This window comes from Helicobacter felistomachi, assembly GCF_030296895.1.
Taxonomy (GTDB): Bacteria; Campylobacterota; Campylobacteria; order Campylobacterales; family Helicobacteraceae; genus Helicobacter; species Helicobacter felistomachi.
Genome location: NZ_AP028022.1, coordinates 854,980 through 912,650, shown reverse-complemented (window position 1 = coordinate 912,650; position 57,671 = coordinate 854,980). Strand labels below are relative to the sequence as shown.

The following is a 57,671-nucleotide window of genomic DNA, read 5'->3' as shown; positions in this document are numbered from 1 at the left end:
TAGTTCTTTGATTGTATTTGAGACTTTTTTCTGCTTTTGCTGTGGCTCATTGCTTACTAACTCAATGTCCGTATTTTATGGTGTCTGCTAAAGATAAAACAAGGGTGAAATAAATTTGACAATCAACAAAAAAGCACTAAAATTTGGGGTGAATATTGGCTCGGTTGGTTCAGTGTCATGCTGATTTCGGCACTCAAGCCCCGGGTCTTTGCGGAGTTTCTTGTGCCAAACGAATGTGATCGATCCTCTGGTGATTTCTCTACCACTCAAGATTTCGATGTTTTTCTCCCAAAAAAAACAGCAGTTTTAGTAGACTTAAGTTTTTTCTTAAGGTGTACCACCCTAGTTCTAAGAAGTATCTTGAGCCTGGCAGTTTAGCTGAAGAGATCAAGCACTATGTCCTTAGAACACTGCACAACTCTAAAGACTATCTCTTTCGTGTTTTTGTCTATGATTGTGCGCCGATTACTGGGAGGGTGCAAAGGCCAAAGAGCAAGAAACAATTTGCTTTAGACCAAAGCGATGTAGCTCAGTTTAGGACGGAGCTTTTAAAGATACTCAATATCAAGCCTTATTTTACTGTTAGATTGGGAGAAATTAGGCTTGATAAGAAGAATCCATGGATATTAAAACCTCAAGTCTTGTCTGACATTCTATCCAACAAAAAGTCTATACAAGATTTGATAGATGAAGATTTTCAGTTGAACTTACGGCAAAAGGGGTAGACATGAAGATAGGTCCAGACATTGCCTCTCTTGCCATTAAAAAGCAAGTTGAAAAGATCGTTTTGGTTGTCAATGACAGCGACTTTGTCCCCGCCATCAAATTTGCTAAACGAGAAGGGGTTATTGTTCAGTTGGATTCTTTGAAACAACATACTCCAGAAGATTTATCAAAACATGTCGATCTTCTGCACTCTGTTTATTCATTGGATAATTTATAAAGTGCTTTGTTCTGGGAACTAGGAACTTGAGAATACTTTAAAGCACTAAAATGCCCCTTTATATAGGTCGAATATAGATAAATATAGATTAAAGACTGAGGGGGAAGTACTTTAAGGTGAGTTGAATGCCATCTGCACTAAATAACTCACTCGCCTTAAAAGTCCAAGTAGAAGTGGATCCTGACCCCTGCCAAGGATAGACCAGCCACACGCTCACACGCCGTTGTTTACCTATTAATTCAACAGAAGCGTATTTACTTGCATACGCCCACATTTGGTAAAGATCTGCACGAAGAGGCTCTTTGTTTTCTTTTGGCGTTTTCCATTTAGTGTCTAAAATTAAAACTTCTTCTTTGTCTCTAAGTACAATGTCAGGGCGCATTTCAAAGCAATTTTGAGAGTTTTCATCTTTTGCAAGGTGTCTGCTTTGTTCTTGCAAACTCACATCATAGCCTCTTAAACTCCTTTGCAACCAAGCCCCTACAAAAGACTCAAAAAGCTTTTCCATAGGGAATAATAGCGCATAAGCTTGGTTAGAACCGCTATAAGCCATCAAAGACTTTTTGCGTAAAAAAAGGTTACACCATGCCAAGAGGTTTTCATATTCTTTAAAACGACTCGCATGCGCACTTTTAGCAAAATCCGCATCTATGTTTTTGCTAGTGCTTATTTCATCAAAAACAAAACGCACAGCATTTAGTTTTTCTTGTGTTTGAGGACTTAACGCTAATGTTTTGAAAGTTTCAAGTGTGGATTTGATCAAGCGATTAGGGGCGACATCCAGGCTATATTCATCGCTTGTTGTGTAAAAGCGTTCTTTATGGACTAAATTAATCTTAAGATGACTGGGAAACTCTAGCTTGCCTTTAAGATAATGATGATTTTCTGAGACACCCAAATAATCCCGTTTTAATCCACGCTTGATGAGCTCCATACATTCATCTAAAAACATGCAAACAAAGACATCCAGTATAGGTAAATGCGCACTGTCAAGCTGAGAAAAGTGGGTTTGCTTAAAGGACATATCTTGAAGAGTAGACAAGCAATTGTAAAGAATTTGTTTGGCATAGCAAATAGGGCAAGTAGGCTCTTTTAAAAGTTCTAGGTTAGTTTGTGGCTTTATAAATTCTCTTGCATACTCTTGAAACTTTAAAGTATCAAGTTGAGAGATTTTTTTGTTGCAACTAGTATGTCTCTCTAAATCATGTTCATCATACTCGCAAACTTTAGGCAAAATTTCTATGCAAAAGCCTTCAATCTGGATCAAACCCACATAATTTTGGGTTTTTAGAGTATCTGAGTCTTCAAATTTTAACAACTCTTTGTTAGCCTTAGCAAATTCTTTTAAGGCTTCCCATATACCTTTGGACTTGTTTTTTTCTTGGGGTGGTAAACGACTTATGATTTTTTGCTCTCCAAAGTTAGCATACTCCGTTAGATAGAGTGTAGGTGGGACTAGCACAGATTACTCGTCACAAAGTAGTATCATCGGAGTTATTTTTCCTTTAGTCTTTGTTTTTATTTACTATTGTAGATTTTTTTGAAACAATCAACCTCCCATTCTTCATCTGTGATCCGATAGACTTCTTTATTGGTATTGACAAAATTTGTAAGAGAGTCCTTGAAATTCGCATTTTTTAAATCTTCGTCCTCCTCACTTGCACTTTGCATCGTTTCACCCACAAGCATGCCATTGTCATTGAGCACCGCATTGATTTTGGCGTAATCATCGTAAAAATACTCTTGTAAGAGGGGGATAATCTTGTTTTTAAAGCAGTTTTGTAAATCCTCTAGAGTCTCTAGTTCTAAAAAGTAGGCATGTCCAATGGTGTGCTCACGATCGAGCAAAAATTCTATGCGCTTATTCATTACTTTTAAGAGTCTTGACAGATCGATGCTTGTATCCTCGTTCTTATCTTTGATGCGGTGATTTTTAAGATACTCAGGCTTTGGCATCATCTCCACAAAGGTGAATCTACGGCGCAAGGCAGTGTCCAATAGAGCAATGCTCCGATCGGCGGTGTTCATTGTGCCAATGATATAGAGATTCTTAGGCACACTAAAGGATTCTTTGCTATAGGGCAAAGTGACTTCTAAAGCTTCGTTGTTGCCCATGCGTTTGTCAGGCTCTATTAGCGTAATAAGTTCCCCAAAAATCTTAGAGATATTGCCCCGGTTGATTTCATCAATGATGAGAATATGGGGTTTCTCGGCGAAGACTTTGAGATTTAATGAGAGCGACACAGTCGTCATAGGGGGTTCTGCTAGATTTTGGGTCTTGAGGTAATCAGTTTCAAATGTGGTGATTTTTTTAAGAAGTGCGTAATAGTAAGTGTTAGGTATTTGTAAGTCTTGGGGTCTTTGAATATTTTTTGTTTTGTCCTCTTGGTATAGTCCTTTTTAGTTCACTCGCTCCAATAGAGAATGGACTTTTCTCTTGGTTATAGATAATGTCAAACTTAAAACCTTTCCCCATTTTGCTCCATGTGAGCTCTTTCTGCCCTCCCTGATGGAGTTGGACATAGCATCTCCCATTAGTTTCTTGTTCTTGCTCCAAATAAGCTACAAAGGCTTCTAACAAAGCATCCCAGTAATGCGAATCTACTTGTGCTATTTCTTGTTCTTGAGCTGTAGGGGAGTTTGGTTGCTTTAAAGCCCGTTCAGCTCTTTTGCATATCTCTTTAAAAATTCCCGCTTCAATCTTATAGTGCAACTGATCGCTATCCTCATTCATCTCTGGTCTAATCCCTTCTACAAACTCTTCATAGCCATAGCTTTGATGAAAAGTGACAAAGTCAATTTGTTTTTTCTCTTTATAGTGATCAAAGAGGATTTTGGCTTCTGTTCGATCTATTTTGGTGGTATCTATCCCCAGAATCTCCAACGCCTTGTCAATGGTGTTATAGGTCTTGCCTGTGCCTGGAGGTCCATAAAGGATTATGCTTAGGGGGTATGCGGAAGTTTCCATGTGCTTCTCCTCTTGTACTGGCTCTTGTGTGTGGGTTGTTTGTTGGGGAGTGGGTAGATTGTCCATTGGTTTAAAATACTCTTGGGGGATTTCGTTAAAGAAATCCACTAATTCCAAAAAGTGGTTTGTGATGTCTTCCAAGTCAGCTTCTAGATCAGGATAGATTTCGTATCTATTTCTGAGGTCTTTTCTAGAGTTTTCTCCAAAGAATTTCTCATATGCTAGACACTTTTCGCACCTTTCTGACTCAGTTTCATTCGTAGCACTACCCATAGAAAGATGAAAACCATCTTGGGAATCAGGAACACCCCTCACTAAGGTGTCAAGCCAATAATAGGCAAACCAGATATAAAACCCCCGACTCTGTGTTAACTCGATTCCATTAACAAGATGTTCCTTTAAAATGTCTTTGCGACAAAAAACGATCGCAGGTCTAAACCCTTTTTCGGGATCAAGATTCTTCTTGCCAGCACCCGATAGCCGACCCTGCCCAAACCTCATATAGCATTTATAGTCAATACTATTTAGAAGATGGTTAAAACTTTCTGTTAAGTCAAATGTCTCCATGCCATCTGTGGTGCGATCTCCGCTGGCTATTTTTTCGTCCATGCGCCTCACAAACTCCCTCAACAATCCCTGAAATGTTTGTCTTTGCTCTTGATTCCATACAACTTTTTTCATAGTAATCAGTCCTTCATCCAAAAGCACAACCCACTAACTTGAAGTTTTCTAGAGGGTTTATTAGGTTAGCTTGTTGATTCCAATAGATTATAGCCAATCTTCTCCAAATTGTCTTTCAGTGCACAAAAGTATTTGAGTCATTTATTCATAAAGTCTAGTCTACATGTAAGAGTCTCATAAACTGGCTTGGCTAATCTAGATCAAATGATGGAAGAAAGTGTTTTTGTTTTGTGCGCTATGGGGTTTTGGGCGATGATGCCCAGTCCATGAATGCAACCCACCACTCTTCCTAGTGGCACCCCCAGCACGCCGTTTACTAGAGTGTATCAAAATGCGCCCAAGCCTACACAAGTTGTCTAGTTTAGTCTAGTGCAATTTGTATTACTGCAAATAACAAAGAGAACTTCATAAAACAGGCTACTGTGCAATATCTAGACTCTCTTTGTCTATGCCCTAGGCAAACTTTTGGTTTCACTAGGCATTCTCATCTCTTCTTTCAATACGGATTCATTCTTATCAACCTAGTGCTCGCCATCATTACTTCCCGATACCATGCTTGATATTTAATAAATGAGACTATCGCAACCAAAAAACATATTATCCATACATTCAACACAAGAGACATCCCAGTTATCCAAAGATTGGTTAAAAGATGTACAACCAGAAAACATCCTTCCCAATATTCTCCACCCTAGACACATCCCACTTGTCTAAGGGTTGATTGAAAGACCAGCAACCACTAAACATCTCTCGCATACTCGTCACATTAGACACATCCCATTTATCCAAAGGTTTATTAAACTTTTTATACCTACTAAACATTTCCTTCATGTTCACTGCGCTAGACACATCCCAATCATTAAGCGATTGATTAAAATTCTCACACTCGTAAAACATGCTCTCCATGTTTGTTACCTTGGATACATCCCAAGTTTCTAAGCCTTTAAAATTTTTTCTTTCTGGACGATAGAACAGTCGGCTCAGGTCCGTCAAATCTCCAATGTCAATCTCAGCTAGGTGAATCTTTTTATTTTCTACTAATTTTTGAAGTTCTTCCTTGCTTTTAGGGAAGTATTTTCTTTCACGGTTTTGTGTTTTCAAATGAGTCCTTTATGATGTTTTTAAACAAAAGGCATACTTTAGCTACAAAGCCAATAGCAATAAAGCTTGCAGACACACAAATTGGAGTTTTTATATCAACGCTTGCATCTGTTTTTGTGCTTTTTATTGGATAGAGATAAGAATGGGCGTAGGATGCTCCGAATCGCATTCTAAGAGCAATTAGGGAGTAAAGAGTAGTTTTGGTTTGGTTTAGGCTAAGTTGCGTTGTATAAGGCTTATATGGAGTTAGAAAGCCTATGTATTATCTAATAATTCATAGAGTATTTGGATTATCATCTCTTATAATCTCTTGAGTATAATCTCTCATAAAATAAAACTTATAAAACTAAACATGGGGTGTGAAAAATAAATGCAACAAACAAAACTAAACACCTTAAAACAAGCATCGATATTTAGTGTAGTCTTCATGTTATCGCTTTTTGGAATTTTAGCATTAATACAAGATCTTACCCTTTTGATTAATGTAACCCCTTTAAAAAAATTTCATATTACTGCCGATAATCTTGCCGCTTGCATTAGTATCCTTTGCACACTTATAGCCGCTTTATTTGCCGAAGTTGCCTTAGATATTTCGAAAGGAAATGCAACTCTTCAAACTGAAATATTCCTATTAGATGCTTATCAAAAATATATAGATGCCAAACATAACTGCCCTTCAAATGAATATAAAAGAGAGATGCAAATACATTTTCTTGCAACAATGGACACATGTTGCAAATATGTTATCAATGGACCTTTAGTTCATAAATCTTGTGAAGACAATCTAAAAAATTTATTCGAACCTTTAAAGATATGCTTGAAGTAGAAATGAAAAACTATGACAATATTAGAAATTACATAAAAACACGCTATCCTGAATTTTGTTATGACTCAAAACAAAAATAGCTTTAATTACAAATAAAAAAACACATTTACTGCTAAGTGGAGTAAAGGTCTTTTTTTTTAGCCCCGCAGGGCAAACTAGCAAACTAGCAAATTATCCAGCCCTCCGCAAGGGAGGGACGCTCACAAGCTCACTCTGCTAATTTGTCGCTCAAGTGCCGCGAGGGCTAACCAAATCCAGTCGTGGGCGTTTCTATTCTCTGACGCATAAAAGGTTCTGTGTGATCATTAGGTGGTTGAGAGTCTCAGGGGTATAGATGTCCTTTGGTGTATTCACTTGCTCACTGGGTTGCTCACTGGGTTTAAACTCTCCAGTTACGATGGGTTCTAGGCTGTAGGGTTGGCGTTTCTCAAGCGCATAGCGGCCACCATTTCAAGCCCAAAATTCTTGCTCTATCTCCTTCCAAATCTCGGGGTCTAATTTCTTAAGAGGCTTGGGTTTGTATTGCTTAACAAGCCCACCTTTGTTGTATTGGCGTAAGCCTCTGGTCTGTTGGTCTAAGAGTCTAAACTCTTCTTGGTTAAGGTTGATCACTTGACTAGGTTTGACGCTATATTTCACACATTCTAATACCGCAGATAGTAGAGCATTGGTTTTCTTGTTCTTAGGTCTAATGCGTTTAACGCGCACACTGGGCCTATAATCCACTCTCAAAGCTTTTTGCCACATATCTACCCACTCAGAGTGCTTGATATAGTAGGGCTTATCAATGTCGTAGTAGTCTGGGCGCACAAGTAAAGTGCAATGGAAATGGGCGTGGTGTTCTCTCTTGCGAGTTTTCTTACCTTTGAACTCTACACTGCGAACAAAACTTAGAACGCTGTCTTGCCATTGCTTTGTATGAACCATTCTATCCCACGCTCTGGACATAAGCTTGCTATCGGCGCGTAATTGCTCTAGGGGGGCATTTTTAATGGTCAAGGTAAGAGAGATGAACTCCACATCGTGGTTGGCTTGGATCTGCTCTAAGATGCTGTAAATCTGTGCAGCGGTTTGGGTAGCTTTACGCGCCATGCACATTGGGCAATAGCGGATTTTACAGAAGTTTGCGCTCTTTAAAATGCGCTTTTTCTCTTTGGTCTGTATATTTTCATAAATGCTAAAGAGGAGAAACTCGCCACACTCACAACACCGTTGGGCTTTTTTGGGATTATCTGGGTAGCGGTTGATCGCGTTGAAGAGCATAGACTGGTACTTGCGGTCGTTAAGCTTCTCTAATTGCTCTAATGATTCGACAAGGAGCTCCAAGACCACTTTCTTGTTATCTGGTTTTAAGTCTTCAAGCTGTAAATTATCAGTCATTGGGCTTTCTTTTTTTGTGTCGAAGCTGAAAAGCTAGCCCAACTCTTTAAACCATTTCCTTAAACCATTGAACAAATTTTTCAACTATTCAAAAGTTGTTGGTTCAGTGCCCTAAAATACGATGCTCTAATAAATCCACGAATTGTTGCCCGTGTATCAAGACCATGTTTTTACGATCGCAAGGCTTAGATTCGATCAAAAAATGCAATTTTATAGGAGTGGGCGCGTGTTTTTCAAGGACTTCAACCAAGAGGACTTACAAGAACTCAAGCCAAAACAAGTCTTGCAAATCACGAGCACCTTGAATAAAAAAGTCCACATAGACAGAGAGGGCATCAAAGAGTTTTTAGCGCAACTTGAATACCCCATTTACCATTTGGACTTTGAAACCATACAACCAGCTATCCCCCCTTTCACAGACACCAAACCTTATGGCAAGATCCCTTTCCAATACTCTCTCCACATTGAGTCTGAAAATGGCAAGCTAGAACACAAAGAGTTTTTAGCAGATTGTGGCACCGATGGGCGTTTGGCTTTAGCACAACAACTCATCAAGGATATTCCAAGTGGTGCTTGTGTGTTGGCTTACAACGCTGCATTTGAAAAGAGCGTCTTACAAGATTTAGCTAATTTGCTTGCCAACAAGCACCCTAAAATAGCTGAGGCACTGCTACAGATCAAAGAGGATATGTTGGATTTAATGCAACCTTTCCAAAGGGGACATTACTACGATCCCAAAATGGGAGGTAGTTATTCCATTAAAAATGTCTTGCCTGCTTTAGTGCCAGATTTTGAAAACGCCTATAAAAATTTAAAGCTCGTGCATAATGGCGAGGAGGCGATGGAGGCTTACGCTCAAATGCCTGGCATGCCAAAAGAAGAGCAAGATAAATACAAGAAAGCTCTTTTAGAATATTGTAAGCTAGACACTTTGGCGATGGTGAAGGTGTTAGGGGTGTTAAGGGGGACATAAAAGAGTTTTATGGCGTTGATGAGTGGCTTAATGTAAGCCCTTACCCTAACTCCCTTTGGTGCTTGCTTTTAGCCTAATTAAATGCTTTTAGCAGTTTAGGTTATCACTCTATCGCCCGTTTGATAGGGGTTAAGAAGTTTTGTTAAAAGGATTATACTTTGGTAGTTTTGCTATCAGAGTATTGTATATTAAAACAAGAGAATAAGATGCCAACTTGCTTAGTGGTGCTTATATTAGTCTTGATTGCTCAAACCCTTGTCTTTATTGGACTTCTCCTTGGTTAAGCAATCCCTTATACATGTCTCACTATCATGCCCCAATCATAGATGGACTTTAGCTAGTCGACTGCTTATTTCACGGACAGTTAAAGTGTTTTAGTAAATCTTTACTAAGGGTTACCGTTGGATCGCCGTTAATCTTGGGAATATTATCTTGATAGCGATATGGTTTGCAACAATGTAGTTTTGGTCTTTGACTTGCAAGCTTGGCTTGCAAACATTCTTCTTTATAGAGGAGAGCTCTCTAAGAGTACGGTGGGTATAAAAGTGTAGAGAGTTTGAAGGCATGCGGTCTTTTTTGCTACGATAGTCGAACTAGATTGAACTTATCTCTGACAAAGTAAGATTATGAAGACAATACAAGAATTTATCCCTAAAGAACTCCCGCCTAATTTTAAACCTAGCGAACAAACTTATGTGCTTCTCATCCAAGCCTCTAGAAGGCTAAGCCAACTCAATGGTGTGTCTAAAATCATCCCCAACCAAGACATTTTAATCAACTCTTTAGTATTACAAGAGGCCAAAGAATCCAGTGCCATTGAAAACATCATCACCACGCATGATGAGATTTTCTTGGCTCAAATTGAGCCAGCCCAAATCACTAAAAATGCCAAGGAAGTACAAGATTATGCTAAAGCCTTAAAAATAGGCTTTGAGCTCATCAAGCAAGATCGGCTCTTATGTAACCGCCATCTCTTACAAATCCACGCACAATTAGAGCACAACAATGCTGGGTTTAGAAGTCAAGGGGGCACGATGCTTAAAAACCCAGCGACAGGTGAGATTAAACACATCCCACCACAATCTAAAGCAGACATTTTAAGACTCATGGGTAATCTAGAACGCTATATCAATGAGGATATGGATGCTCTTGACCCACTCATTAGATTAGCCATTATCCATTATCAGTTTGAAACGATCCATCCTTTTTATGATGGCAACGGGCGGTGTGGGCGGATTTTAAATGTTTTGTATCTCACTTATCATGGTTTATTAGACTTGCCTATTTTATACTTGAGTGCTTACATCATCAAACACAAAGAACATTACTACAATCTTCTCACCCAGGTAAGCGAAACAGGTGATTTTACTGCGTGGATTGCCTATATGCTTGAGGGCATTATACAGACTTCTAGTGCGACAATCCAAAAGATTCAAAGAATCCAACAGGCTATGCAAGAGTGTCAAGAGATTTTACAAACGCACGCGAGTAAAGTTTATAGCAAAGACCTGGTAGAAATTTTGTTTTCTTATCCCTACACAAAGATAGAATTCTTAGAAAACCACTTAAAAATCCATAGACAAACAGCTTCTCATTACCTAAAAATATGCGAAGATTTAAAAATTCTCCAAAGTTTCAAAAAAGGCAGAAATAAGTACTTTGCCAACACAGCTTTATTTGACATCTTGTGCCAAGAGCTCATATGATGAAAATTTGACATTTTTTCGACATATTGGACAGATATGTCGAAATTTTTAGATTTTTTCGACATGTTAGGGTTTAGTTGATTTTATTCTAAAAAGGATAGAATCACAAGAATTTGAGAGTCTAAACTGCCGTGGGTAGCAGTGTGCCATTTGGAGAGTCTCTTCACTTGCAGGATGCTCTGGATAAAAAAGAGAACAATGGTCGGTGCTAGTCATTTTCTATCCCCTGTCAAATATGCTGGGGGTGTTGCATTTGCATGCGCTACACTTGTAAATAGCTTATGCTGTTGGTAAGTGTATTAAAATATACTAAATACAAATAATCAATATTTCAAACACTATTAAACACATTAAACATTATTTAAAATTTTATTTAATATTGCTTGAATTATTTAATACAGGACCCTACCTTATGGTAGTCTCTACCTATCTCATCTCCGCCTTTCTCTTTCCACTCTTTTAACATCTGCTCCGCTCTTCTTTACATAAGCTCAGCACCGCCCTAATCAGGCACGCTAAAACCCTTTGTTTAGAGAGTTTGAAGGTATCCAACATGCTCAAAAACTCCAAACTAGCTAAGGCTTTAAGCGATGTCAGCACATCCGCCTTTAACACACTCTTAGAATACAAGGCGAAGTATTATGGGCAGGAGATTTTAAGAGCCGATGCATTCTATCCAAGTTCTAAATCCTGTCCTAGCTGTAGTCATGTGAAAAAGGACTTAAGTCTAAGCGATAGAGTTTATAAGTGTGGTGTTTGCGGTGTGGCGATGGATAGAGATTTTAACGCTAGTGCGAATCTAATGAAGCATTTAGTAAGTGGAGTTCCCGCTGAATTTACGCCTGCGGACATGACGACTCCACTAAGTGATTTTGCAGAGAATGGCTTAGTAACCAGCATGGTGGAAACAGGAATACAACAGAAACCGCAATCCTTAAAAATTTTTTGTTGATAGAATTTTATAGAATTTTATGTGGTTTTATAGGTTGTAGGAACGGATTTATGCCCAAGAGATCATGCTACTCTTTTACCACAGCGCGCTTTTAAAGATCGGCCAAACCTGCCAGCAACGCAACCCGAATTTTGGGCTTTTTAAAAATGTGGTGCCTTGCGATAGCTTGGATTACAAAGAAGAAGCGGTCTATAAAAAACGTAGGCAGGCTTGCTTGAAGCCTTTAGGGATGCCCCCACACCCTTAAGCGAAAACAAAAAGCTAAAAGACAAGATCAGCCAACAAAAGCTCACCGTGATCTGTGGCAACCCGCCCTTTAGCGCCAACCAAAAGGATGCCAATGACAACAACACCGAGCTCCCCTATGCGATCTGCAAATGTTTATTGATACCGAAACAAACATTGCTCATGGGCAATCCTTGGAAAAAGAAAAAACCGATTGTCTTAAGAATCTGCTGGAGTCGAATACACAAACACAGACTCCCCAACTCCCAAACCCCACACAAACAACCCAAGCCCAAGCCACACACCCACATCGTTGATCTCTACCAATTTTTGCGCCAAAAGCCCGCTAAACTCTTGTTCTTGCAATACGTAAAAATGGCGTTGAGTTCTTATGGTGTGAGATCTTGCTCGCTCTCAATCCAGCGTGTGCTGCTGCCGTCTAAAAGCATGGCAATGACATCTATCACTTTTCTTAGATTTGGACTCGGCTTTGGGTTTCCTGGGCGGTTTTGTGAGATTATGGACTCTGTGAGCTCCAGTTGTTCTTTTCTAGAGACTTGGTGTTACAAATGACTAAACAATTTTCTCAAAGACTAATCAAGCTAGATACACCCTGTTAAGGGGTTGCAAGCGTTTTCTATTTGATAGACACAAGGTGCCTGTTAAACCACTATTGTCATATTCACTATAAGATCGGAGCAAATGAGAGAAATATTTGTGGTGGATGGCTCTACAATCAATTCTCGCAGAGACTATAATGGTGCGGCGGTTTCTTGCAAAGAGATATGTGGAGAACTATCGATCTACAAAAGAAATTTTATTAAAGGATTTAAAAAAGCATATCATCGTGGAGTATTTGACGGTAAAGAACTGCAGAATTTGCTTTTTCCAAAAGTTACATCAGATATTTTCGTTTCCTATTCCGGTCAAGATATCCACAAGGCCTACTCTTTAAAAAAATCAATCGAAACTCTCTTAGGGGATAGGTGTTTAAAAAAGCAATTGAAATACGGAATTCTTGCAGTAGACCCCTGTAAAGTCTTTGTGGATTTTTTATACTGGGCGAATGCTAGAGAAATACAAGAAAATTTAATAGACGACCCTAATTTTTCTTCTTATTTTCAAGATGAAGATCAAAATGCATGTAATGTTACAGAACATCTCCATCTTATGCTTTCTGTGGCTCTAGCTCACATGATTCAAACATGCAAATCTTTCGTCTTTATACAAACAGAAGCCTCTGTAAAGAAAGGTCTATACACACAATCCCCATGGATATATTACGAACTAGAAATTGTCCGCTTATGCATGAAAAAAACATCCGTATCAATAAGCGCAGAAAGCAGAAAAACATTGTCGGAAAGCGCAAAAATACTTGTCAACTACAGTGTAAAAGACTTTCTTGAGAATATCTGTAAAAATGAAGGACCTACCCCACCAACTATCACTCTAGATGAATTGGTACAAGAACTTAATAAAAAATACCACCCTACATAATTTTGTAACCATAAAAGCGTGCATCACCACAATCCTGTAATTCTGCGCGGTTTATAGAAAACGCAAGAACACATAATAGACAAGGACAAAAAGATGCAGGAGCACAAAAATCCCGGGGATATATTTTTCAAACCTAAAAAATGACTTTTCCTTTTCAGCTTGTTTTTGCAAAAGATACCACTCATACCCGCAAACATTACTCGGCAATCTTTGCTCCAATGCAAGGATAACTTCAAATTTAGCCCAATTCATTTCTTTGTAATGCCTCAATAAAGACATCCAAACATAACAAACTATGCAACTAGAAAGCAAAGATATTAGCAACACTCCTAAGACCCATCCACACTCTTTAAACTTAACCGCAATATTCATGTTTAACGAGAAAAATAGACCATTAAGGGTTATAAAAAAATTATTCGTCGTTGCTCGTCTATCACTAATTCTATCAGCAGAGGCTACAGCAGTTTTGTATTGTTCTAAGAGTGCCAAATCTTCATTGCATATCTTCAAATTGTCGTTAAATAATGTATCCATTCGTTTTTCCATGTCGCACCGATAAAAACATCCTAGCCTCTACAGACTAACTCCCCGCACACATCTTACGAAGAGTAATCCCATTTTGAAACGACCACAACAATCTCCAAAAAGACTCCTTACAAACCAGCATTGGACGGTAATTCTAGCATAAATATCAGTCAAATTACCACTTCAAATAAAGATTATCGGCATGTGTCTACGACTTTATGGCACGAGATTTTTGCTTTGATCAAGCCACGATATAGAGTTACACAACTAGTGGCTTGGGTCGTGTGGAGTGGAGTTTTACTCCGCAGGGCAAACTCCCAAACAGGCTTGCGTAGGGTTGTCTCTCACAAGTTCGCTAAGATTTGTTGCTAAGTATTGCAAGGGCTAAGATGCTTCGCTGGTATGTCAATTTGCACATAGAGTGGCACAAATGCTAAATACAGAGGAAAGACGCTTAAGCTATCTTAACGCCGTTTTAGAGGATGGCGACATAGCAGAAATTAAGCGCACCCTTGGGCATGTTGCGGAGTCTAAGGGTATAAAATTGCCCCCATTAGAGGACGAGATTCGGGTGCATATGGTTTTAATGGCACTCTGGTGGGGGATGTCATCGCGGGCTTTGTAGGCGATCGCCCCTATGAGTAGGTCGGTAAGTTGGATGATTTGGGACTGGTGGGATTGGGCGGTGAAACATTGGGCTTGGATGGTGTTGTTGTAGTGGTGGTGCAACACTCTTTCTAACTCCCGCATCCGCACCGCACATTTTGAATCCTTGTAGTCTAGGTAAATTTTGATAGCGGTTTGGGGTTCTATGAGGTTTCTCAGCACATAATAAAACATTTTGTAATAGAAAATGTCTGGGTTACTTTGGTTATAGTAGTCGTGGGCGAGCCTTTGTTTATCTGGGATTAAAATGGCTTGAAAGCGTAGATGGACGCTGGAAAAGAAAAATTCTAAAAGGGCATCGTAAAATCCTTTTTGAATTTGAATGAGTTTTGTCCATTTGAGTTCTTTTTTGTGGTTAAATTGGTGTTTTAAATCTTTGATTGTTTGGTTGATGGGGGCTAGTTCGCTTGAAGGTAGGCTAATTGCTCCTAGCACCATCACCTTAGAGCCCAAAGAGGGGTTATAGTCTAAGTGATTACTCTCATCGCAAAAAATTTTATATTCTTGCATCAATATCTCCCAAACTTACTCCTAATCCTTTCCTTAGTGAATTCTATGCATCAATGATTACATACATCACAATTGTCTGCAGAAAATCCCATATCATTGGTCTTAGTATAATACTCTGCGACTTTTTGCAGATTACGCGAAACACCATTGCCATTTTTATACATCACTGCTGATGTGCAGAAAGAATTAGCATCCCCCATTTCACCTGCTTTTTTGTAGTTTCTATGGCTCTTTGATTATCTGTGGTAACACCATTCACAGCACTACCCCACTTTCCCCCTACCCCCTCACCAAATTCTTTAACACATAGCGTTTGACAAAGAAGCCCACACTATCAGCCTCCTTGTCAGCTAGAGCTTTTAGGGTGTTGTATTCCTCTTGGGATAAGTAAAAGGTAACGATGTGGTTTTGTTTTAAATGAGCGGGCAAAGGTTTTCTACCTGGTTTGGCTTTGTCTTTAGCACTGAAAGTGTTTGCTTGGGGGTTGTGGGTGTTTTTCAAAGCATCTTGGATAGATTTGGGGGTGTTTTTGTTTTCATTCATTGTTTACTCCTTTTGTTAAAGTGTCTAAAAGGCGTTGGTATTCTGTCATGAAAGTCTTGTATTGGATTCTAGAGAGTGGGGTTTGCAAAGACAACTCTTTAAAGCTCAATCCCTTACGCATAGAGTTTTCTATAATCTTAGAGTGTTTAAAAAAGAAAAAGTTTAAATCTGTGAAGTTAGATTGTAAGGTAGAACTTGTTTGTTCTTGCTCTTCTAGGCTTTGATAATCGGTGACGAGCACCATTAAGGGCACTTTTAAAACTTGTAACTCTTGGATGGTTTCAATGGTCTTTAGTAGGGAGTTGTAAAGGGGAGTGCAGGGGATGAGGATGGCTTGACTGGCTTTAGCAATCTCTAAAACCCCACTTTGGATAAAGCCTCCAAAGTCATAGACACAATTGTTGATTAAAGAAAGGCGGTGCTGATTTTAGCTTTATCAGGGTAAATGCTCTCAATGATGGAAGAGTCGTTGCTTTGCAAGAACAAATCTAAATCTTTAGCAATGGAGAAACTAAAGGCGGTCTTACCCACCCCACCTTTTTTGTTGATAATGGAGAAAATCATGAGAACCTTTGTTTTTGGTTTTTGGTTTGTTTTTGGTGTTAGCGGTTGATGGGCATAGAATGGGCGTAGACATACCACTGACATCGCTGACACCACTGACTAGATTAGTGTAAAGTGCGAAGTCTTGAATTAGCATGATATTCAATTAGAATAATATTTAATCCATTAAAAAATGTTTAAGATTTTGATTAATCAAATGATTTTTATTTATAATTGTGTTAAATATAAATAAACAATATTATAAGTTGTGTTAAATATCAATAAACAATATTGCATATTATGATAAATTCAAATAAACAATATTTAAAATAGTATTAAATATATTGAGTATTATTTGAAATTGGATTTAATATATCTTAAATTGTTTAGATGGGTGGCGTGAAGGTGATGGGGCAAGATGGCGATTAAAGTGCTTTGAAATGGTTATAGAGTGCAGGTTTAGAGGTTGGGAGCTTTTCAAAAAACTAGGATTTGAGGTTGGAAGCGATTGTAAGCAATTGCAAAGCTTGAGAAAACAAAACAAATCCTTAGAGCAAGTCTTTCATTCAAGTTTTCTTTCTACATTTCTATCTATGGGTTTCGTTAGCAAGTGGGAAAGTGAGAAAAGGTAGTAGCGGTCACCACATCTTAGCTAGCCGTGTTTTTGAAGGTTTAACGCGCGTTCTCAAAGTGACACACCGCACCAAATCAGCCACACCCCATAAAGGGCGGCGATGGTCTTTCTAGCGGCCTTCGGGCGGGTCTGTGGACCTAGAGAAAAACTAGGGACACACAACCAACGAGCACTCTGTAACTAGAGGTGATAATTGCTCGCAATTCTAAACAAAGAGAGTGAATAGGGGGTAAATGGCACTTAATCCCCACACAAATACTCCCCATCACACCACCAAGCATCGTCCCACCAATAGACAGTGTTCCCAGGGGGTGTGCCAAAACGCGCACGCAAATATTCTTGTCTGCGCTTTCTGCTCCATTTGGATTTGTGGCGTTCGTTGTAGGCATCTACTTCTTTGTTGTATTGTTCAATCCACTCTTTAGAACCTTTTTCAGCCATTTTTGCTCCTTTTTAAAAAAGCTTTAAAAAAAAAACTAAAGAATACCCCAGACTAAAGAACACTCCCTTGTAATACACTCCCTTTCAAACGATTGCAAGGGCTAAGTATGACTTTCAAAGGACTTGCCATTATGTGCTCTCTAAATGCATTTCTCTATACCCAAGTCCCACAATTTTACACAAACCAAGCAAAGACTCATTAAGCTCTATAAACAACACCCCGATCACCAAATCACTTTCTATTGCCAAGCACCTTTTAAAATCATACACAAAGGCACAAGAACCCGTCTTGAAATCATTAATTCAAACAAATACACAGCCCGCAATGCTAAGACTAAGAAAGGCAAGATCAACCAAAGAGCTTGGCGTGTGGAGTGGGAGCACATCATGCCTGCTGAAAACTTTGGCAAGCATTTAGCTTGTTGGAGACAGGGGGGACGCAAGGCTTGTGAGAAAGATCCAACCTTTGAAAAAATGGAGGCAGATATGTTTAACCTAGTGCCGGCTATAGGAGAAGTCAATGGAGATAGAAACAACTACCGCTATGCTCAAGCCCCTAAGAATATGGTGTTTAACCAATATGGCAACTGCAAAGTCTATACAGACTTTAAAGAGAAACGCTTTTATCCTGCTGATTACTCTAAAGGCTGGATCACATGGGCTTATTTACACATGAGCCAAACTTATGGGATCAACCTAAGTAAAGCAGAGAAACAACTCATGGAGGCGTGGGATAAGATGTATCCACCAAGTAAATGGGAGATGGAGCGCACAGCGATTGTAAAAAGAGATGGGGATTAGCTTTTGTGATTAGAGAATTTGTGTGTTCTAAGTTTCTTTTTGAGCTCTAAATCTTTTGTGAGTTTTTATCTTATTTCATCTATCTTATTTCATCTTTCATCGGTTTTGAAGGTATCTATTAAGGGCATCTAGCATCTAATTTGATAGAAAGACTTTTTAGTGAGACAAGTCTTAATACACTCATAAAGCACTAATCTTCTTTTTCTGCTCTTTCAGCAAATTCTGCAAAAGATATTGTCTCCATGTAAGTTTCATCAGGATTAAGAACATTTTGCATGGCTATCTGTGTTTCTCGGTTAGGGATGTGGGATTTTATGCCAAGTGCTACCCTAATCTTACTTTTCTTATCCTGGAGGCTTTGTAGTTTATTTTGAAACTTGTGGGCGATTTCTTGATACTCCGCTTGGGTTTTTGAAATTTGTTGCTCTGTCGTGTTAAGATATCGGAATAGTCGTCTCTCACTGCAAGCGTTATAATCAATGGCCATGCAATCACCTTTGTTTTAGCGGAGTATATCAAAAGTAAATATAAAGGCCTAAAGGTGTTGTCTTTGCAAAACTTCAAATCCTACATAAACGCCACTGGAAACACTGCCAGCATTAAGAATTTCAAGTGAGTGGTCTAAGCAAATCTTGTGTCAAGGTGTCTCAATGGCACAATATCCTAGCATAGTACACATTAAGCGTTTACCGCTAAGATTCTTTCAAGGACTTGCTTTGTCCTTAGTAAAACACAGGAGAAACAAAATGTCAGGCAAACCAACTAAACGCTATTTTCCTAAAACAAAAGCAGAGCTCAAAGAGCTTGTGAAAGATGAGAGCGTGCATTTAGGTGAGATTGATGTGAGTGCAGTGGAGGACATGAGTTTTGTGTTTGCAGATGTTAAATTTGATGAGGATGGGAAACTCAAAGAAGAAAAGGATTTTAAGCGCAAAAAATTTAAGGGTCTAGAAACTTGGGATGTGTCGCATGTGAAAAATATGAGAGGGATGTTTTTTAAAGCAAGCCACTTTAACCACAATATCTCAAACTGGGATGTGTCTAAGGTTACTGACATGAGCCATATGTTTTGCAACTGTGCCAAGTTTAACCAGCCCCTAGACAACTGGGATGTGTCTAATGTTACGGAAATGGAGTGGATGTTTAGATATTGTCAAACTTTCAATCAGTCTTTGGAAAAGTGGGATGTATCGAGAATCACAGATATGCATTCAATGTTTTGGGGTTGCACCAACTTCAACCAACCGCTTAACAGTTGGAATGTTTTTAATGTGAAGGATATGGGAGGAATGTTCGCCTATTGCGAAACCTTCAACCAGCCTTTGAATGATTGGAATGTGTCAGCGGTTACGAATACGAACTCGATGTTTGAAGGTTGCAAGAACTTCAACCAACCCTTAAAAAAGTGGAATGTCTCAAAGGTGACAGATATGAGTGGTATGTTCTCTGAATGCACCAACTTCAATCAACCCTTAGACAACTGGGATGTTTCAAAAGTCACGAATATGGGCTATATGTTTAACAGATGCACTGATTTTAACCAACCTTTAGAGAAATGGGATGTCTCAAAAGTTAAGAGTATGTGGAGCATGTTCGAAGGTTGTAGCAACTTCAACCAAACCTTAGATAAGTGGAATGTGTTGAAGTATGCAGACATAGACTTCACATTTGATGGGTGCGATGCACTTGAAAAGTTACCTAAATGGTATCAAGAATTCTGGGGAGATGATGATGACAATGATGATTGACAAACCAAAAGTCTAGGGCAAATCACTAAAGTAGGCTTTTGGGTGTGCTCTTTTTTGTTTTTAGAGATCCTCTCTCTTTATTGAGGTATCTCAGAGTTACTAAAGATCCAAGAGACTTTTAACATTAGAGAACGCCTGCAAGACTTACTTAGAGTTTCGTATTTCTGCGGTTCTGCACACAGACTCCTCTTTTTCAAGAAAAGGACTCAAGCCCTTCTATTTATCTTGTGCACCCAATCTTGTGTACCCAATTAACAAAGAATGCATAACAGCCTCTCTTTTTATATTCAAACTCTTAGCACTATAGCAGAGTACCTAAAATTTCAAAATCAGATTTTGAAAACAAATTTTTCTTTTTTTTCAAATTTCAAACCGCATTTTAAAACAAAAATTTTGGCTCTTAACAAAAACAAAAAAATCTAAGAAAAAATTTTAAAAAATTTAGGCTTGAGAATTTTTTTGAAAATTTTTGTCCAAAATTCCGCAGTGCCAAAAAATCCAAAAATTTTGAAAAATTTTTGATTTTTTCAAAAAGCTATTTATTAGTTTTTTATTAACTTTTGCCGTGTTAAAATAAGCTGCTATTTATAGCGAAATATCTTATAAAGGAGCCAAAAATGGCCGAAAACAATATGGGTTATTTTGAACTCAGAGAGTTCTTGATCAGAAAAGGGGTATCTAAAGTATTAGTGGATGCATTCACTAAAAAAGTGCGTGAGGACTATGGGATGTTGCCTAAGGACTTTAAAATCGCTAAGCACATCACTCCAGATACATTGCTCACCAACTCTTGTAAAACCGACAGACTTTTGATTGCGCAAGATAAAGGTGATTATTATTTTTTCCCTAAAATCTGCAAAGAGTGCCAAGAAGAACAGCAAATTCGTTTTTTTACAAGCACAAAAGAAGTAGAGAGATTTTTACTAGACATCTTTGCGTTCTCAATTAAAGTCCAAGCTCGTGTTAAAGAGCATCTAGGGCATGACTACGATGGGACATTTGGTGTCCCTGAAATCCCCTTCGAGTCTTTCAAGCAAGATCTGCTCAATCGTTTCAGTGAGCACAGCTACAATATATGTAAGGCTTTCTACAAATTGAATCCTTATGTTACGAATGACAGATTATCTTTTAAATTATTAGACACTAAACCTATTGAGATGTCCATATATGAATTTTATCTATCAGAATCAAAGACATTTTTAACCACAGAGCAAGAACAATGTTTTCTCCAATTTCTACAACAAGAGCGAAAGGTATTTAGCAAGGCACGCTGTGCGCGGGCCATTTGCCATAAGTTTCATGGCAAATCCAATAGAATGCAGCAAAACCTAATAAGCGAGTATCTCGAGCAAAACTACGGGTTATTCAGCCCTGATGATTGCAAGAGCCTGGAAATGTCTGCCTTTAAAGGTGAGAAGGGTATCTATGTGAACTCATTTGAACTAGAGGGGCAAACATGGCATTATGTCCCAGCTGCATTGAGAGCGTGGGTGTTAGAAAGATTGGTAACGATCTTCACCAAGAAAAGAATATTGGTAGATGAAAAAGAAGCTTTGCTTGCTAAACTCACCCCAGAGAATGTCCAGGTATTCAATAAGTGCGCAGCGACAAATGCTGATGATATGGCACGCACCACTTTGCAAGAGCAATGCCTAGAGATTATAGCTAGCCATCTTAACATTCCCATCAAAGCCAAAAAGCTTGAGAATGGGGTGCGCATCTTTGAAAGAGATTCAGGCTTTAACCCTAATGTCTTTTTGAGCAAAACCCCCCATGATTTAGGAGAGCTGCGTTTGTTCTTGAATAAAGAGATGTGCTTGTTCTCGAATGATTTGATGCCCCCAGAAGTGCAACAACACACCACTGCCTTAAAAAACATGTTGTTGCGCAGAGGAGAAAACTCAGGACTACTTGGTTGGTGGCGACATACCCCATCACTTGAAGAAATGGCTGCACGACTAGAAAAGACTACACAGCCAGAAAGCACGGAGGTGGATTTGGATGATGCATTAAATAGCCCAAGCCCATCCACACAAACAATACGGCCTTCACACTCTTCTTCATCTCAAAAATACTCTCCCCAAGCTCTCAAGGACTACTTAGACAAGCATGTAGAGGGGCAAGAGGAGGCGAAAAAGAGCTTTTGTATGGCGATGAGCGATCACTATAAGCGTTTTATAGGAGAAGAGGGAGTTCATAAAAAAAGAAATGTGTTACTCATCGGGCCTTCAGGTTGTGGTAAAACCTCCATGACCACTACACTTTTAAAGCACTTAGACATCCCCTATGGCATTGTGGATACTTCGCATTTAACACCGGAAGGTTATAGCGGATTGAATCTTTCAAGCATGTTTGTCGATCTCTATAGAAATGCCAAAGAGAACATCAGCAAAGCCCAAAAAGGTGTCATCTTTTTGGATGAAGTGGATAAATTGGGTATGGAGGTAGGGGATCACCATCAATTTAAGTCGCTTGTGCAAACAGAAATGCTTAAGATCATAGAGGCACACTCTTTTGCTTTTACCTACACGGACAAAGAGGGGGACAAACAAGAAATCACAATCAACACCTCTGAGATCCTATTTGTTCTTGCGGGCCACTTCAAGGATTTGTACTCCAACAAAGACACGAAGGGTTTAGAGACAATTGGTTTTCTTAAACCCAGTGTGCCAGATAGACGATCAGCACAATCCAATGCACCCAAAGATGTGAGCAATGCAGATTTAATCCGCTGTGGCTTGATTAAAGAGTTCATTGGGCGCATCCCTATGCGCATTGTCTTGGGTGAGGTAGATAAGAAAATGTTGGCAAAGAAGCTTGACAAAGAACTGCCCACTTACAAAAAAGAGTTTTCACAACAAGGCAGTCTTTTAGAGTTTAGCCCCAAAGCTAAACAGATGATCATTGAGCAAGCCATACAAGAAGAAACAGGGATGCGTGGCATTGATTCTGTTTTAGCAAGGGTGATGGACCCGTTTAGATTTGACTTGCCAAAGTTCGAGGGTTATAAATGCACTGTGGTCTATGATGAAGTGCTTGGTGCATGGAGAATAGAGACAACACCTCTTGGAGATTCGTGAAAGGTTGGGGGGAATGGGGGCTTAAAAGAGTTGGGGTGAGCTCGAATTACCCTTGGAATAAAGACAGATGGATTGATATAGGAGTGGAGGGGATTTAGTGGACTTTAGTAGTTTGCTTTGTAGTTTGCTTGGATCGAGAGCACACACAGGTGTACGCTAATTTCATATTTCGCTTTATTTTTCCCTCGGATTATTAGCATTAAGTTGTCACTCTCTTAATCCCCTAGGTATTTGGATATTCTGATATAGTCATTGCCAATGATATGTGGCGACCGCAATAAAGTTTTAATTACATAAACTTGTGGTTGAACTGCCATTTCTTAGAGAGACCCTTAAGTTTTCGTCGTCTTAAAGCATACTCAAGACCATTCGTTTAGATACACAGCAACCACTCGCCTTATTTTTCTAACCAACTAACTTGATTTAGTCTAGTTTAGACAAGTGTGTTAACATAGTACTAGCGTATATATTTTTTAAAGTTGGGTATCAGTGTGCAGAGCGGTATTTTATATTCTGTAGGTGAGTTAAGTGGTCTTAAGTTTTTTATTCCTGCCTACCAAAGAGGGTATCGTTGGACTAAAAAAGAAGTGCGGGCTTTACTCAAAGACATTGTGCGTTTCATCAAAAAAAGTAAAGCAAAGGAGGATTCTTATAGCCTACAACCTATTGTGGTGAAAAAAGTGGAGGGAGATTACCATGTCATCGATGGACAACAACGGCTCACCACGATATTTTTAATTGTCAAATACCTTACAATGGACGATAGCCAATACAAGGGGATGGGCAGGGATTTATTCACCCTCGATTATGAAACTAGAAAGGATAGTTTTGATTTTTTGCAAAAGATCAAGGAAAAATGCGAGAAAGGAGGAAAGCTCAATATTGATTTTTACCATTTCAAAGAGGCTTATGAGGCAATTAGAGATTATAAAGATGATGAAAAAGCGAAGAAGAAGTTTTTTGATGATCTAGAAAACAAACAAGAGTTTTTAAACACTCTATACCGTAGATGCAAACTGCTTTGGTATGAAAGCAAAGGCAACGAAAAAGAGGTGTTCGTGCGTCTCAATAGTGGAAAAATCCCACTATCAGAAGTTGAAAAAATTAAGGCACTGTTCTTGGCACAAACACAGACCAATGATCGGACAGAAGGAGCGGAGAAGAAAGAAAAGCAAAACGAAAAAAGAGCAAAAACATGGTATGAGACCGAGAAGAAAGCTAGACAAAATGAAGATTTTATTTATTGTGTGTTAGAGCGTGTAGGTAAAAGAAGTATTGAGGATGGACATTTATCCGAAGATATCCAAAGAATTGGAGTTTATCTCAAGGCAATTGTGTTTGGTAAAAAGAAGAAAGGTAAAGAGATTTATAAAGCAGTGCCTTATGGAAATGAGGAAAATTGCTTGTTTGATTATTTTTATCAAAAATATAGTGATAATAGTATAGATGAGGAGTGGGATAAACTTAACGAGGCGGTCATGTACCTTTCTGCTTTCGCCTCAGGAAAAAACGGATGTGAAGATGAAAAAGAAGAAGAAATAAGTAGAAAGATTTTTCATTACCTTGGTTTTTTGATATTCTATGGGAGCAGGATAAATGCTCTATATGTGGAATGGTTGAATATTAGATATAACGAAGAACTTACAGACTATAACGGAGAGTTTGTAAACCGTCTTCTTGATCTAGTTAAGAAAAAATTCAGTCACAAGTCTTGCAGATAGATAAATTAACATATGATAAGAATGAAGATAGAGGAGCTTTAAAGACTCTGCTTTTGCTCTTTAACTTGGAATATATCATTACTAAAACCAAGTCTTCACTTTTTGAATTTAACCGTTTCGTATTAGAGAAGTGGAATTTAGAGCATCTTTATGCGCAAAACTCAGAAAGTGTGTGGTCGAAAAAGGAAAGAGGAGATTTAATGGAATTGAGAGAGGAAGTAAGGAACATAGAGGATTTAGAAAAAATAAAGAAATTAAAGAAAGAAGAAAGCAAAGTAATAAAAAATGGATCGCAAGGGTTATCAAAAGCAGAGAATATTGCCCATGAAATTGAAAGAAAACTAAAAAACTGGACCAAATCATCCCAAATCGACAAAATGGATGAAGGGGTTGTGTGTAATTTAAACAGCTTGCTCAAAGACAAAGAAGAAAAAGATTGAAAACAGAGGAATTTCTTAAACAATTTAGGATCAATTTATTTCCAAATATAAATCAAGAATTTATCCAACAAACTAAGGAGTGGTTGGATGATGTAAAAGAGCATCTCGGTGATGGTAAACTTAGTGAAACCATCAAGAAATTTATGGATAAAAAAAGAGAGGATAAGGACTTCTTTAGAGACTTAGAAGGAGAAGGATTGCTGACAAAGATAGACGAGAATTTTCAAGATGATGGGGAACTGCACCGCTTGCAGAACCTTGCTCTATTGGATGAGAATTCCAACAAACAAATAGGAAATCTCATGTTTAGGAGAAAACAAACAAAAATTAGAGAAATCTTAGAAAAAGAGCCTAGAAGATTTTTTCTCATTTGCACACTAGAAGTATTTGAGAAAAAATTTTCTAAGAATAATGAAAATAAAAATAAATCTATTTTTATGAAGCAGGATCAAAAAGATTATCTTGAAGCGATTAAATCGTATTTGAAGCATTACATCGAGAGGGATAAAAAGTGAAATTCTATACTTTCTTAGACTTTTTGGAACTAAGTTTCTTAGGGGGCGAGTGGTCGTGTGTTGAAATGTGCAAAAAAATAGAGATCCCTAGATTTCAAAGAGATTATGCACAAGGAAGACAGTCCAAAAAAAGTAAAGAGGTAGCAAAAGCTTTTTTGGATGCCATATTTGCTGTTTTAGAAAACAAAGAAAGAAATCTACATTTAGATTTGATCTATGGTTATCAGGACAAACAAGCTTTCAAACTCGTAGATGGGCAACAGCGCATTACTACTTTGTGGCTCTTGCATTTCCTTTTATATAAACATGCTGGACAACTAGATGAGATCAAGGATAGACTCAGCAAATTCACTTATAACATGCGAAAGAGTTCTAAAGAGTTTTGTGAGAATTTATTCAAGAAAGAAGAGAATTTTGAAATCGAAAAAGAACCTAGTGCAACTATTTTTTCACAAGGGGCAACATTCGGTACGGATCTCAATGATGATCCTACTACCAAAGCTATGATTCATATGCTTGACCTTATTCACAATAGATTAAATGGTAAAAATAATAATGTTCTAAATAGTTACATAGAGAGGTTGAAATGCATCTCGTTTAACATCTTTAATGTTGTTGATATGGGGTTTGAATCGGGGGAAGATCTTTATATTAAACTGAATGCCAGAGGCAAAACGCTAAGTAAATACGAGAAACTCAAGGCGTTTATAGAACAAAAAGCGGTAGAAATCGCTCAAGAACCTACCAAGATAGTAAGTAGTCTCCCAGCTACGACCTTAGGGTCCATCAAAAAGCCCGTAGGATCCATAGAGCAGCGCACCGATACCGATGGTGCGTTTCTATCCAATATGAGTGTAAATCCCAATAAAACCTCCAAAACTGATCTCTATCAAAACTTGCTTACTGTCATAGATAATGAGTGGAGCGATTATTTTTTTGATTCTGAACAACCAGACACATTTGATGATAGGATGTTCCATTTTTTACACTATGCTAATGCTTTTTTTGCGTTTTTACAACAAGAAGAAGAACAGCATAAAGAAGAACAGCATAAGAGTGCCAAAGAAATCCTTTTAACAGATCGCGTTATTGATGAGTCATATAGTTTCTTACAGAAAGAAGAGAATTTAAGGCTGCTAGATAGGGTTATCAAGTTTTTGCCGAGATGGCAAAAAGAAGGGCAAAAAGGGGGCTCTTTGGCGATTAAAGGCGTTGAGTTTTTTGACAAGGGCAGAGAAAATGGCAAAAAAAAAGGTAAAAAAGAAACTGAAGGAATTGAGCTCAAAAAAATCTGTTATTTCTTTGCCTTGTTGTTTTTGACTAAAAGGGCTACGGTAGGTAACAATTTGGCGGATTATAGAGTGATTGTGGAAGATAAGATTGTAGAAGATTACTTGAGAGTATGTAGACATTTTATAGAAAACCACAGCTTGGATCGTGTGGAATATACTAAAGGATTTTTTAGACTGTTTTCTGAAATTTCTCAAGGTATTACCAGTGGATATAACAATTTCTATGGATTTTTATCTTCTCCAGAATATGAGCTAACAACGAAGTTTCATGAAGAAACTCGCGAACAAGGGAATGGTCGTGAACGCAAAGAAAGAGGCTAGTCAAAGCCAATATGGAAAGGTTCGTAAACTAGAAAAAAGAAAAGCTCAGCTCATTTTTGAAAGTAGAGGTACAGATCCAAACTGGGAAAACATTTTAAATAAAACGAGTAACCATAAGTATTTATGTGGGTATGTGGGATTTTTATTAGATTTTAGTAAGGATAAAAAAAATGGTAAAGAAAACTTAGAGAAGTTTGAAAAATATGCTACCTTGACTATGAATATTCTAAATGTATTTTTCCTCAATAAGCCCACTCGTGACCTAGTCTTATTCCAAAAAGCTCTTTTATGTTTTGGAGATTACAGTATTACGGTTAGTGCTGATAAGAATAGCACTACTAATAAAAATCAGTTTTTTGGTAATCGCTTTGAAATGTATAGGTTTAGAGGTAGGGAACCTGTATTCAGAATATTTGAAAAAAATTCTGATGAATCTCAGCGTACTAGTTGTCTTCGTAAGCTTCTAGATAGTCTTTTGTTATTACTGAGTCCTCAAGAAATCAACAGTGAAGAAGTATTGTTAAAAAAGATTGAGGAGATTGTTAGTAGTTATATTAATGGTCGGGAAGATGGTCTTTTGGAATTTCCATGTAAACTTATAGAAAGGACTTGGTGGGAGCAACTTTTTCTCAAAGAAGACAAACTATTTGCATTTATTAATAATACTGATAATAAAGATTGTGGAAGAATTTGGTTCGATGTTCGTGGAAATCATGAAGTTTGTAGAGCTAAACTTCTTCAAAGTAAGATACGCTCGGAAAATTCACGAGATCTTTTAGGTTATGCCCTATATTGCTATTGCAAACACAAGGAAATAGGTAAATTGATTTCTGATTACAAAAATGATGCAGAGGTACAATTTACTGTTAATGGTTTTGCCATTTCTGTAGACAGTGAAAAATCAATTATTAAGTTTAGTCGCGAAGAAAATCAAGATGAGCTTTTTATAAAACTCGAGCGAGGTATAGATATCTTCAAAGAATTTGAAAGAATAGTGGAAAAAATCCAAGAAAAGATATCAAAACGCTATTTCCCTAAGACAAACGAAGAGCTTAAAGAGCTTGTCAAGGATGAGAATATCCATTTGGGAGAGATTGATGTAAGTGCAGTGGAGTATATGGGTAAGGTGTTTGAAGGTAGCCAACGCCAAAATTTTGAAGGATTAGAGAGTTGGGATGTGTCAAAGGTTACGAACATGCGATGTATGTTCCGTGGCTGTTCATCTTTTAATCAGCCCTTGGACAAGTGGGATGTATCGAGAGTAAAAAATATGGAGTACATGTTTTCTCTTTGTCCACTTTTCGATCAATCTCTCAATAATTGGAATGTATCCAATGTGGAGAATATGTGGGGTATGTTTCTTGACTGTGCCAATTTCAATCAACCACTAGAAAGGTGGAATGTATCCAATGTGGAGAATATGGAGGGGATGTTTCATGGCTGTTCATCTTTTAATCAGCCCTTAAATAATTGGGACGTATCTAAAGTGACAAATATGGTGCGTATGTTCCATGGCTGTTCATCTTTTAATCAGCCATTGGACAAGTGGGATGTATCTAACGTGACATATATGGGCTGTATTAGTGATGAGTTAGATGGCATGTTTTTTGGTTGCACTAATTTCAATCAACCCTTAAATAATTGGGATGTGTCTAAGGTAACAGATATGAGTTACATGTTTTTTGGTTGTACAAACTTCAACCAACCTTTAGAAAAGTGGGATGTATCTCAAGTAAATGGTATGAGTGGGATGTTTGCAAAGTGCACAAACTTCAATCAACCTTTAGAGAATTGGGATGTATCTAGAGTTACAGATATGAGCTACATGTTTGCTAATTGCGAAAACTTCAATTGTCCCCTAGATAGATGGGATGTATCCAATGTAGAAGATATGGAGAGCATGTTTTATGGGTGCGATGCACTCAAGAGTTGCCTGAATGGTATGACAAAGAAGAGTGGGAAATAGATGATGAAGATGATGAAAATGACAATTAACAACAGAAGCCCCGTAGGGCAAACTACCTACAACAGAGCCGAGAAGTGCTCTCACTTTTTGGGTGGGTAATTGATCATCTAGCTATGAAAGCACAACTCACAAGTTCGCTCGGTTAATCTGTTACTCATATGCCGCAGAAGATTTAGATTTTGTGTTTTTGCGTTTGAAACTTTAGGTTCGCTTGTATATTTTTCTTGTTCATAGTGATTGCCGTTTTGTTTGTAAACTTTTGTTTTAGCTACTCTCAAATGTTTGTATCTAGGTGTCAAAAGGCTAGAAATATGATGGTGCTAGTTCACGAAGTTATAGTGTTTAGGTGGCTTTAATTATCACTCTATCGCCCGATTAAACATTAGAATAATTTGCGCTTAATGGTCTATATTTTGCTAGTATTCATTGCGTTATAGCGTGGCTTAAAAAGCAAGGGCTAAATATGATAGCCTCCGCTGTCTTTTTGTTGTGAGGCTTGCATAGAGATTTCTTCTTCTGCGGATCGCTTGCGCTCATCGACATACCTTAGAATGTCGTCAAAAGCCTCGCTAGCCTCTTTAGGATTTATCTCTGCTATTTTGGTAACCTCTTGCAAAAGGTAAGCTAAGTCCTTATCTATGTCTTTGAGTAATGGCAAATTCTTTTCAAGATTGTCTAGTTTTAGGGCAATGCCCGCTTTCTCTTGTTCCAATGCCCCGTATTGCCCTTTTAAAGCGTCATATTCCGCTTGCAAAGGATTAGGGGCTATATCCTCTTGCTTTGGCACATCTTGCGTTTGTGGGGCTTTATTTGGCTCTTTAGGCTTTTGCGCCTCTGCAAGCTCTGTTACAAGCCCTTTGTTAGTCGCCCTCATCGCTTTATATCTGTCCCTTGATCGCTTTAGGGCATTGTAGGTTTGATCTTGCTTTGCCTCAAGGGTTTTGATTTGGCTCTTTTGCTCGTTGCTTGCAAGTGTTAAAAAACCTACTTCATTAGTGACTTTAGACAAATCCGCCCTAAGTCCTTTGATCCGCTTTGCCTTTAGTCCGTATTTCTCTTTTAGTCCTAACAAGCGGTCTTGCAACTTGCCTTTCTCTCGCTTGAGATTATTTAGAGCGGTGTCATCTTGTTTGATAATCGTTTTTGGTTCTGCTTTCTCAAGGGTCTTAATCTGCTCTGCTTGCTTGGCATTTGTCGTTTGCAAAGCTTGCACGCTCTCAATGGCTTGAGTAATGACATCGCTTTTGTTAGTAAGATCATCGGCTAGAGTGTCGCATTTGTCTTTGAGTTCTTGCAAGGCGGTTTTTAGGGTTTCAACCTTTTTGAGTTGCTCGGCTTGCTTGGCATTTGTGGTTTTCAATGCCTCCATGTCCTCAAGGGCTTTGTCTTTGATCCTAATCGTGTCGTTAAGCCCGCTAATCGTGTTTTCTTGCTCTTGCCTTTGATCCGCTATCGCCTTGAGCTTGGCTTGGGCTGCAAGATCGCTCTTTTGCTCTTTGGGATCAATCAATGCGCTGTAAGTGGCGTTAATGGCGGTTTCTAGGCTTGTTTTGGCGGTTTGTGCTGTTTCTGCCTTGTCCGCTTGTTCTTTGAGCTTGTCAATGCCTTTTTCAAGCCCTTCTTTAGCGTATTTTGGCGTTTGCCACTTGCCTCCACCTGCCCGCTCACAAAATGCGGTTAAATCGGTTTTAAATTGTGTGATGCTTGTTTCAAGACTCTTTTTAGCCTCATCAGCCTCTTGGGAAATGTCTTTGCTATCTATGCCCGCCAAAGAGCAAAGACTTTTAAAATCCTTTAGGCGTTGTACCTCCACTTTGTTGACAACCTGTTCGGGGCTTAAGTGCTTTTCGTATTGCCTGACAATAGAATTTATCTTATCCTGCACTTGTTTTGGACTTAGATAGTCTTTGTATTGCTCTTGCAACGCCTCATAATCCGCTTTGGCTTGTTTGTCTATCTCGATAAGTTTGGTCTTTAGCTCAGTGATTGTGAGTCTTTGCTGTTTCAACGCATTGACTGCCATGTAAATCTTTTGCGGATAGAGCTTTAGCTCTCCAAACTTAGCATTGACAGCAATCATGTACTTGCGGACATTACTACAAAGGGCTGTGAGTTCTTTAGCTGTGAGTTTCTTGTCTAAGTGGGGTGAAGGGTTTCTCTCTTGCTCCCCTTGTTCTATAATGCTTGCAAGATCAACAATGGCGGTTTCTAGGTCTTGGTAGTCTTGTTTGAGCTCTAGTTTCTCTTGCTCTAAAGTCTTATTAGCACGCTCTAGTTTTTGATTGTCTTGCTCGGTTTGTGCGTGTTTGGTTTTTAAAATGTTGTGTTCTAGGCTGTCGGCTTTGTAACGATGAAGGTTGTCATTGATGCAATTTATCCATGTGTCATATTTAGTATTATAGACTTTCACGATGTCTTTTTCGTTCTGTGTTTCTATTTTAATTTGAGCATTGAGGGTGTCTAACGCATCAAGCCCTATGATCTCAAAGCTTTCAGTCAGTCTATTGTTTATGTTAGCGGTGACTTCATCAACTTTCTTTGCTACCTTATACACCCCCTCTTTTATGCCTTGCACCACTTTTTGGTGTTTGCCTTTTTCTTGCTCCATTAATTGTGCATAAGCCCTAGGTTCAATGCGTTTTCTACCTGTGCCTTTGACTAAGTTGCCGTTTTCATCTATGGTGTCGTTCTTAAATTGTCCGCGCTCCATACCTAAGATTTGAGCGACTTCTGTTTGCATTTGTCCCAAAGCTCTAGGTCTTTGCAAATTTCCTCTAAACAAGCTCTTGCCCGTGTTCTCATCTAAAGTAACAAACTCTAAATGAGCGTGGTGATTAATGATGACATTACCATTTTCATCAATATGCCCTTCATCTCTATGGATCGCGATTTGGTAGCATTGAAAGCCATATTTGTCTTTGAAGTGCTTAGCTAAATTTTTTAAATCCTGCATCGTTGAAGTTTCTTTGAGATTGACAACGGCACTCCAAAGATAGCTTTTAGCCCGAAACTTTTGTCCTCTGTATTGGAAGTAATTGTCCATAGCTTTTTTAATAATTTGGGTTCTTAATGCCAAAGCTTCTTGCGCCGATCTATCCACTTCAACACCTCCGCCCACTTTTAAAATCACTTCTTGAGGCAAGAGATAGTTAGGGGCAATGCTTCTATCGTTGTGGTTAAGTTGCACGGCATTTTTGGTAGGTTTAAAGTTAATTGATGAGATGTTGCCCATACTCCCCTCCCCTTAATCTATTTCTTTTGTTGTTCTTGCTTGCGTTTTTTAGAAAGCATTTCACTCGCTTCAGCCTGTCTTTGTTTTAGGTCATTGAGCTTATCATTAAGTTTTTTTAAGCTGTTTTCTAAAGTGTTCTTTTCATTTTCAATCTTTATAATTTGTTCTTCTAGCTTGCCAATCAATTTGCCTAATTCTCGGGTGCTCTTTTCGTTCAAGAGTTTTGGTTGTGGTTTTATATTTTTTGTTTTGTGTATTAGGGGTAGTGTCACTGCTTTGATGACTGACATTGCTTGCATTATCATTACTTGCGTTGCCTGAATTATCTAGCATTATTTAATCCTTTTATTATAAAATACAATATTTTACCAAAAATCCCCCGTTAGGGGCAAATTAACCATAGTGAGCTTGCGAGCGATACCCGTAGGTAATGGTTAATTTGCAAATTAACCATTTGCTACGCAAAACACGGCGCAAGCTTGTTTGGTTAATTTGCCACTCAAACGCCGTGGGGCTTAAAGGATAAGTATATTGATTTATGAGTGTATCATCAGTAGAGTGAGTTGAGTTAAGTTTTGTGGATAAAACCTTAAATTATATTTGAGTTTAAAATACCCTAGGATTGTTAGGATAGTGCAAGTATATGGGTTTTGGTTTAGATTGCGGTTGTGGAAGATTTTAGAAAGGGACTTTTAGCTGTATTGTTCTATCCACTTATGCAGCTCTTGCATATTTTCAAACACATATACAAAATAATCAGGGGTATCACATTTTAGTACAGATTTTTTAAAGTAGTCTATGTAGATTTTTCTTGGTAAAGCTTAGCGTTTTCTAAATCTTTTGGGCTAGGCTCAATGAGTTTAAACAAGGCACCCACTCTTTTAGTGTTAGGGCTTTTGATGTAAGTGATTAACTCTGCGGTGTTGAAAGTGTGGATTGTGCCTTTTTTACCTTTAGGTGCGATTGCACCTATGGTGTGTGGGGGTTTAGCGTTTTTACCAAAGTTTTCTAAGAAGTCTTGGGGGTTTGAAAACACATGGGTAAAGTATTCTTGTCCATCTATGTTAAATTTTTCAATGTGTTTTTTATGTTCTTCTGCAGCATAAAAATCTTTATCTGCGCCATTGATAATCTCAAACAGAGCAATCACTTCTGTATTTGTCTTTGACAAAATGGTATCCACTAATTTAACTTGTGTAAAGCTATGCTGTGGAGTGTTGCTTTCAAAAAATGGAGCGAGCATGCCATGGGCACTTTGGATTTGGGCTTTTTGTGTGGCGTTGATGGTGGGGGGTTGTTGGGGTGTGTTAGCTGTGTTAAAGCGTTCTTGTGTTTTTTCAATCAAGGCAAGCAAGTCTTGCATGTGCGCAAAGGCTAGAGTGAAGTAGTCGTGCCCACAAACTTGGCAGTATTTGGTGTAGTCTTGGTAAAGTTGCATCACTTCTAGTTGTCCATTGATGATTGGGGAAGAGAAGAACTGCACGATGAGAGCTTTGCTGTCTTTAGTCGGGATAATCTGTTCTATGGTAGCAAGGGGGATGTTAAAGGGATTGCCCTCTTTATCCTTTAGCACTATATCTACACATTTGTGTAGACAGTCATTAAGGATTTTAATATCTTTTTTGCTGAAGTATTTGAGTCTAGGGGATTTGGCATTTTCTAGGGCATTTTCTAACTCTTGCATGGCAGGGTTTATGACAACTTCAAAGGTGTAACCTAATACCCTTGCACCCCTCTCTCTCTTGCTTTGTTCTTAATGACTTTGATGGATTTGTAGGGGGGCTCAAAGTGGCTTAGTTTTTTGGTTTTTTGGGTGAGTTGTTTAAGTGTGGGTTTCAGTACATAGTTATCAATATCACCCACTTTAAAGGTCTTTGGGATGCCCATGAAGGCACAAAAGCCTTCAAGATTATTTTCATACACATGCACTTTAAAAATGTCTCTCTTATCTGTAGCGTTCTTAAACCGTTCCAAAAGTCTAAATAAATTCTTGGTGTATTTACCGCTTAGGTCTACAAATGTTTGGAGTTGCATTGTAGTGAAGTTTGCTTCTAAGTCATTTAGCAGATATGTGAAGTAGGGATCGTTGACTTGTATGTCTAGGTATTCAACATTTTTATTTTTATCAAGTTTCATAGTAAAACGCCTAAAAAACATGACCCTGTCAACTAACATTGATTGATCGGGTAAATATTTGATGGCATCAAAATTTGCTCCAGCAATGTTATTAAAAAGCTGTTTGACTGCCTTATATAACTCTTTGTTATTCATCTTAGGGTCGCCCATTAGAGTTTTTAATTCTTTGGGGTTAAAGCGTAGCACAGTATCTTTTTTGTCCTTTAGGCGATTGAATAGGCTAAAAAGCAAATTATTTTCAAGCTCACCTAGCATGCCTAGATTGACTTTGTAGATGTTATTGTGTACTACAACTTGCTTGGGGTTGGCTATTTTTGTATTTTTGGCTAAAACTGGAGCGTATTCTACATCATCCCCTATTAGGTTTTCTACGGTTTGTAACGGTTGAGCGGCTTTTTGGGTCACTGGGCTTAATTGTGACTCTCGTTGTGGAGTTTCTTCGGCCGCTTCTTGGAGAAGGTGCGTTGGTAGTGGCGGTGGTGTTTGATGAGTATTTGGGGAACTATCGACTTCAGTTGGGGCAATTTGGGTAACTTGTGTAGTGAACGATGTTGCGATTGTTGTTTCGGTAGTTCGGGGATTAAAAGTATGGGTGTCCTCCCTTTTCACACAATCCATCCATGTGGTTAGGGCAGTTTGCATGTTTTCAATGCAGTCTTTAACGCTATCCTCTAAGTCTTGTTTTATATCGGGGCGAGTGGTTTTAGGCAACATATTTTCTAAGTTGGTGATGAGTCCCGTGAAGTGTTTGAGTTTTTTAAGCGTATCTTGTAATGTATCGGTATTGGTCGTATTGTCGCTATCCCACTCGTTCTTTAAAACAACTTGAGCCATTTCCCTGACCACTTCTGCTTTTTTGACAAATAAAGTTGCGAGCTTGGTGGGGCTATTGGCGTGTTGTAACTCTAAAATAATCAATGCGTCCAAATCATATCTTAAGGCTTTGAGCTGCTGGCAAAGATGGTAGTTTTTATCCATTTCTTACTACTTTTTTGGTTAAGCTTTTTACCAAAAATTCCAAAAATTCGAGTAATTGTAACGAATTTTATAAAATACTTCAAGCATAACGGAATTTCTCCATGCTAAACCAACATTTTTGCGGAATTTCTCCATGCTATCAGCGGAATTCCTCCATGAAACCCCCTTCGCCATACATTATGTACCTTAAAAAAGGATTTAAAAAACTACTTTTTTAAAAACCGCGTGCGGGTGCGCTTGCCCGTGTTACATATCTCTTTTGTGCAAAAAAATTTTTTGAGTTTGTTGAAAAGTTGGTTGAGTAGAGTTTAAGGTAAGCCAAGCTGACGCTTGGCATCTATATTGCTCTTGGGGGCAAGCCCCAAACCCCCAAGAGAGGGCTTTGAAGTGAGAAATGAGTTTGTTTTCTTGGCTTTATGATGCCATTGCAGTAAAGAAGGCTTGGGTTTTAAAGTGAGAATCAGCGTTTAAAAGGCCGTAGGACGCTTTCTTGGGTTAAAGAGTGGTTTGGTATGGGTTAGGGTGTTGTGTTGATTGTAGGCGTGATATGGCCTAAAGAAAAGGTATAAAGAGAAGGGGGCGAGCTAGACAAGTTGGCAAGATAGCCATAGAACACTCTAAAACGCTCCACAATCAATTTATTGGGGCTAGGTAAGTTCGATACTCTTTTTGTCAAGGTTGTGCTCTATGACCCATTTACGGCTCTAAAAACGCTATGTATTCTCTGGGGCAGTCTTTGGGGCTGTTGGTTCATTGTCTTGTTTACCCCTTTTCTTGGTCTTGGATTTCGTGGCTTTGGGTTTCTTGGGCGATTTGGACGATTTTGTGGGTTCTGTGGGTTTTTTGTGGAGCTCGGGTTGCATAGGCGCTAGGGGTTTGTCATAGAGATTGGGTTGTGTGGCTCTGGTCGTTCTTTCTTGGGACGGCCTACGGGGCGTTTGAGTGCGTTGCTAGGTTTTTTACTCCACCGTTCTTACAAACCTATAAAACCGCATAAAATCCTATAAAATTCTATCAATAGAAAAAAATTTAAGCGGTTTCTGTTGTATTCCTGTTTCAACCATGCTGGTTACTGTTTCAACCATGCTGGTTACTAAGCCATTCTTTGCAAAACAGCCAAGCATTGCCGTCATGTCCGCAGGCGTTAATTGGGCGGGAACTCCGCCTACTAAATGCTTGACAAGATTGACACTTGCGTTAAAATCTCTATCAACCACCACACCACAAACACCACACTTATAGACCCTATCGTTTAGGGTTAAGTCTTTTTTCACACTGCCACAGCTGGAACAAGTTTTGAAGCTAGGATAAAAGGCATCGGCTCGTAAAATGGCACGCCCATAGTGTTTGACTTTATACTCCAAAAGGGTGTTAAAGGCAGAAATGCTGACATCGTTCAAAGCCTTAGCTAGTTTGGAGTTTTTAAGCATGTTTTTAACTTTCAAGCTCTCTAAACAAAGGGTCTTAGCGTGCCTAATGAGAGCAGTGCTAAGCTTGTGTAAAAAGTTATTGCGGATATTGGCAATGCGTGTGTGCTTTTAACAATTTAACATGGACTTAGGTATGGACTGTGCTTGTATAATTGAATTTTAAGCGCACAAATGGGCGCAAATCCTCTAGGGTGCAGGCTTTTTGGAGGTTGTAACCCAGCCTTACTAGTAAAATTTCTAAGTCTCTTTGGAATTTGATCTTTGTGGGCTTGTTGTGAAAAATTTCATTCCTTGCATTTCTAATGCGCGTGATGGTGTTGATGGCATGTGTCTTTGTACCAAAGATAGGGATTTCTTGATTTTTGTATGTTTTTGGCTTTGCAAAAAAAGATTCAAAATACGGGTAATAATGCCTGTCTAAAATTAATTCTAAGTCCCCCAAAGAGAACAAATCAAAGATATCAAAAGAGTTCATTTTATGTTTATCTAAGGGCATTTGGCGTTTCTTATTGCGTAGGGCAATGATGGTATCTATTTTCTGCACAAGGTGGTGTTGCATCTTGTTCTTGGAGTCATGCATGAACCAATCATCTTGGTTTGTGTTGAGCGCATTGGCAACCGCAACAGCCATGGTGCTCCTTAAGGCGTTCTCAAAGCATTGCAACAACAAAAAACTGGCTTGGTGGGCATTTCTTCTTTTGTTATTAGAGTTGCATGATCAAATCAAATAGGCTTTTTCCAAGTGCATCTCTTTTCTTCTTTAATAAGATTTGGGCCTCCCTACAAGCCCCCCATAAATAGCTGTGGTGTAAAACGCCAATGCTTTGTTTAATTTTTGTTTCAAACTCCTCTGTCATTAGATGTGGCATATCTAAAAATAATGCAGATATTTTTTGAAAAAATGCATTTTGCAAGTCAAACATTCAACTTCCTATAAGAGATTTTATTGTACAATCCCCCCAATTTAGAGGTCTCACCGCTATGAATAGCGGGTACTTGCTTGCAAGAGGACACTCTAAATTCTCTCTTGATGCTCCGTTTTCTAGATCACCGATGATTTTATCTAATCTCTTCCTTAAGAGTCTGTCGCTTGGCGACAATAGTGGCGATTTGGGCGTTTAAGTGGCAATGTCTAGACCCACACCCTCCTCCTTTTGGGGTCTCAATACCGGTTCACCGAGCGGTGGTGGAAAAGGATCCACCTAGAAATAGCTGTCATTCGACACTAACCACCACAAAAGTGAGCCGAAAGTGGAGAACAGCGTCCTTTGTTTTTATATCCTTTTCTTCTGCTCATTCCACTCATTAAAAAAGTCTGTCCATCTGTCTCTCTTTTTTAAATTTTCAATATTGTAATCAAATAAATTGGAGAGAGCCGTGAAACAAACATAGCGTTTAAATCGCTTTTAAAGGGTTGTAGAGCGCAAGGTTAGGGGCGATGAGTATCCAAATATGGTCTGGGGGTGAAAGCGATTGTGGAGGCTTGTAGAAGCATAGATAGACCGAATTAGCAGCCTAGCTCCATACAGTCCAAAGAATAGCCAAAAATAACAAAAGTTGGTATTGTTAGGTTTTTATGGACTTACCAAAAAATAAAATTTAGACTTTTGGAACAAGTATGGAGTTATCAGAACTAGAAAACCTGTTTTCCCTCCAACGGTTAGAGGGCTATGCCACACTCCACGATCATGAAAACAATTTTGCACTCATCGCTGCTATTAGCCACAAAATAGGCATCCTAGAGGTGATTATCCGCAACAAGATAGATTTTCTACTCTCACAACGAGACAAGAATTGGTGGCAGCACTTGCCAGCAGAAATCCATATTGTGGGTGATGTTGCCCACACAAACACTCTAGTTTCCAAACAAAGTCTAGGCTTCTGGATTAAAGTAGTGGAGCACTTTAAAATCCACAACCAAATTTTTAGCCTTGACTTTTTACATTGCATAGACTTTAAGAGATATTGCCATAAGAACAAAAATCGTTTCAACAACACTAAGGACTTGAGAAACTACCAAAAAGCAACTATCATTCTAAGGCTCTTGCATACACTGAGAAACCGTGCTTTTCACTTTGAAAATCTTTATAAATACACACCCAAGGGTTATCCAAGACTCAACACTAAGATTGGTAAGAACAATCAAGAGCTTTACATTGCCTTGCAACCAGATAGAATCCCAGTGTTCTTGAACGATTTATTAGAGAGCTTTCACCCTGAACTTGTTAGATATGCAGATAAGACACATTAAATTTGTAGTGGTGGAAAAGGATCCACCTAGAAATGGCTGTCATTCAACACTAACTGCCATAAAAACTAGCTGAAAGTGAAGAATAGTGTCCTAGGTTTTAGTAAAATGTAGTGTCGATTCTGTGTGAAAAGCTTAGAAGAATCCTGATGAGTGTTTTAAAAAGGATACATGGGTTGAGAGTAGGGGTGGGCTTGGACAAATCACTGCCTATAACTATGGTTTTGTGACTAAAAGCAGTTGTAGAGGCTTGTATGAACACAAAAGTAAAACAATGTGTGCTGACTTTGAAATCCTAACTAGAAAGCCCTGTCAAGTTCTTGCATTCTTGCTATATCTTGATCTTGTAGCACATAAAGACTACCCATAAGAAATCATCAGTGAAAAGTAAAAAACGAAAAACAACCTAGACCCTCCCTCAAGCAAAGGAAGGGAAAATGCAAACCTTAGAAACTAAGAGCGAGACCTTTCTCGTGAATCTTCACGCATTTCTCTTCTGTCTTCTCTTTCTCTCATATCTTGCCTATCTTCTTCTCTTTCTCGCCTATCTTCCCGATCACACCTATTTCGTGAATCCATAAAAGCTCCTTGTATGTATTTGTAAAAGGCGATGCATTATAGCAATGCTTTAGTTAACCTCATTTAAACTGCAATGAAGCGCACTCAGTAGAAGTGATTTAAGTTGTTTGAGAGTTTAGTTACACCCAAGACACAGTAGGTTTACGGGGTGTTCATTCCCCTTTTTATTCGCCTCCCCCTAAAAAACCCAAAAAAAGGGGAGGAACGCAAAAGCGTTCTTAATGCAGTGTTTTGGCAAGCACTCCTAGTGTCGCCTGCTCAGCGGTGCCATCTTGGCACCACTGCTCAAACTTTAAACGCTAAGGCTAGAAATTGTAAACATAGTTGATGTAAACCGCCACATTGCGTTTGTAGGTCATCTCCATACTGTTGCCAAGAGCATCGTAACCTTTGAAGTAATAGTTGGTGGCAAGGGGGATACGCAAACCTACCTCAAACCCGTGGTGTTTGCTGACATTGGTTCTAAAGCCAATGTTGATGGGGATTTGGAAGTAGGTGGTGTTCATGTGTGCGCTGCCCCCAGCGTTGTTAAAGTCGTGCATCATTGCTATGGTTTGGCTTGCCCCCTTAGCTAACCAAGTAGAGCCGGTGAACATCAACCCTGCAAAGAGCCCTAATGTGTGCCGAATTTATTATCAATAACGCCGAAAATGTATCCTATTAAGGTTAATTTAAGCACTAGAACCCCCGTGTGCAACGCAGTTCGCAAAGCCCACAAGACCGCCGTACAAATGATTTACAAAGTGGTTAACAAAGTTCTTACGCACGCACGAGGAAATTTCGGTTAAGCTAAGTTTGCAAAAAAACAAACGTAAGAGACATAAAAGGTAAGCCAAGCTGACGCTTGGCATCTATATTGCTCTTGGGGGCAAGCCCCAAACCCCCAAGAGAAGGCTTTAAAGTGAGAATTAGATTTTTGGTCTTGAAACATCTGCAGACTGTAGGGTAATCATGTCTTTGAGGAGAGAGTAAAAAAACGACCAAATAGAGCAATCATGTCTTTGAAAAGCAAGATGAAGTAAAGTAATAAATCAAACTTAGTATTTTAAGCGCTTTTAAGGGGTCATAGAGCGCAAGGTTATGTGTTGGGAGTTCCCCCAACAATGGTTTTGGGGTTGGAAGCGGTTGTGAGGGCTTATAGAAACAACTACCTTTTGTTAAAAAAGACACTAGAAAACTTGTTCAGTGATTGTCCTTCACTTGGATATACTGTTGCTAGAATTATGGAAGTGTGTAATCCTTCAAAGAAAGGTCGAGAAAAAGTCAGTTGAAAACTCAGAAATAACGGGCATAAGGGAGAGAGCGAAAGCGGAGATTGACATTTTTAAAACAGTGTTAATCACGACATTGACTGCCATCTTCAGTATTTTTGGGTTCATTGTGATCCATTACAAGCAAAATGGATTTGTTTCAATGGAGTGCATCTCTCATAGGATTTGGTACTTTGCTAAGGATTGTGTTCTTTTGCATTAAGAACACAATTGCTGACCTTAACAAGATTGAAAGGGGTGTGCAATGATGTCGTTTATGTCTTTTCTTCTTGCCCTATTTGGATTGTTTTGTATGGTCTACCCCATTTATTGGCTCGATAAAGAAATTGAAAAAGATCGCCAACGGAGTAAACAAGATAAAAATGCTGTTAGATAGCTGTTGTAGCATGCAATAAAATGTTTTTACGGTTGAGAAACTAGGAGTTGTTGGGGTACGGGTTACAAGACTTCGCTATCTTTTTTGGGGTTGTTCCAAAGAAGTTAGGTTGTGCTTTTGCTACATCTAAATTTTACTTTGTTAATGAAAACACGGTATGACAAGGTTGGTACTCTTTGGTGCTCCGTAGAAGGCACCGTGTCCATTTTTTATGGGTCGCCGCTCTCTCAAAATCTAAGATATGCCAAATATGCCAAAAAGACAGAAGTTTTAAGAAGAAAAGTTGTCAAAGCTCATCTACACACAAGCAATACCCTAGCTTATTACTACCCCTCACCAAATTCTTTAACACATAGCGTTTGACAAAGAAGCCCACACTATCAGCCTCCTTGTCAGCTAGAGCTTTTAGGGTGTTGTATTCCTCTTGGGATAAGTAAAAGGTAACGATGTGGTTTTGTTTTAAATGAGCGGGCAAAGGTTTTCTACCTGGTTTGGCTTTGTCTTTAGCACTGAAAGTGTTTGCTTGGGGGTTGTGGGTGTTTTTCAAAGCATCTTGGATAGATTTGGGGTGTTTTTGTTTTCATTCATTGTTTACTCCTTTTGTTAAAGTGTCTAAAAGGCGTTGGTATTCTGTCATATGAAAGTCTTGTATTGGATTCTGAGAGTGGGGTTTGCAAAGACAACTCTTTAAAGCTCAATCCCTTACGCATAGAGTTTTCTATAATCTTAGAGTGTTTAAAAAGAAAAAGTTTAAATCTGTGAAGTTAGATTGTAAGGTAGAACTTGTTTGTTCTTGCTCTTCTAGGCTTTGATAATCGGTGACGAGCACCATTAAGGGCACTTTTAAAACTTGTAACTCTTGGATGGTTTCAATGGTCTTTAGTAGGGAGTTGTAAAGGGGAGTGCAGGGGATGAGGATGGCTTGACTGGCTTTAGCAATCTCTAAAACCCCACTTTGGATAAAGCCTCCAAAGTCATAGACACAATTGTTGATTAAAGAAAGGCGGGTGCTGATTTTAGCTTTATCAGGGTAAATGCTCTCAATGATGGAAGAGTCGTTGCTTTGCAAGAACAAATCTAAATCTTTAGCAATGGAGAAACTAAAGGCGGTCTTACCCACCCCACCTTTTTTGTTGATAATGGAGAAAATCATGAGAACCTTTGTTTTTGGTTTTTGGTTTGTTTTTGGTGTTAGCGGTTGATGGGCATAGAATGGGCGTAGACATACCACTGACATCGCTGACACCACTGACTAGATTAGTGTAAAGTGCGAAGTCTTGAATTAGCATGATATTCAATTAGAATAATATTTAATCCATTAAAAAATGTTTAAGATTTTGATTAATCAAATGAGTAATGTTTGAGATTTGGTTAAATATGGATAAGTAATGTTTGGAATAGTGTTGAATATAAATAGATAATATTTTATATTGTATCTAATACAAATAAACAATATTATATATTTTAATAAATATAAATAAACAATATTTGTAATTGTATTTAATATATTGAATATTATTAGAAATTGGATTTAATGGTGTTGTAAATTATTTTGGAGTAGTGTGAGGGTGATGGAGCAGAGATAGTGTTTAAAGCATTTTAAAGGGTTGTAGAGTGCAAGGTTAGGGGTTGGGAGTTTTTAGAGAGCTATGGTTGTGGGAGTTGGAGTGGTTGGGGTATTGTAAAGTATTTTCAACTTGTGTCTGCACACCAAATCTCAGTGTCATTTAAAATCAATCGTATTATAATCATCCCAGCTCACTTGAGCAAAGGGCTTCTCCTTTTAGGACTAGCTACCCTACGGCAGTTTTTGCAAGTGGGGAATATCAATCAATCACTTCACTTTTAAGCTTGTCTTTAATCGCCTTTAGCACTTCATCGCTCACTTGAGCGATCTTGGTTCGTCTGCGTTTAACATCAAAAACCCTAATTTGGTGGAGTAGAGCGATTTGTTCTGTGTTGTTGCTATCTTTAAAACAATGGTGGTAAGGCATGTTGCCTTTTTGGATTTGGCTACTAAGGGGGATGCCCAAAAACAATCGAGAAGACAACATTTTTAACACCAACACAGGGCGCGTAAAGCTTGCAGATTTGCCATAGACTTCATGCCCGACATTGTAGCCAACACAAACCCAGTAAATGTTTTTAACATGGGTCTTTTTAGCAACTTTGTTTTGTATTTTTTTCTTCTGCTCGTTCCACTCATTAAAAAGTTTGTCCATGTGTTTTTCTTTCAAGGTTATTAAGATATGCCAAAAAAGGCAGAATATCTTAATCAAGTTGAGATGAAAGAGTAGAAGTAAACCAAGATATGGTATAGGGCTTTTAAAGGCTCGCAGAGCGAAAGTCTAGGGGTTGGGGAGTACAACACGACTTATGGGTCAAAAGCGATTGTAAGCAATTGCAAAGCTTGAGAAAACAAAACAAATCCTTAGAGCAAGTCTTTCATTCAAGTTTTCTTTCTACATTTCTATCTATGGGTTTCGTTAGCAAGTGGGAAAGTGAGAAAAGGTAGTAGCGGTCACCACATCTTAGCTAGCCGTGTTTTTGAAGGTTTAACGCGCGTTCTCAAAGTGACACACCGCACCAAATCAGCCACACCCCATAAAGGGCGGCGATGGTCTTTCTAGCGGCCTTCGGGCGGGTCTGTGGACCTAGAGAAAAACTAGGGACACACAACCAACGAGCACTCTGTAACTAGAGGTGATAATTGCTCGCAATTCTAAACAAAGAGAGTGAATAGGGGGTAAATGGCACTTAATCCCCACACAAATACTCCCCATCACACCACCAAGCATCGTCCCACCAATAGACAGTGTTCCCAGGGGGTGTGCCAAAACGCGCACGCAAATATTCTTGTCTGCGCTTTCTGCTCCATTTGGATTTGTGGCGTTCGTTGTAGGCATCTACTTCTTTGTTGTATTGTTCAATCCACTCTTTAGAACCTTTTTGTGCCATCTTTTGCTCTCCATTGAAATATAAGCTGATTTTTTGCAATATTACCTCTTTTGAATAATGGGGTTTAAATGAACAAACAACAACTCGCTAGCAAGATTTGGGACAGCTGCAATAAAATGCGGGGCAAGATTGAAGCCAACGAGTATAAAAACATCTTATTGGGCTTTATCTTTTACAAGTATCTGTGCGAAAGATTCCTAAGAGAGGCAGATGATGCAAAAATTTCAAAAGCAGAGAGAGAAAAACTTTTACACCCCGACAATCCAAATTTTACAGTCTTGCAAGAAACACTAGGCTATGCGATCGCGCATAAAAACCTTTTTGATACCCTCCTTGACAAAGACACAAAGTTAACAATCAAGGACATCACAGACGCTTTAGCGGATTTTAACCAAGGTGTGCAGGCTTCACATACAGAACTCTTAGGGCATATTTTTGACGATTTGCGCAATAGTTTAGACAAACTGGGCGACAATGCCAACCAACAAGCCAACCATGTTCGAGAGCTCCTTAAGATCATCAAAAAAATCCCCAGCCAGTCTAAAACCTATGATGTCTTGGGCTTTGTATATGAGTACTTGATCGCCCACTTTGCCAGCAGTGCGGGCAAAAAAGCAGGGGAGTTTTACACCCCCGCAGAGGTGAGCGTGTTGATGAGTGAAATCATCGCTTCGTTTTTTAAAGCCCGCCTTGCTCAAGAACAAAAGGATCGATTTAAAGAAATCAGCCTTTACGACTCGGCTTGCGGCTCGGGGAGCTTGCTTTTGCACATGCGCCACATTTTGGCGGAAAAGCATCAAATCGTGGAAAAAGAAAAGATCAAATACCACGCCCAAGAGCTCATCAGCAGTACATGCAACCTCACTAAAATGAATCTCATCATGCGCGAGATCGCTTTAGAGGATATTCAAGTACGCAACGCCGACACCTTAAAAGAGGATTGGCCCCGTGGCAAGGACAACCAAGCCCTAAGAGTCGATGCCTGCGTGTCTAACCCCCCCTACTCCGCCCATTGGCATAACACGGAATACACCAGCGACGAACGCTATAAAGAATACGGCATTGCCCCCAAAACAAAAGCCGATTATGCGTTTTTACTGCACGACCTTTACCATCTCAACCCCGATGGGATCATGACCATTGTCCTGCCCCACGGGGTGCTTTTTAGAGGCAAAGAAGAGGGCAAGATCCGCCAAGCCCTGTTAGAAGATAACAAAATCGACGCGATCATCGGCTTGCCCCCTAATTTATTCTTTGGCACCAGCATCCCCACCATCATCATGGTGTTGAAACAGAATAGAGACACCCAAGATGTTTTTTTCATAGACGCGTCTAGTGAATGCATCAAAGAGGGCAATAAAAATAAATTGCAAGCCAGACACATTAAGAAAATCGCCGACACCCTAGAAAAACGCCAAGATGTCCCTTACTTTGCCCGCAAGGTGGGCTTAGAGGAAATCAGGGCTAAGGATCATGTCTTAAACATCCCCAGCTACATCGCCGCCAAAGAAGAGAGCAAGGACGATTTAAACGCCTTGATCTTAGGGGGTGTGCCAGAGAGCGGGATCGCTAAAATTGCAGAGTTGGAGCAATTTAGCGCCACTTCTTTGCTTTTCACCCCCATTAAGGGGCGTGTGGGTTACTGCCAAGCCACAGGGGCAGACATTGCAGAGGTACTCAACACCCACGCCCCCATTATTGCCTTTAAAGAGGATTTTAAAGAGCGTTTTGCAGATTTTAAGGCATTTTGCCAAGACAAGTTTTTAAACAGCCTAGAGTGCTTGCACGCATGCCCTGTTTTGGCCCAAATGGAGAGCTTAAGGCAAGAGCTCTTTAGCCGTTTTGAAACCACAAAGCACCTTGACAAGTACGAAGCCTTACAGATTTTAGAGGATTTGGGGGCGGTGTGGCTAGCAGACTTGGAAACGATCCAATTAGAGGGGACAGACACCATTGAAGAAACCCTAGAGACTGGGGGGGGGGGGGGGGGGGGAGCAAAGCCCTTCTAAATTAGCCAAGTTTGCCAAGTGCGAGGGGCGTATCATCCCCTTGAACTCATTGCAAATCACTTTTTCAACCCCAAAGCCAGCAGATCGCCCACCTAGAGGAAAAACTCGAGGGCATTTTAGCCCAAAAACAAGCCCTTTTATTAGAGCTGGAGCCCGAAGAAGTGCAAGAGTGTTTAGAGTTCTTGGACACAAAAGAGGAGGAGCAAGAGGAGCAAGAGGAGGGGGAAAATAGTATCAAAATCCTTGAGGCGCGTTTGGAAGCCAATAAGGGCAATGGGCTGAAAACTTTATTAAAAGAAATGGGTAAGAGCATTCTTAAAGAAACCCCCACGACCCCCCAAGCAAGATTGGTTGATTTGTGCGATTTTTTAGAAGCCTATAAGGGCAAGGCTCACGAGGAGGAGCGTAAAACCCGCCAAGAGGAGCTTTTACAAGATACAAAAGCCCTAAGCCTTTTTGAGGATTTGCTGGATAAAAATAAAAAATCTTTCAACCAATCTAAATTAAAAGCCAAATGCTTAGAGCTTGCATTGCAAGCCCTTGAAGCCACAGAGCTAGGGGCGAAACTTGTGGTTTATTACCAACTCAGCCAAGCCCAAGAGCCCCTTAAACAAAAATTGAAAGCCTTGCAAGATGAATTAGTGGCTTTGGTGCTGGATAAACTTAAAAATTTAAGCGAAGCTGAGATTTTAGAGCTGTTGGGGCAAAAGTGGTTTGAGCCTTTAGAGAACGCCCTTTTTGCTTTGCCCGGGCAGTTTGTGGCGTGTATAGCACGCAAGGTGCAGGCTTTGGTGGATAAATACGCCTTTTGTTTGCAAGGGGTGCAAAAGGACATAGACAACGCCACTAAGGAGCTAGAAAGCGCGCTAGAGGATTTAGAGGGCTTTAAAGAGCATGAGGGCTTGCAAGAATTGCTAAAAATTTTAAAGGCTTGACATGCTTTTAGCCCAACAACAAGCCCTTTTAGCCAGGGTAAAACAGAGCATGTTAGAGTTATTACTAGGGCGTGTTTGGCGTTTTCAAGGCGATGGCAAAGATTGGGGGAAGGTGGAGCTATCGCAATGCACAATTAAGATAAAAAATATTGTTTGGAGAAATAACAATAAAAATTACGCCTACATTGATTTAGCATGCGTGAGTAGGGACACGCATGACATTACAGAAACAACGACTATCAACGCCACAACAGCCCCAAGTCGTGCTATCCAAGTTATCCAAACTAACGATGTCTTATTAGGCACAACACGCCCCCTTTTAAGGCGCTATACACTCATTAGACCCCAATATAACGGGCAAATTTGTAGCACGGGTTTTTGTGTGTTACGCCCTAATCCTAGCGTGGTGATACCCCAATGGATTTATTGCAACATTGCCAGCAATCGTTTTTTTGAACATGCTAGAGTGTGGCAGGAGGGTGCAAATTATCCCATGTTGTCTAATAAAAATACCCTTACTTTTAAAATCCCACTCCCCCCCTTATCCACCCAAGAAAAAATCGCGCGGCTCTTAAGTGCCTTAGAGGATTTAAGCGTCTTGTGTGGCCACAAACAAGCCCTTTTAGAGCGCATCACCCACGCCCTAAGAGATCAGCTCATCCCCAAGGAGATTTAAATGACAGAAGAAGAGTTTGAAGAGCAATTTGTCCAAGAGTTGCAAAAATACGGGTGGGATGCGCCCCTAGAATTGCCCACACACCAAGACCTGCTTAAAAATTGGCAGAAAATTTTAAACGAGCAAAACCCCACCAACTTGCCAAATCAAAAGCCCTTAGACTTGCTAGAAGCCCAGGAGCTTTTAAGACAATTAGAGGGCAAAAGCCCCTTTGAAATCCACAATGTCCTAGAGGGGGGGAGTTTAAAACATTTGGCTAGAGATAAGCATTTTAAAATCTTTGACACCACTAGGGGGCTTGGCAACATCCGCTACCAAATCGCCAGACAACCATGGTTTGGGGACAAGTGGGAGAAGAGCAAAAAACGCGGGGACATCAGCCTACTCATCCATGGCCTGCCCTTGGTGCATATCGAGCTGAAAAAAGAGGGCGTGTCTTTAAGCGCAGCGTTTAAACAAATTAAAGACTACGCGAAAGAGGGGGCTTTTAGGGGGCTGTTTAGTTGCATCCAGCTCTTTGTGTGCGCCACACCTAAAGAAGCCGTGTATTTCCCTAATTTTGGACGGGCTGAAAACTTTAATGAGAAGTTTTGTCTCAAATGGGCGGACTTGCAAAACCAAGAGTTAAACGATTACAAAAGCTTGATAAAAAACTTTTTATCCGTGGATTTTATCCACACCTTCATCAGCCGCTACTTGGTGGCAGATAACAACAACCAAAGCCTAAAAGCCATGCGCCCTTACCAATGCTACGCTGTGCAAGCCCTTTTAAAAAGCGTGCAAGAAACGCAGGGCAATAAGGGAGGGTTCGTGTGGCACACCACGGGCAGCGGCAAGACTTTAACCAGCTTTAAAAGCGCGATCTTGCTCTTGCAAGAAAAACTAGCCAAGAAAGTGGTGTTTCTGGCCGATCGGCGGGAGTTGGTGTTGCAAACCTTGGGCGAATACCAAAATGCAGACACAAAGAAGATCGTGCAAGACACCACGAAAATGGCCGCCAAAGAGCTGAAAAACAAGCTCAAAGAGCATGGGGAGGGGGTGTTTGTCGCCACTTTGCAAACGATGTGCAAAATCACACCCGATAGGGCTTTGGAGAAACAAAAGTTTATTTTTATCGTGGATGAAGCCCACAGAAGCACTTTTGGCAATGTTAATAACAAAGAAAACGACTCTCTTGGCATGCTCAAAACCATCCAAGAAAACTTTAAAAACGCCTTATTCATCGGCTTCACCGGCACGCCTAAAACAGACAAGGCGAGCAAGTTAAAAACGGAAGACATTTTTGGCAAAGAGTTGCACCGCTACACCCTAAAACACGGCATTAAGGATAAAACGGTGCTGGGTTTTGATGTGGATTTTATCAACACCATGCCCAATTTACGCGAGGACATTGCCCGCATGAAAGCCGAGAAAAAGGCACAAAAGGCAGGGCGTGGGGCTTATGAGATTGAATACCAAAAGTGGATGGATAAAGCCCAAACGCCCCACACCAAACTGGAGGCAGAAATCCCCCCTGAAATGTTTAATGAGGGGCATAAAAACCAGGTGATCGATTACATTTTAAAGCACCATGACCGCCTGAGCAATGAAGGAGAGTTTCACGCCCTTTTTGCCACTTCCAGCATCCCCGATGCCCTAGAATATTACAAGCTCTTTAAAGAGCGTGGGCATGGCTATAAAATCACCGCGGTGTTTGATCCAAACGAAAATGCCACAAACGAAAACGCCACCCTGAATAAAAGGGCAGACATTGAGGAAATTTTAGGAGATTATAACCGCCATTTCAAACACAGCTTTGGGTTTGAGAATTACAAAGCGTTCCAAAAAGATGTTGCCCAACGCCTTTCACATAAAAAGTGCTATGCCTTTTTACCCCGTGAAGAATGTTTAGATTTGGTGATTGTGGTGGATCAAATGCTCACGGGCTTTGACTCAAATTGGGTGAATACGCTGTATTTGGATAAAGTTTTGGAGGGGGCGAACTTAATCCAAGCCATCAGCCGCACAAACCGGCTTTATGGGGAGAATAAGCCCTTTGGCAATATTGCCATTTTACGCAAATACGCCACCATGAAAGAGAACTTAAAAAAGGCGGTGGCAGAGTATGCCGATGGCGAGGGGGTGGAGATTCTGGCGCGCAAATTGCCCCAAAAAGTGCAAGAGATCAACGAGCTGCACAAGGACATCTCTACGCTTTTAGAGCAGGATCAAGACCTAGAAGACTCCAATCACCAACGGGCGTTTATCAAACTTTTTAATAAATTGCACGCCACCACCAAGAGCGCCCAGATACAGGGCTTAAATTGGGGACAAAAAGACTACTGCCTAAGCCCAGAGGAGCAAAGCCTTTTAGACAAGCCCCAAAAAGCGGTGCGTCTTAAATTGGACGAGGAAAGTTTTAAGATTTACGGGCAGAAATACAAAGACATCGCCGCCTATTTTGAAAAACGCAAACGCGAAAAGGGCGAGGAAGACATTGGTTTTGAGTTTGATTATGGCCTTGTGGAGCAAGACGAGGGGATGCGCATTGATTATGAGAAGATCACAGATTGGCTTAAAGAAAAGAACCAAGAGAAGTTAGAAAGGCATTTACAGACCCTAGATGCCAAAACGCGCGTGGAGTTTCAAGCGTTTTTAGAAAATTTGCCCAAAAATTGGGAGGAAATTGGGCTTGAAAAATGCTATATGCAGTTTCTCCAAGCCCAGCAGGAGAAGGAAATCAACGCCGTGGTGCAGGCTCTAGGCGTGGATAGAGAGCTGTTGAAAGAGTGCATGGCAGATGGTGCGCTTGAGATCAAAAAGTTTAAAAAGCTTGTCCAAAGTGCCAACGAAGCGCAAGCAAAAGCCTATTTTGAGAAGCAAGAGAACAAAGCCTTAACCCCCAATGACGTGTATCTTAAAACTTTTGAGTGTCTCAAGCATTTTCTCACTAACCCCTAACCCCCACTTAAAAGGCTCAAGGGCTCCAGGATTTTAACGATCTTTTCTTGCACGGGCAAAGGGGGGAGGGGAATTTTAAGGGCTAAAATGCGGGACATATCGGGGTGTGCGATTCCAGCCCCTTGATAGCAACTTTCTAAAAGTCTAGCTTGACTCTTTAAATAGTAAAAAATAAATTTGAGGCTTGTCGTTTCTGGGTTAGCGCATGTGGCTAAGAGGTTGCCACTATCCACAAATAGTCCCTTATGGTATTTTGTGTAAGCGCGCCCCCCTGTGGGGAGACTGATGACCTCCCCATCATTGAGGTGAGTCCCTGCTAGGGCTTTTGTGGTGTAGCCCTCAAAATTGCCCGTCGATAAAAGCCTGACACCGCCCCCCTCTTGGCGCAACTCCTTGAGAGTGGCGGCACTCACATGCTTAAAGGCTGTGGTTTTGGGTTGCCATTCTTTGGGGACATTACTAAAACGCTTATCCCAACAAGTGAGTCGATAAAGGGGCACCAACTCCGTATTTTTTAACAATCCCCCTAAAAGCCCTTGCATGGCGCTCTCCCCTTTCATTGAGATAGATCAAGACATAAAGCCGTAGTATAGCTAAAAAGCACAAAGAGTGACTCCATACATGATACTCTAAAAACAAAGACTATACGTTTTAGAGTTTGTGGTGTTAAGTGATGGCAAAAGTCTTCAGGTTAAAGCACTAAATGAATATATATAATCAATTTTCAATTTAATCAAAGGTAGCGACATTTTTTTAACGCCGTGATAGAGAAAGATGAACATGGGTATTTTGCTTTTGTCCCTTCTTTGCAAGGTTGTGTGTCTCAGGGCGATAGTTATGAAGAAGCTCTGGCAAATATCAAAGAGGCGATCGAGCTTTATTTAGAAACTTTAGAGGCAGATGAGTTAGCTCATCTCTCCAATACAAATTCTATAATAGCCCCTATTGAAGTGGCTTTAAATGCCTAAATTGCTATATCTCACGGCAAAAGAAGCAGAGAAACTTCTGCTTTCCAAAATTCTCTCTAAAGAGAGTGCCTCTTTCTTTACTTCAAACTTTGGAGGTCAGTTTATATGCAATCAAATAAAAAAGAAAATCCAAGATGCATGCAAAGTTTTCTGATAAATACCATGACATTTCTAATGGAGATTGGAGATGAAATAAAAATGGTTTACCATGGATGAAAATCTTGATCTAGAAGCCCGACATGCGCAAGTCCAAGCCTTTAAAAGCGACATTAGAAATCTCATATCCTTAGAGCGTTTAAAGACCTATGACAATGACATTGCCAAGCACAACGCTAGTTTAGAGTTCAATGCTAGGCTCACCCCAAAGATCGCCCAAGCAGAGATTTATCTAAGGAACATTGTAGATTTTTGTATGCAATTAGTCACTGGCAGTCCAGCTTGGATTATCAACGCACCTACTTAAGCAAAGAGATAGAGAAGATTCATAGGCGAACAAGGAGAGATAGGTCAGCCCAAGAGGATATAGACCATGCCCAATCTGTTGATTTTAAAGCTTACAATTCGTATTTGCTGTCTAATTTAACCTTGGGATCTGTTATCGTTGTCATCAAACAAAACCATTTGCAAAATTTGATCTTTGATTTTAGAAAACATAGATTAGATTTTAGGGATTTTTGTAGTCTTAATAAAAAGAGTGGATTTAAAAACTCCCCAATTATCACAAAGTCAACATTGTCTTAGACCTATTTTCTAATTTGAAAATGCTTGTTTTCACTAGGAAAATCTAGCAAAGACCAAAGTCAAGGATGGCATTGCATATCCTAGAATTTCTGTGCGCATTCTAAGTGGCGAGATGGGGTTGCATTCAGGCGGATCGTGAATCTTGCACACGAAAAGATTGAGCATTTTTAGAGTTTTACTGCAGAAATTAAGGCAAAAAAACCCAGTGAAACAACCAAAAAACCAATCTTCAAGTCGGGGAGCCCCCCCTGTTGAATTTCCTCTTATTGTTACACAGATCGTGTAAAAAGCTCCTTAACAATATGAAAACACAACTGCAAACAAAATAAGGATATACTAAACACATGATCAGAAAAAAAGCAACAACACAGACCCTAAAACCCCATATAACACTCCCACCACCCTTTGGACTAAAGGAATTTGAGAATAGGTTTTGGCGTTTAAAAGAGAAAAAGTTGTTAGTGGATGCACACATCGGTTGCGTGTATGCGGATAAAGCCAAAGTGTGCGGATATGGAGCGGTGCTCACTTTGTTTTATAAAGAGAAAGACGAAACTCTTTCATTAGAGCAAAGAAAACTTGAACCTTGGCAACACCTAGAACACATCTTGCAGGGCGTGCCACCCACTAGCGTGCTGTCTTGGGATTTGGATCGGATGTATTTGTACACTCTGTGCAAAGTCTTAGGAAGTATTGGACAACCCTCTTATGTCTTTTTACACACAAAGTCCTCTTATCTTTTGGAGAATGTCTCTCGTTTTAGATCTCTAACAGATCGCCCTACTCTAAAAGACGAGGATTTATGGATGCGCTTAGGGCACTTGTTAAATGAACACACTCTCATTTTTGATACAAAATGGTGTAAGAATGTGTGTTTTAAATTTGCTTGGGACAACATCACCACTTCTTTACAAGAACGCAGAGAAAAGCGAGAGGAATTGAAGGCATGCAGGGCGCAATTAAAAAAATACAATGTGCAATTAAAGCCATATAAACACGAGAGACTTAAACAGCGCATTGCTTCTAGCTTTGCTATGGCAAAAAGAGGGACAAAAAGAAAGGACGGATGAATGTGCTAGCACTAGGCTTGTCATCTAACCCATTTTGTGTGGCATTCTCAGCTAGTCGTTGGTGTTTTACCCAAACCAAACCCCCTCTTCTCTCTCTTAATCCGCTCTAATTCTTGCACGCTCAAATTAGAGTAGCTCAAAGCCCTTTGTCCCCCAAACTCCTTAAGCCCAATCAAACTCCCAAAATACTTTTTCATAAAGGGGTTTGCCTTTTCACAAAAACGCCAAAGGTATTCTAATTCAGTGTTGGCATTTGTCAGCTGTGTAAAAAACAACCACTCTTCAAGAGCATCAATAAATTCAGTGGCATCTGTTTCAACTTCTTTAAGTTTAGCCTGTAAGTCTTGGTGTTCTTGCTCAATCCGTGTGAGTCTTGAATACTCTTTACTGGAGATAAACATCCCTTGCTCGGGAACTTCTGTCTGTGGGTCTAAAACTTCATAAATCAAACTCTGAAAGCGCATTAGGTTTTCTTTACTCAAAGCCTCAGAATACCTTGCCAGTTGTTTGCCACTCTTTAAATCCAAAGTGAAAAACCACACTTCATAAGCGACAGGTGTGATTTGGGTGTATTCTAAGAGGGCAAATCCGTAGAGCGGGCAATCTTACCGATTAAACGGGTGATTTGGCTATGGTAGTGTGTTCGTAGACATTAAAGACAAGCTTTAAGAGCGTGTTGTCCTTTAGAGGACCAAATCCACTTCTTTTCCTGCCTTGTAGGCGGGATTTGCGCTCTTTGGCTTTTTGATAAAGCCTTTCAAAACGCTTTAAACTTTTTTATGAAACAAACCCAGTGGGTATCTTCTAGGAGGTGGAGGCGTGAAAAGATCAAAGCGGTGATCTACTGGAACCTTGGGCACTTCTAGGTAGTTTTTATTGCGCCCTCTACACACGATGACAGACAAAGCAGGTTTTTGTTGTGGGCTATTGTTATGGTTTGGAGATTCTGACAAAATCAACCTTTTTAAGAAATTCAAAAAATGTTTATACACAAAAACCTAATAAAAATCAAGTTCTGCGTTTAGTGTGTGAAAATAGATATTTGTTTATACAATTAAGAAATATGTAAGCTAGAGTGTTTTAACATGATTGTGCTTTTCGATAACCTTAATCAAAACTGAAAGGGAAGCGATGCAAAAATTCATTGAAATTGGTTACTACAAGTTGCAAGAGTTTCTCATTAGAAAAGGTGTGCGTTACGATTTAGCAAAACGCATCAGCAAGCGCATTTTTAAAAATGGGGGCAAGTTGCCTAAAAATTATGCCCTTGATTTTGTCAAAGAGCATGAAGCCTATGCCAAGACTTTGTTAAAAAAACAGGGCAGAAAGTTGGGAGATGAGGCTTGGGACTTTCCTAAATTAGGGGAAGAAAGAGAAGTCCAAAAGCTTGATTTTTCCCAAATTGCCCAAGATTGTGGGGAGTATTGGTTTTTCCCCCAAATCTGCCAAGAACGCCAAAGCATAGAACCCAAACAACTTTTGCAAACTCTGCTCAAATTGAAAAATTCATATGCGGGTGCTTTTCCTTTTCTAAGCAAATTTGCGATCATGTCGCCCAGCATTATCTAAAGAGCAATTATGGAGGGTTGTTTGGCGATTTTAAAATCCCTTTTGAAGCTTTTAAGCAGGATTTGCTTGGGGCTTTCAAGGGCAATGATTTTGAGTTGTGCAAGGCTTTTTGTAAATTACAACCTTATTGTGTGGATGGGGATTTGGTGTTTGCGATTACACCCAATGCGAACACTCCAAAAGTTTCATTGCCACGAGAATCCATGAATCACTTCTTGAAGTTTTTAGAACAACAAGAAAAGAAGGATAGAGCTGTTCTTAAACGCTTGATCGACATTTTATGCAAAAAACCCCTAGATTCTGTACCATCACATTCATCTAAAAGACTCATGCGCTTGTGGCTAGAAAGAGATTGTGGGTTTATAGAGTTTGCACACATGCAAGACTGGATAGAGCTTTAAAAGATGCCCACATCTGTTTTGCAAGCGTGTCTCATCCTACACAAAATACACACCACTATTACTTCCCTGTTGCTTTTAGATTATGGGCCTTTGCACGCTTAAAAGAAATTTTGAACAAATGTAATGAAGGCGTGCTAGAAACTCTATATGAGCGGCTAAAATACCCACAACAATTTATATTAACCCATCTGCAAGAAAGCTCAAAACTTCGTGCGTTTTGGTCTTGTGTGTATAACTTGTTAATTCATTTGCGACTTCCTTGTTGTGTTGCAGTACAAAAAGAGGCATGGCGAGTAGAAAAAGTTTCTAACTTTTTCCCCCTTGCCATCTCTTTAAACCAAGAGCCCACACCTATACACGAGATACGCACTTTGCTCATGTTGGACAATCCTGAGATTAATAAAGACAGCCTCTCCACACAAAGAGATCAACGACCCTCAATGGTTGAAACGACTCAAGAAGAACCAATGACTCAAGAAGAATTTGATGAGTGGGAATACCAACAATATGAGGCTTTTTCAAAGGAACAAACAAAATTGTTATACAAGATGCTAGAAGAGGGCATAGACCCCTTTGAATATGAGCCACAAACTTCTTACACTCCAGAGGCACTCTATAAATACTTGGATTGCGTGAGTGGTCAAGAAGAGGCCAAGGAGGCACTTTGTGTTACTCTTAGCGATCACTATGCCCACTTTAATGGCAACCCATGCATGCCTAAAACCAACATGCTTTTAATCGGTCCCTCAGGCAGTGGCAAGACTTTCATGACCACCACGCTGTTAAAAAAGCTAGACATCCCTTACTACATCGCCGATGCCTCCAACCTGACACCTACAGGGTGGAAAGGTGAGGAATTGATGAGCATCTTTGTTGGGCTATATGTCAGTGCAGGCAAAGACATAGAAAAAGCCCAAAAGGGGGTGATTTTCTTAGACGAAGTGGATAAGCTAGGCATGGAGGTTACCGACAACCAGTTTAAATCTTTGGTGCAAACCGAATTATTAAAGCCCATGGAAGGACACACAGTCACCTTCACCTACGACAAGCAAGACATCACTCTAAAAACCGATGAAATACTCTTTATCTTTGCTGGGCATTTTAAAGACCTTTACACGCACTTAAACACAACAACACAACCTAAAAACTCCATTGGCTTTACAAACACTAAGCCTACACCGTCCAGTATAACTCCACAAGAAGTGAGCAGTCAGGATTTACAGCGTTGTGGGCTGTTTAGAGAGTTTATCGGGCGCATTGGCAATGTTGTGGTGTTAGAGCCTGTCGATCATAAGATGTTATCTGATGCCATTGACAACGAGTCCAAACCCTTCAAAGACAACTTTAGAGAGCATGGCAGTGTCTTAGAAATTGATGAGGAAGCTAAAAAGATATTGATTGAGAAAGCCATGCAAGAGGGCACGGGCATGCGTGCCATTAAAACCCTTTTAAACCGAGTGATCCACCCATTGAGATTTGACATGGAAAAGTGGCGTGGCTACAAGTGCATCATCACGGCAGAAACCATCACAAACAAAAAAGAGCCCATGAAGATTCCATTGAATACATCTAAGGAAAATGGTTAATGCTTGGGTGTTTTAAAAATGGCAAGACACAAATTTTATTACAAAGGAGAAGAGATGTTGTCTAAATCTAAGTTTATCCAGGGCATGCGATGCCCTAAAATGCTGTGGTTTGCAGAACACAAACCAGAGGTTTTAGAGCAAGCAAATGATGCGCATGGAGAACTGGACAATGAGATGCAAGAGGGCAAAGAGGTGGGGCAGTTGGCGCGGGCGTTGTTTGCTGGTGGGGTGGAAGTGGCTTATAACACAGACATAGGGCAAATGGTGGCGCGCACACAAGAATTATTGAAGCAAGGTGTTAAAACCATTTATGAGGCGACTTTTGAGTTTCAAGGGGTTGTTGTGATGGTGGATATTTTAGAAATCCACAGCGATGGCGTGGTGTTGAATGAAGTTAAAAGCTCCACGAGTGTCTATGGCGATAAAAACAAAACAAAGCCCGAAAAGAAATATTTATGGGATTTGGCAGTGCAATACTATGTCCTTAAAGGTTGTGGCTACGAGATTAAGGGGGCTTACTTAGTTGGCCTCAACAACACCTACACAAAACAAGGGGCACTGGATTTAGAA

The 57,671-nt window shown here is 39.7% G+C and carries 51 protein-coding genes and 4 pseudogenes (1 of these 55 running past the window's edge); 29 read left to right on the top strand and 26 right to left on the bottom strand.

The annotated features are described in order from the left end of the window. Positions 1–727: 727 nt before the first annotated feature. Positions 728–943 (top strand): NYN domain-containing protein, encoded by a 216-nt coding sequence (locus QUE23_RS04780; protein ID WP_286347981.1) that lies wholly within the window; start codon positions 728–730, stop codon positions 941–943. Positions 944–1,031: 88 nt separating this feature from the next. Here the strand turns inward: QUE23_RS04780 and QUE23_RS04775 are convergent, their stop codons facing one another. From QUE23_RS04775 to QUE23_RS04755, 5 genes and pseudogenes are all read right to left on the bottom strand, one after another. Further along, positions 1,032–2,261: an McrC family protein gene (locus QUE23_RS04775; RefSeq protein ID WP_286347980.1), complete on the bottom strand. Its 1,230-nt coding sequence runs from the start codon at positions 2,259–2,261 to the stop codon at positions 1,032–1,034. A 200-nt stretch (positions 2,262–2,461) separates the two neighbouring features. Continuing rightward, positions 2,462–3,232 (bottom strand): annotated as a pseudogene (locus QUE23_RS04770) (McrB family protein); the annotation flags it as partial. Between the two features lie 46 nt (positions 3,233–3,278). Then, positions 3,279–4,592: a hypothetical protein gene (locus tag QUE23_RS10175; protein ID WP_434801971.1), complete on the bottom strand. Its 1,314-nt coding sequence runs from the start codon at positions 4,590–4,592 to the stop codon at positions 3,279–3,281. A gap of 563 nt (positions 4,593–5,155) precedes the next feature. After that, a complete protein-coding gene (locus QUE23_RS04760) occupies positions 5,156–5,263 on the bottom strand; it encodes a BspA family leucine-rich repeat surface protein (RefSeq protein ID WP_286347979.1) in 108 nt (35 codons plus the stop codon). After that, positions 5,238–5,693 carry a BspA family leucine-rich repeat surface protein gene (locus tag QUE23_RS04755; protein ID WP_286347978.1) on the bottom strand — a complete coding sequence of 152 codons (456 nt, stop codon included), beginning with the start codon at positions 5,691–5,693 and terminating at the stop codon, positions 5,238–5,240. Before QUE23_RS04755 ends, QUE23_RS04760 begins: the two co-directional genes overlap by 26 nt. 370 nt (positions 5,694–6,063) lie before the next feature. On the opposite strand from QUE23_RS04755, the gene QUE23_RS04750 reads away from it, so the two are divergent. Continuing rightward, positions 6,064–6,519, top strand: coding sequence for a hypothetical protein (locus QUE23_RS04750; protein ID WP_286347977.1), 456 nt, complete (start codon positions 6,064–6,066; stop codon positions 6,517–6,519). A 450-nt stretch (positions 6,520–6,969) separates the two neighbouring features. Here QUE23_RS04750 and QUE23_RS04745 read toward each other — a convergent pair whose 3' ends face one another. Continuing rightward, positions 6,970–7,899 (bottom strand): protein rep, encoded by a 930-nt coding sequence (locus QUE23_RS04745; protein ID WP_286347976.1) that lies wholly within the window; start codon positions 7,897–7,899, stop codon positions 6,970–6,972. A gap of 226 nt (positions 7,900–8,125) precedes the next feature. Here QUE23_RS04745 and QUE23_RS04740 point away from each other — a divergent pair, with 226 nt between their 5' ends. From QUE23_RS04740 to QUE23_RS04715, 6 genes are all read left to right on the top strand, one after another. Continuing rightward, entirely contained in the window at positions 8,126–8,872 is a 747-nt protein-coding gene (locus tag QUE23_RS04740; protein WP_286347975.1) for a DUF2779 domain-containing protein, read from the top strand. 635 nt (positions 8,873–9,507) lie between these two features. Continuing rightward, the gene (locus QUE23_RS04735) at positions 9,508–10,578 is read left to right on the top strand and encodes a Fic family protein (protein WP_286349417.1); all 1,071 of its coding nucleotides are present in this window, start codon (positions 9,508–9,510) and stop codon (positions 10,576–10,578) included. 466 nt (positions 10,579–11,044) lie between these two features. Then, a complete protein-coding gene (locus QUE23_RS04730; RefSeq protein ID WP_434802010.1) occupies positions 11,045–11,530 on the top strand; it encodes an RNA-guided endonuclease InsQ/TnpB family protein in 486 nt (161 codons plus the stop codon). 64 nt (positions 11,531–11,594) lie between these two features. Continuing rightward, the gene (locus QUE23_RS04725; RefSeq protein WP_286347973.1) at positions 11,595–11,777 is read left to right on the top strand and encodes a hypothetical protein; all 183 of its coding nucleotides are present in this window, start codon (positions 11,595–11,597) and stop codon (positions 11,775–11,777) included. Then, complete coding sequence (locus tag QUE23_RS04720) at positions 11,741–12,328, top strand: hypothetical protein (protein WP_286347972.1); 588 nt, start codon at positions 11,741–11,743, stop codon at positions 12,326–12,328. Before QUE23_RS04725 ends, QUE23_RS04720 begins: the two co-directional genes overlap by 37 nt. Before the next feature lie 129 nt (positions 12,329–12,457). Beyond that, positions 12,458–13,252, top strand: coding sequence for a hypothetical protein (locus QUE23_RS04715; protein ID WP_286347971.1), 795 nt, complete (start codon positions 12,458–12,460; stop codon positions 13,250–13,252). Between the two features lie 51 nt (positions 13,253–13,303). Here the strand turns inward: QUE23_RS04715 and QUE23_RS04710 are convergent, their stop codons facing one another. After that, a complete protein-coding gene (locus tag QUE23_RS04710) occupies positions 13,304–13,798 on the bottom strand; it encodes a RipA family octameric membrane protein (RefSeq protein WP_286347970.1) in 495 nt (164 codons plus the stop codon). A gap of 409 nt (positions 13,799–14,207) precedes the next feature. On the opposite strand from QUE23_RS04710, the pseudogene QUE23_RS09960 reads away from it, so the two are divergent. Continuing rightward, positions 14,208–14,261, top strand: a pseudogene (locus QUE23_RS09960) (DNA-binding protein); the annotation flags it as partial. Here QUE23_RS09960 and QUE23_RS04705 read toward each other — a convergent pair. The 4 genes and pseudogenes from QUE23_RS04705 to QUE23_RS04690 all read right to left on the bottom strand — a co-directional run bounded on the left by QUE23_RS04705 (position 14,237) and on the right by QUE23_RS04690 (position 17,114). Next, positions 14,237–14,953, bottom strand: a complete 717-nt coding sequence (locus tag QUE23_RS04705; protein WP_286347969.1) for a DUF3800 domain-containing protein — start codon at positions 14,951–14,953, stop codon at positions 14,237–14,239. The pseudogene QUE23_RS09960 and the gene QUE23_RS04705 sit on opposite strands and share 25 nt — an antisense overlap. Positions 14,954–15,232: 279 nt before the next feature. After that, on the bottom strand, positions 15,233–15,496 hold the full coding sequence (locus QUE23_RS04700) for a ribbon-helix-helix domain-containing protein (RefSeq protein ID WP_434801970.1): 264 nt from the start codon (positions 15,494–15,496) through the stop codon (positions 15,233–15,235). After that, positions 15,489–16,060 (bottom strand): annotated as a pseudogene (locus QUE23_RS04695) (P-loop NTPase family protein). Before QUE23_RS04695 ends, QUE23_RS04700 begins: the two are co-directional and overlap by 8 nt. A gap of 853 nt (positions 16,061–16,913) precedes the next feature. Beyond that, entirely contained in the window at positions 16,914–17,114 is a 201-nt protein-coding gene (locus tag QUE23_RS04690; RefSeq protein ID WP_286347968.1) for a hypothetical protein, read from the bottom strand. A gap of 144 nt (positions 17,115–17,258) precedes the next feature. Between QUE23_RS04690 and QUE23_RS04685 the strand changes: the two genes are divergently transcribed. After that, positions 17,259–17,915 carry an endonuclease gene (locus tag QUE23_RS04685; RefSeq protein WP_286347967.1) on the top strand — a complete coding sequence of 219 codons (657 nt, stop codon included), beginning with the start codon at positions 17,259–17,261 and terminating at the stop codon, positions 17,913–17,915. 190 nt (positions 17,916–18,105) lie between these two features. On the opposite strand, the gene QUE23_RS04680 is transcribed toward QUE23_RS04685, so the two are convergent. Beyond that, positions 18,106–18,402, bottom strand: a complete 297-nt coding sequence (locus QUE23_RS04680) for a hypothetical protein (RefSeq protein ID WP_286347966.1) — start codon at positions 18,400–18,402, stop codon at positions 18,106–18,108. Positions 18,403–18,661: 259 nt separating this feature from the next. Between QUE23_RS04680 and QUE23_RS04675 the strand changes: the two genes are divergently transcribed. The 7 genes from QUE23_RS04675 to QUE23_RS04645 all read left to right on the top strand — a co-directional run bounded on the left by QUE23_RS04675 (position 18,662) and on the right by QUE23_RS04645 (position 28,998). Continuing rightward, positions 18,662–19,663, top strand: a complete 1,002-nt coding sequence (locus QUE23_RS04675; RefSeq protein WP_286347965.1) for a BspA family leucine-rich repeat surface protein — start codon at positions 18,662–18,664, stop codon at positions 19,661–19,663. 617 nt (positions 19,664–20,280) lie between these two features. Next, entirely contained in the window at positions 20,281–22,743 is a 2,463-nt protein-coding gene (locus QUE23_RS04670; protein ID WP_286347964.1) for an AAA family ATPase, read from the top strand. A gap of 491 nt (positions 22,744–23,234) precedes the next feature. After that, positions 23,235–24,464: a DUF262 domain-containing protein gene (locus tag QUE23_RS04665; protein ID WP_286347963.1), complete on the top strand. Its 1,230-nt coding sequence runs from the start codon at positions 23,235–23,237 to the stop codon at positions 24,462–24,464. After that, on the top strand, positions 24,455–24,904 hold the full coding sequence (locus tag QUE23_RS04660) for a hypothetical protein (RefSeq protein WP_286347962.1): 450 nt from the start codon (positions 24,455–24,457) through the stop codon (positions 24,902–24,904). The genes QUE23_RS04665 and QUE23_RS04660 overlap by 10 nt, the downstream gene beginning before the upstream one ends. Next, positions 24,901–25,419, top strand: coding sequence for a hypothetical protein (locus tag QUE23_RS04655; RefSeq protein ID WP_286347961.1), 519 nt, complete (start codon positions 24,901–24,903; stop codon positions 25,417–25,419). The genes QUE23_RS04660 and QUE23_RS04655 overlap by 4 nt, the downstream gene beginning before the upstream one ends. Next, complete coding sequence (locus QUE23_RS04650) at positions 25,416–27,032, top strand: DUF262 domain-containing protein (protein ID WP_286347960.1); 1,617 nt, start codon at positions 25,416–25,418, stop codon at positions 27,030–27,032. The genes QUE23_RS04655 and QUE23_RS04650 overlap by 4 nt, the downstream gene beginning before the upstream one ends. Continuing rightward, the gene (locus tag QUE23_RS04645) at positions 27,010–28,998 is read left to right on the top strand and encodes a BspA family leucine-rich repeat surface protein (protein WP_286347959.1); all 1,989 of its coding nucleotides are present in this window, start codon (positions 27,010–27,012) and stop codon (positions 28,996–28,998) included. Before QUE23_RS04650 ends, QUE23_RS04645 begins: the two co-directional genes overlap by 23 nt. Before the next feature lie 457 nt (positions 28,999–29,455). Here QUE23_RS04645 and QUE23_RS04640 read toward each other — a convergent pair whose 3' ends face one another. From QUE23_RS04640 to QUE23_RS04610, 7 genes are all read right to left on the bottom strand, one after another. Continuing rightward, positions 29,456–32,230 carry a CCDC158 family protein gene (locus tag QUE23_RS04640; RefSeq protein ID WP_286347958.1) on the bottom strand — a complete coding sequence of 925 codons (2,775 nt, stop codon included), beginning with the start codon at positions 32,228–32,230 and terminating at the stop codon, positions 29,456–29,458. A 17-nt stretch (positions 32,231–32,247) separates the two neighbouring features. Beyond that, positions 32,248–32,529, bottom strand: coding sequence for a hypothetical protein (locus tag QUE23_RS04635; protein WP_286347957.1), 282 nt, complete (start codon positions 32,527–32,529; stop codon positions 32,248–32,250). A 497-nt stretch (positions 32,530–33,026) separates the two neighbouring features. Next, a complete protein-coding gene (locus QUE23_RS04630) occupies positions 33,027–33,914 on the bottom strand; it encodes a hypothetical protein (protein WP_286347956.1) in 888 nt (295 codons plus the stop codon). A gap of 32 nt (positions 33,915–33,946) precedes the next feature. Continuing rightward, positions 33,947–35,344: a replication initiation protein gene (locus QUE23_RS04625; RefSeq protein WP_286347955.1), complete on the bottom strand. Its 1,398-nt coding sequence runs from the start codon at positions 35,342–35,344 to the stop codon at positions 33,947–33,949. 1,001 nt (positions 35,345–36,345) lie between these two features. Beyond that, the gene (locus QUE23_RS04620) at positions 36,346–36,822 is read right to left on the bottom strand and encodes an RNA-guided endonuclease InsQ/TnpB family protein (protein WP_286349415.1); all 477 of its coding nucleotides are present in this window, start codon (positions 36,820–36,822) and stop codon (positions 36,346–36,348) included. Between the two features lie 79 nt (positions 36,823–36,901). After that, complete coding sequence (locus QUE23_RS04615) at positions 36,902–37,405, bottom strand: hypothetical protein (RefSeq protein WP_286347954.1); 504 nt, start codon at positions 37,403–37,405, stop codon at positions 36,902–36,904. 73 nt (positions 37,406–37,478) lie between these two features. Beyond that, positions 37,479–37,697 carry a hypothetical protein gene (locus QUE23_RS04610; RefSeq protein ID WP_286347953.1) on the bottom strand — a complete coding sequence of 73 codons (219 nt, stop codon included), beginning with the start codon at positions 37,695–37,697 and terminating at the stop codon, positions 37,479–37,481. A 695-nt stretch (positions 37,698–38,392) separates the two neighbouring features. Between QUE23_RS04610 and QUE23_RS04605 the strand changes: the two genes are divergently transcribed. Next, positions 38,393–39,025, top strand: coding sequence for a hypothetical protein (locus QUE23_RS04605; protein WP_286347952.1), 633 nt, complete (start codon positions 38,393–38,395; stop codon positions 39,023–39,025). Positions 39,026–39,906: 881 nt separating this feature from the next. Here the strand turns inward: QUE23_RS04605 and QUE23_RS04600 are convergent. From QUE23_RS04600 to QUE23_RS04580, 5 genes and pseudogenes are all read right to left on the bottom strand, one after another. Further along, the gene (locus tag QUE23_RS04600) at positions 39,907–40,197 is read right to left on the bottom strand and encodes an outer membrane beta-barrel protein (protein WP_286347951.1); all 291 of its coding nucleotides are present in this window, start codon (positions 40,195–40,197) and stop codon (positions 39,907–39,909) included. 1,337 nt (positions 40,198–41,534) lie between these two features. Beyond that, complete coding sequence (locus tag QUE23_RS04595) at positions 41,535–41,795, bottom strand: ribbon-helix-helix domain-containing protein (protein ID WP_286347950.1); 261 nt, start codon at positions 41,793–41,795, stop codon at positions 41,535–41,537. Positions 41,796–41,828: 33 nt separating this feature from the next. Then, positions 41,829–42,401: pseudogene (locus QUE23_RS04590) on the bottom strand (P-loop NTPase family protein). Positions 42,402–43,074: 673 nt separating this feature from the next. After that, the gene (locus QUE23_RS04585; protein ID WP_286347948.1) at positions 43,075–43,470 is read right to left on the bottom strand and encodes a type II toxin-antitoxin system PemK/MazF family toxin; all 396 of its coding nucleotides are present in this window, start codon (positions 43,468–43,470) and stop codon (positions 43,075–43,077) included. 535 nt (positions 43,471–44,005) lie between these two features. Next, a complete protein-coding gene (locus tag QUE23_RS04580) occupies positions 44,006–44,245 on the bottom strand; it encodes a hypothetical protein (protein WP_286349391.1) in 240 nt (79 codons plus the stop codon). Between the two features lie 29 nt (positions 44,246–44,274). Between QUE23_RS04580 and QUE23_RS04575 the strand changes: the two genes are divergently transcribed. From QUE23_RS04575 to QUE23_RS04560, 4 genes are all read left to right on the top strand, one after another. Beyond that, the gene (locus QUE23_RS04575) at positions 44,275–46,215 is read left to right on the top strand and encodes a type I restriction-modification system subunit M (RefSeq protein WP_286349390.1); all 1,941 of its coding nucleotides are present in this window, start codon (positions 44,275–44,277) and stop codon (positions 46,213–46,215) included. 161 nt (positions 46,216–46,376) lie between these two features. Continuing rightward, on the top strand, positions 46,377–47,150 hold the full coding sequence (locus QUE23_RS04570) for a type I restriction endonuclease subunit M (protein ID WP_286349389.1): 774 nt from the start codon (positions 46,377–46,379) through the stop codon (positions 47,148–47,150). A gap of 1 nt (position 47,151) precedes the next feature. After that, positions 47,152–47,826, top strand: coding sequence for a restriction endonuclease subunit S (locus QUE23_RS04565; RefSeq protein WP_286349388.1), 675 nt, complete (start codon positions 47,152–47,154; stop codon positions 47,824–47,826). After that, positions 47,827–50,766, top strand: a complete 2,940-nt coding sequence (locus tag QUE23_RS04560; RefSeq protein WP_286349387.1) for a type I restriction endonuclease subunit R, EcoR124 family — start codon at positions 47,827–47,829, stop codon at positions 50,764–50,766. On the opposite strand, the gene QUE23_RS04555 is transcribed toward QUE23_RS04560, so the two are convergent. After that, positions 50,763–51,308 (bottom strand): restriction endonuclease subunit S, encoded by a 546-nt coding sequence (locus tag QUE23_RS04555; RefSeq protein WP_286349386.1) that lies wholly within the window; start codon positions 51,306–51,308, stop codon positions 50,763–50,765. The two genes, QUE23_RS04560 and QUE23_RS04555, sit on opposite strands and share 4 nt — an antisense overlap. Before the next feature lie 219 nt (positions 51,309–51,527). Between QUE23_RS04555 and QUE23_RS04550 the strand changes: the two genes are divergently transcribed. The 3 genes from QUE23_RS04550 (at position 51,528) to QUE23_RS04540 (ending at position 53,545) form a co-directional block, all read left to right on the top strand. Beyond that, positions 51,528–51,734, top strand: coding sequence for a type II toxin-antitoxin system HicB family antitoxin (locus tag QUE23_RS04550; RefSeq protein ID WP_286349385.1), 207 nt, complete (start codon positions 51,528–51,530; stop codon positions 51,732–51,734). A 208-nt stretch (positions 51,735–51,942) separates the two neighbouring features. After that, positions 51,943–52,197: a CAAX protease gene (locus QUE23_RS04545; RefSeq protein ID WP_286348024.1), complete on the top strand. Its 255-nt coding sequence runs from the start codon at positions 51,943–51,945 to the stop codon at positions 52,195–52,197. A 622-nt stretch (positions 52,198–52,819) separates the two neighbouring features. Further along, positions 52,820–53,545: a F0F1 ATP synthase subunit B family protein gene (locus QUE23_RS04540; RefSeq protein WP_286349384.1), complete on the top strand. Its 726-nt coding sequence runs from the start codon at positions 52,820–52,822 to the stop codon at positions 53,543–53,545. A gap of 47 nt (positions 53,546–53,592) precedes the next feature. On the opposite strand, the gene QUE23_RS04535 is transcribed toward QUE23_RS04540, so the two are convergent. Then, complete coding sequence (locus QUE23_RS04535; protein WP_286349383.1) at positions 53,593–54,009, bottom strand: hypothetical protein; 417 nt, start codon at positions 54,007–54,009, stop codon at positions 53,593–53,595. 667 nt (positions 54,010–54,676) lie between these two features. On the opposite strand from QUE23_RS04535, the gene QUE23_RS04530 reads away from it, so the two are divergent. The 4 genes from QUE23_RS04530 to QUE23_RS04515 form a co-directional block, all read left to right on the top strand. After that, positions 54,677–55,114: a hypothetical protein gene (locus tag QUE23_RS04530; protein WP_286349382.1), complete on the top strand. Its 438-nt coding sequence runs from the start codon at positions 54,677–54,679 to the stop codon at positions 55,112–55,114. A 17-nt stretch (positions 55,115–55,131) separates the two neighbouring features. Then, entirely contained in the window at positions 55,132–55,515 is a 384-nt protein-coding gene (locus tag QUE23_RS04525; protein WP_286349381.1) for a hypothetical protein, read from the top strand. 440 nt (positions 55,516–55,955) lie between these two features. Further along, positions 55,956–57,101: an AAA family ATPase gene (locus QUE23_RS04520; RefSeq protein WP_286349380.1), complete on the top strand. Its 1,146-nt coding sequence runs from the start codon at positions 55,956–55,958 to the stop codon at positions 57,099–57,101. Positions 57,102–57,155: 54 nt separating this feature from the next. Next, a protein-coding gene (locus tag QUE23_RS04515; RefSeq protein WP_286349379.1) for a DUF2779 domain-containing protein crosses the window boundary here: on the top strand, positions 57,156–57,671 show its beginning. 1,020 nt of this gene lie beyond the right edge of the window; only the first 516 of its 1,536 coding nucleotides appear in the window; the start codon lies at positions 57,156–57,158; the stop codon falls past the right edge of the window.

Excerpts from the sequence above, each read along its gene's own strand:
- QUE23_RS04780 (WP_286347981.1), top strand. The coding sequence starts at position 728 with ATGAAGATAGGTCCAGACATTGCCTCTCTTGCCATTAAAAAGCAAGTT.
- QUE23_RS10175 (WP_434801971.1), bottom strand. The coding sequence starts at position 4,592 with ATGAAAAAAGTTGTATGGAATCAAGAGCAAAGACAAACATTTCAGGGA.
- QUE23_RS04760 (WP_286347979.1), bottom strand. The coding sequence starts at position 5,263 with ATGTTTTCTGGTTGTACATCTTTTAACCAATCTTTGGATAACTGGGAT.
- QUE23_RS04750 (WP_286347977.1), top strand. The coding sequence starts at position 6,064 with ATGCAACAAACAAAACTAAACACCTTAAAACAAGCATCGATATTTAGT.
- QUE23_RS04745 (WP_286347976.1), bottom strand. The coding sequence starts at position 7,899 with ATGACTGATAATTTACAGCTTGAAGACTTAAAACCAGATAACAAGAAA.
- QUE23_RS04725 (WP_286347973.1), top strand. The coding sequence starts at position 11,595 with ATGCTACTCTTTTACCACAGCGCGCTTTTAAAGATCGGCCAAACCTGC.
- QUE23_RS04715 (WP_286347971.1), top strand. The coding sequence starts at position 12,458 with ATGAGAGAAATATTTGTGGTGGATGGCTCTACAATCAATTCTCGCAGA.
- QUE23_RS04710 (WP_286347970.1), bottom strand. The coding sequence starts at position 13,798 with ATGGAAAAACGAATGGATACATTATTTAACGACAATTTGAAGATATGC.
- QUE23_RS04705 (WP_286347969.1), bottom strand. The coding sequence starts at position 14,953 with ATGCAAGAATATAAAATTTTTTGCGATGAGAGTAATCACTTAGACTAT.
- QUE23_RS04700 (WP_434801970.1), bottom strand. The coding sequence starts at position 15,496 with ATGAATGAAAACAAAAACACCCCCAAATCTATCCAAGATGCTTTGAAA.
- QUE23_RS04690 (WP_286347968.1), bottom strand. The coding sequence starts at position 17,114 with ATGGCTGAAAAAGGTTCTAAAGAGTGGATTGAACAATACAACAAAGAA.
- QUE23_RS04685 (WP_286347967.1), top strand. The coding sequence starts at position 17,259 with ATGCATTTCTCTATACCCAAGTCCCACAATTTTACACAAACCAAGCAA.
- QUE23_RS04680 (WP_286347966.1), bottom strand. The coding sequence starts at position 18,402 with ATGGCCATTGATTATAACGCTTGCAGTGAGAGACGACTATTCCGATAT.
- QUE23_RS04675 (WP_286347965.1), top strand. The coding sequence starts at position 18,662 with ATGTCAGGCAAACCAACTAAACGCTATTTTCCTAAAACAAAAGCAGAG.
- QUE23_RS04670 (WP_286347964.1), top strand. The coding sequence starts at position 20,281 with ATGGCCGAAAACAATATGGGTTATTTTGAACTCAGAGAGTTCTTGATC.
- QUE23_RS04640 (WP_286347958.1), bottom strand. The coding sequence starts at position 32,230 with ATGGGCAACATCTCATCAATTAACTTTAAACCTACCAAAAATGCCGTG.
- QUE23_RS04635 (WP_286347957.1), bottom strand. The coding sequence starts at position 32,529 with ATGCAAGCAATGTCAGTCATCAAAGCAGTGACACTACCCCTAATACAC.
- QUE23_RS04630 (WP_286347956.1), bottom strand. The coding sequence starts at position 33,914 with ATGCAAGAGTTAGAAAATGCCCTAGAAAATGCCAAATCCCCTAGACTC.
- QUE23_RS04625 (WP_286347955.1), bottom strand. The coding sequence starts at position 35,344 with ATGGATAAAAACTACCATCTTTGCCAGCAGCTCAAAGCCTTAAGATAT.
- QUE23_RS04615 (WP_286347954.1), bottom strand. The coding sequence starts at position 37,405 with ATGGCTGTTGCGGTTGCCAATGCGCTCAACACAAACCAAGATGATTGG.
- QUE23_RS04610 (WP_286347953.1), bottom strand. The coding sequence starts at position 37,697 with ATGTTTGACTTGCAAAATGCATTTTTTCAAAAAATATCTGCATTATTT.
- QUE23_RS04605 (WP_286347952.1), top strand. The coding sequence starts at position 38,393 with ATGGAGTTATCAGAACTAGAAAACCTGTTTTCCCTCCAACGGTTAGAG.
- QUE23_RS04600 (WP_286347951.1), bottom strand. The coding sequence starts at position 40,197 with ATGTTCACCGGCTCTACTTGGTTAGCTAAGGGGGCAAGCCAAACCATA.
- QUE23_RS04585 (WP_286347948.1), bottom strand. The coding sequence starts at position 43,470 with ATGGACAAACTTTTTAATGAGTGGAACGAGCAGAAGAAAAAAATACAA.
- QUE23_RS04575 (WP_286349390.1), top strand. The coding sequence starts at position 44,275 with ATGAACAAACAACAACTCGCTAGCAAGATTTGGGACAGCTGCAATAAA.
- QUE23_RS04565 (WP_286349388.1), top strand. The coding sequence starts at position 47,152 with ATGCTTTTAGCCCAACAACAAGCCCTTTTAGCCAGGGTAAAACAGAGC.
- QUE23_RS04560 (WP_286349387.1), top strand. The coding sequence starts at position 47,827 with ATGACAGAAGAAGAGTTTGAAGAGCAATTTGTCCAAGAGTTGCAAAAA.
- QUE23_RS04555 (WP_286349386.1), bottom strand. The coding sequence starts at position 51,308 with ATGCAAGGGCTTTTAGGGGGATTGTTAAAAAATACGGAGTTGGTGCCC.
- QUE23_RS04545 (WP_286348024.1), top strand. The coding sequence starts at position 51,943 with ATGGATGAAAATCTTGATCTAGAAGCCCGACATGCGCAAGTCCAAGCC.
- QUE23_RS04540 (WP_286349384.1), top strand. The coding sequence starts at position 52,820 with ATGATCAGAAAAAAAGCAACAACACAGACCCTAAAACCCCATATAACA.
- QUE23_RS04535 (WP_286349383.1), bottom strand. The coding sequence starts at position 54,009 with ATGCGCTTTCAGAGTTTGATTTATGAAGTTTTAGACCCACAGACAGAA.
- QUE23_RS04530 (WP_286349382.1), top strand. The coding sequence starts at position 54,677 with ATGCAAAAATTCATTGAAATTGGTTACTACAAGTTGCAAGAGTTTCTC.
- QUE23_RS04520 (WP_286349380.1), top strand. The coding sequence starts at position 55,956 with ATGGTTGAAACGACTCAAGAAGAACCAATGACTCAAGAAGAATTTGAT.